The organism is Streptomyces sp. NPDC053513, from assembly GCF_044544765.1.
Classification (GTDB): Bacteria; Actinomycetota; Actinomycetes; order Streptomycetales; family Streptomycetaceae; genus Streptomyces; species Streptomyces litmocidini.
This window is the reverse complement of the sequence record NZ_JBITXP010000002.1, coordinates 111,142-167,133: the sequence shown is the minus strand read 5'-3', so window position 1 is coordinate 167,133 and position 55,992 is coordinate 111,142. Positions and strand designations below refer to the sequence as shown.

General features: G+C 72.9%; 50 protein-coding genes and 3 tRNA genes (2 of these 53 cut by a window edge). 30 read left to right on the top strand and 23 right to left on the bottom strand.

Annotated elements, in window-relative coordinates:
- Both ACIGW4_RS03975 and ACIGW4_RS03970 read right to left on the bottom strand, forming a co-directional pair.
- A protein-coding gene (locus ACIGW4_RS03975) for an SDR family oxidoreductase (protein WP_399578335.1) crosses the window boundary here: on the bottom strand, positions 1 to 1,472 show its 5' portion. 313 nt of this gene lie to the left of the window's left edge; only the first 1,472 of its 1,785 coding nucleotides appear in the window; its start codon is at positions 1,470 to 1,472; the stop codon falls past the left edge of the window.
- The gene (locus tag ACIGW4_RS03970; protein WP_359586643.1) at positions 1,472 to 2,317 is read right to left on the bottom strand and encodes a M24 family metallopeptidase; all 846 of its coding nucleotides are present in this window, start codon (positions 2,315 to 2,317) and stop codon (positions 1,472 to 1,474) included. Before ACIGW4_RS03970 ends, ACIGW4_RS03975 begins: the two co-directional genes overlap by 1 nt.
- A 250-nt stretch (positions 2,318 to 2,567) precedes the next feature.
- On the opposite strand from ACIGW4_RS03970, the gene ACIGW4_RS03965 reads away from it, so the two are divergent.
- The 4 genes from ACIGW4_RS03965 to ACIGW4_RS03950 are packed head-to-tail and all read left to right on the top strand — an operon-like array spanning position 2,568 to position 6,108.
- Entirely contained in the window at positions 2,568 to 3,524 is a 957-nt protein-coding gene (locus ACIGW4_RS03965) for an ABC transporter ATP-binding protein (protein ID WP_123453676.1), read from the top strand.
- Positions 3,521 to 4,411: an ABC transporter permease gene (locus ACIGW4_RS03960; RefSeq protein WP_399578333.1), complete on the top strand. Its 891-nt coding sequence runs from the start codon at positions 3,521 to 3,523 to the stop codon at positions 4,409 to 4,411. Before ACIGW4_RS03965 ends, ACIGW4_RS03960 begins: the two co-directional genes overlap by 4 nt.
- Positions 4,412 to 4,460: 49 nt before the next feature.
- A complete protein-coding gene (locus ACIGW4_RS03955; protein WP_123453680.1) occupies positions 4,461 to 5,372 on the top strand; it encodes an ABC transporter ATP-binding protein in 912 nt (303 codons plus the stop codon).
- 16 nt (positions 5,373 to 5,388) lie between these two features.
- Positions 5,389 to 6,108, top strand: a complete 720-nt coding sequence (locus ACIGW4_RS03950) for an ABC transporter permease (RefSeq protein ID WP_399578332.1) — start codon at positions 5,389 to 5,391, stop codon at positions 6,106 to 6,108.
- A gap of 14 nt (positions 6,109 to 6,122) precedes the next feature.
- Here ACIGW4_RS03950 and ACIGW4_RS03945 read toward each other — a convergent pair whose 3' ends face one another.
- Positions 6,123 to 7,388 (bottom strand): CynX/NimT family MFS transporter, encoded by a 1,266-nt coding sequence (locus ACIGW4_RS03945; RefSeq protein WP_399578330.1) that lies wholly within the window; start codon positions 7,386 to 7,388, stop codon positions 6,123 to 6,125.
- The gene (locus tag ACIGW4_RS03940) at positions 7,385 to 8,065 is read right to left on the bottom strand and encodes a FadR/GntR family transcriptional regulator (RefSeq protein ID WP_123453685.1); all 681 of its coding nucleotides are present in this window, start codon (positions 8,063 to 8,065) and stop codon (positions 7,385 to 7,387) included. Before ACIGW4_RS03940 ends, ACIGW4_RS03945 begins: the two co-directional genes overlap by 4 nt.
- Positions 8,066 to 8,200: 135 nt before the next feature.
- Here ACIGW4_RS03940 and lpdA point away from each other — a divergent pair, with 135 nt between their 5' ends.
- Both lpdA and ACIGW4_RS03930 read left to right on the top strand, forming a co-directional pair.
- Positions 8,201 to 9,604, top strand: coding sequence for a dihydrolipoyl dehydrogenase (lpdA, locus tag ACIGW4_RS03935; protein WP_123453687.1), 1,404 nt, complete (start codon positions 8,201 to 8,203; stop codon positions 9,602 to 9,604).
- Between the two features lie 89 nt (positions 9,605 to 9,693).
- On the top strand, positions 9,694 to 10,314 hold the full coding sequence (locus ACIGW4_RS03930; RefSeq protein ID WP_398707939.1) for a rhomboid-like protein: 621 nt from the start codon (positions 9,694 to 9,696) through the stop codon (positions 10,312 to 10,314).
- 132 nt (positions 10,315 to 10,446) lie between these two features.
- On the opposite strand, the gene ACIGW4_RS03925 is transcribed toward ACIGW4_RS03930, so the two are convergent.
- The 9 genes from ACIGW4_RS03925 to ACIGW4_RS03885 form a co-directional block, all read right to left on the bottom strand.
- Entirely contained in the window at positions 10,447 to 11,253 is an 807-nt protein-coding gene (locus ACIGW4_RS03925; protein WP_356901415.1) for an HAD family hydrolase, read from the bottom strand.
- Positions 11,250 to 12,539: a serine--tRNA ligase gene (serS, locus tag ACIGW4_RS03920; protein WP_123453692.1), complete on the bottom strand. Its 1,290-nt coding sequence runs from the start codon at positions 12,537 to 12,539 to the stop codon at positions 11,250 to 11,252. The genes ACIGW4_RS03925 and serS overlap by 4 nt, the downstream gene beginning before the upstream one ends.
- 488 nt (positions 12,540 to 13,027) lie before the next feature.
- A complete protein-coding gene (gene pheA, locus ACIGW4_RS03915; protein WP_398707936.1) occupies positions 13,028 to 13,963 on the bottom strand; it encodes a prephenate dehydratase in 936 nt (311 codons plus the stop codon).
- A 69-nt stretch (positions 13,964 to 14,032) separates the two neighbouring features.
- Positions 14,033 to 15,286 carry an iron uptake transporter deferrochelatase/peroxidase subunit gene (gene efeB, locus ACIGW4_RS03910; RefSeq protein ID WP_399578327.1) on the bottom strand — a complete coding sequence of 418 codons (1,254 nt, stop codon included), beginning with the start codon at positions 15,284 to 15,286 and terminating at the stop codon, positions 14,033 to 14,035.
- A 5-nt stretch (positions 15,287 to 15,291) separates the two neighbouring features.
- Entirely contained in the window at positions 15,292 to 17,340 is a 2,049-nt protein-coding gene (locus ACIGW4_RS03905; protein ID WP_399578326.1) for a copper resistance protein CopC, read from the bottom strand.
- A gap of 24 nt (positions 17,341 to 17,364) precedes the next feature.
- Positions 17,365 to 17,817 carry a copper chaperone PCu(A)C gene (locus tag ACIGW4_RS03900; protein WP_399578324.1) on the bottom strand — a complete coding sequence of 151 codons (453 nt, stop codon included), beginning with the start codon at positions 17,815 to 17,817 and terminating at the stop codon, positions 17,365 to 17,367.
- On the bottom strand, positions 17,814 to 18,530 hold the full coding sequence (locus tag ACIGW4_RS03895; RefSeq protein WP_399578322.1) for an SCO family protein: 717 nt from the start codon (positions 18,528 to 18,530) through the stop codon (positions 17,814 to 17,816). Before ACIGW4_RS03895 ends, ACIGW4_RS03900 begins: the two co-directional genes overlap by 4 nt.
- A 33-nt stretch (positions 18,531 to 18,563) precedes the next feature.
- Positions 18,564 to 19,334: a YcnI family protein gene (locus tag ACIGW4_RS03890; RefSeq protein WP_123453702.1), complete on the bottom strand. Its 771-nt coding sequence runs from the start codon at positions 19,332 to 19,334 to the stop codon at positions 18,564 to 18,566.
- 137 nt (positions 19,335 to 19,471) lie between these two features.
- Positions 19,472 to 20,260 (bottom strand): hypothetical protein, encoded by a 789-nt coding sequence (locus ACIGW4_RS03885; RefSeq protein WP_123453704.1) that lies wholly within the window; start codon positions 20,258 to 20,260, stop codon positions 19,472 to 19,474.
- A 296-nt stretch (positions 20,261 to 20,556) separates the two neighbouring features.
- On the opposite strand from ACIGW4_RS03885, the gene ACIGW4_RS03880 reads away from it, so the two are divergent.
- Positions 20,557 to 21,003: an ATP-binding protein gene (locus ACIGW4_RS03880; protein ID WP_123453706.1), complete on the top strand. Its 447-nt coding sequence runs from the start codon at positions 20,557 to 20,559 to the stop codon at positions 21,001 to 21,003.
- A 64-nt stretch (positions 21,004 to 21,067) separates the two neighbouring features.
- On the opposite strand, the gene ACIGW4_RS03875 is transcribed toward ACIGW4_RS03880, so the two are convergent.
- Together ACIGW4_RS03875 and ACIGW4_RS03870 are read right to left on the bottom strand one after the other, a co-directional pair.
- Positions 21,068 to 22,534: an aminopeptidase P family protein gene (locus tag ACIGW4_RS03875; RefSeq protein ID WP_399578320.1), complete on the bottom strand. Its 1,467-nt coding sequence runs from the start codon at positions 22,532 to 22,534 to the stop codon at positions 21,068 to 21,070.
- Between the two features lie 172 nt (positions 22,535 to 22,706).
- A complete protein-coding gene (locus tag ACIGW4_RS03870; RefSeq protein ID WP_398707927.1) occupies positions 22,707 to 24,176 on the bottom strand; it encodes a PP2C family protein-serine/threonine phosphatase in 1,470 nt (489 codons plus the stop codon).
- Between the two features lie 504 nt (positions 24,177 to 24,680).
- Here ACIGW4_RS03870 and ACIGW4_RS03865 point away from each other — a divergent pair.
- Positions 24,681 to 25,361: a bifunctional DNA primase/polymerase gene (locus ACIGW4_RS03865; RefSeq protein ID WP_123453712.1), complete on the top strand. Its 681-nt coding sequence runs from the start codon at positions 24,681 to 24,683 to the stop codon at positions 25,359 to 25,361.
- A 325-nt stretch (positions 25,362 to 25,686) separates the two neighbouring features.
- Positions 25,687 to 26,277 carry a hypothetical protein gene (locus tag ACIGW4_RS03860; protein ID WP_399578314.1) on the top strand — a complete coding sequence of 197 codons (591 nt, stop codon included), beginning with the start codon at positions 25,687 to 25,689 and terminating at the stop codon, positions 26,275 to 26,277.
- Between the two features lie 221 nt (positions 26,278 to 26,498).
- On the opposite strand, the gene ACIGW4_RS03855 is transcribed toward ACIGW4_RS03860, so the two are convergent.
- The 3 genes from ACIGW4_RS03855 to ACIGW4_RS03845 form a co-directional block, all read right to left on the bottom strand.
- On the bottom strand, positions 26,499 to 27,476 hold the full coding sequence (locus tag ACIGW4_RS03855) for a DUF5926 family protein (RefSeq protein WP_123453715.1): 978 nt from the start codon (positions 27,474 to 27,476) through the stop codon (positions 26,499 to 26,501).
- A 289-nt stretch (positions 27,477 to 27,765) separates the two neighbouring features.
- The gene (locus tag ACIGW4_RS03850; RefSeq protein WP_123453717.1) at positions 27,766 to 28,368 is read right to left on the bottom strand and encodes an ATP-binding protein; all 603 of its coding nucleotides are present in this window, start codon (positions 28,366 to 28,368) and stop codon (positions 27,766 to 27,768) included.
- A gap of 164 nt (positions 28,369 to 28,532) precedes the next feature.
- On the bottom strand, positions 28,533 to 29,354 hold the full coding sequence (locus ACIGW4_RS03845) for a glycerophosphodiester phosphodiesterase (RefSeq protein WP_123453718.1): 822 nt from the start codon (positions 29,352 to 29,354) through the stop codon (positions 28,533 to 28,535).
- Between the two features lie 192 nt (positions 29,355 to 29,546).
- On the opposite strand from ACIGW4_RS03845, the gene ACIGW4_RS03840 reads away from it, so the two are divergent.
- Together ACIGW4_RS03840 and ACIGW4_RS03835 are read left to right on the top strand one after the other, a co-directional pair.
- The gene (locus tag ACIGW4_RS03840) at positions 29,547 to 31,010 is read left to right on the top strand and encodes a S1C family serine protease (protein WP_399578310.1); all 1,464 of its coding nucleotides are present in this window, start codon (positions 29,547 to 29,549) and stop codon (positions 31,008 to 31,010) included.
- A gap of 76 nt (positions 31,011 to 31,086) precedes the next feature.
- Positions 31,087 to 31,171: transfer RNA gene (locus ACIGW4_RS03835), tRNA-Ser, on the top strand.
- A gap of 166 nt (positions 31,172 to 31,337) precedes the next feature.
- Here ACIGW4_RS03835 and ACIGW4_RS03830 read toward each other — a convergent pair.
- Entirely contained in the window at positions 31,338 to 32,609 is a 1,272-nt protein-coding gene (locus tag ACIGW4_RS03830; RefSeq protein WP_399578308.1) for a hypothetical protein, read from the bottom strand.
- Between the two features lie 394 nt (positions 32,610 to 33,003).
- Here ACIGW4_RS03830 and ACIGW4_RS03825 point away from each other — a divergent pair, with 394 nt between their 5' ends.
- From ACIGW4_RS03825 to ACIGW4_RS03780, 10 genes are all read left to right on the top strand, one after another.
- Positions 33,004 to 33,519 carry an O-acetyl-ADP-ribose deacetylase gene (locus ACIGW4_RS03825; RefSeq protein WP_398707919.1) on the top strand — a complete coding sequence of 172 codons (516 nt, stop codon included), beginning with the start codon at positions 33,004 to 33,006 and terminating at the stop codon, positions 33,517 to 33,519.
- Positions 33,520 to 33,967: 448 nt separating this feature from the next.
- Positions 33,968 to 34,273 (top strand): hypothetical protein, encoded by a 306-nt coding sequence (locus tag ACIGW4_RS03820; RefSeq protein ID WP_123453724.1) that lies wholly within the window; start codon positions 33,968 to 33,970, stop codon positions 34,271 to 34,273.
- A gap of 324 nt (positions 34,274 to 34,597) precedes the next feature.
- A complete protein-coding gene (locus ACIGW4_RS03815) occupies positions 34,598 to 35,764 on the top strand; it encodes an acyl-CoA dehydrogenase family protein (protein WP_359586630.1) in 1,167 nt (388 codons plus the stop codon).
- Positions 35,761 to 36,675, top strand: coding sequence for a bifunctional MaoC family dehydratase N-terminal/OB-fold nucleic acid binding domain-containing protein (locus tag ACIGW4_RS03810; protein WP_399578305.1), 915 nt, complete (start codon positions 35,761 to 35,763; stop codon positions 36,673 to 36,675). The genes ACIGW4_RS03815 and ACIGW4_RS03810 overlap by 4 nt, the downstream gene beginning before the upstream one ends.
- A 1-nt stretch (position 36,676) precedes the next feature.
- Complete coding sequence (locus ACIGW4_RS03805; protein ID WP_399578302.1) at positions 36,677 to 37,711, top strand: acyl-CoA dehydrogenase family protein; 1,035 nt, start codon at positions 36,677 to 36,679, stop codon at positions 37,709 to 37,711.
- Complete coding sequence (locus tag ACIGW4_RS03800; protein WP_123453732.1) at positions 37,708 to 38,091, top strand: MaoC family dehydratase; 384 nt, start codon at positions 37,708 to 37,710, stop codon at positions 38,089 to 38,091. Before ACIGW4_RS03805 ends, ACIGW4_RS03800 begins: the two co-directional genes overlap by 4 nt.
- On the top strand, positions 38,088 to 39,254 hold the full coding sequence (locus ACIGW4_RS03795) for a lipid-transfer protein (RefSeq protein ID WP_398707912.1): 1,167 nt from the start codon (positions 38,088 to 38,090) through the stop codon (positions 39,252 to 39,254). Before ACIGW4_RS03800 ends, ACIGW4_RS03795 begins: the two co-directional genes overlap by 4 nt.
- Before the next feature lie 52 nt (positions 39,255 to 39,306).
- A complete protein-coding gene (locus ACIGW4_RS03790) occupies positions 39,307 to 40,365 on the top strand; it encodes a DUF1906 domain-containing protein (RefSeq protein ID WP_399578299.1) in 1,059 nt (352 codons plus the stop codon).
- Between the two features lie 143 nt (positions 40,366 to 40,508).
- Positions 40,509 to 41,054 (top strand): SigE family RNA polymerase sigma factor, encoded by a 546-nt coding sequence (locus ACIGW4_RS03785; protein ID WP_123453738.1) that lies wholly within the window; start codon positions 40,509 to 40,511, stop codon positions 41,052 to 41,054.
- Positions 41,055 to 41,190: 136 nt separating this feature from the next.
- On the top strand, positions 41,191 to 42,843 hold the full coding sequence (locus tag ACIGW4_RS03780) for a long-chain fatty acid--CoA ligase (RefSeq protein WP_123453740.1): 1,653 nt from the start codon (positions 41,191 to 41,193) through the stop codon (positions 42,841 to 42,843).
- Positions 42,844 to 42,914: 71 nt separating this feature from the next.
- On the opposite strand, the gene ACIGW4_RS03775 is transcribed toward ACIGW4_RS03780, so the two are convergent.
- On the bottom strand, positions 42,915 to 46,862 hold the full coding sequence (locus ACIGW4_RS03775; protein WP_399578297.1) for a PAS domain-containing protein: 3,948 nt from the start codon (positions 46,860 to 46,862) through the stop codon (positions 42,915 to 42,917).
- 116 nt (positions 46,863 to 46,978) lie between these two features.
- Positions 46,979 to 47,404 carry an SSI family serine proteinase inhibitor gene (locus tag ACIGW4_RS03770; protein WP_123453744.1) on the bottom strand — a complete coding sequence of 142 codons (426 nt, stop codon included), beginning with the start codon at positions 47,402 to 47,404 and terminating at the stop codon, positions 46,979 to 46,981.
- 247 nt (positions 47,405 to 47,651) lie between these two features.
- Here ACIGW4_RS03770 and ACIGW4_RS03765 point away from each other — a divergent pair.
- Positions 47,652 to 47,742: transfer RNA gene (locus tag ACIGW4_RS03765), tRNA-Ser, on the top strand.
- A 323-nt stretch (positions 47,743 to 48,065) separates the two neighbouring features.
- A tRNA-Arg gene (locus ACIGW4_RS03760) sits at positions 48,066 to 48,138 on the top strand.
- A 113-nt stretch (positions 48,139 to 48,251) separates the two neighbouring features.
- Here the strand turns inward: ACIGW4_RS03760 and ACIGW4_RS03755 are convergent.
- A complete protein-coding gene (locus ACIGW4_RS03755; RefSeq protein ID WP_399578294.1) occupies positions 48,252 to 49,439 on the bottom strand; it encodes an NAD(P)/FAD-dependent oxidoreductase in 1,188 nt (395 codons plus the stop codon).
- 94 nt (positions 49,440 to 49,533) lie between these two features.
- Positions 49,534 to 50,481 (bottom strand): RNA polymerase sigma-70 factor, encoded by a 948-nt coding sequence (locus tag ACIGW4_RS03750; RefSeq protein WP_123453748.1) that lies wholly within the window; start codon positions 50,479 to 50,481, stop codon positions 49,534 to 49,536.
- Positions 50,482 to 50,663: 182 nt separating this feature from the next.
- On the opposite strand from ACIGW4_RS03750, the gene ACIGW4_RS03745 reads away from it, so the two are divergent.
- The 7 genes from ACIGW4_RS03745 to ACIGW4_RS03715 all read left to right on the top strand — a co-directional run.
- Positions 50,664 to 51,029, top strand: a complete 366-nt coding sequence (locus tag ACIGW4_RS03745; protein WP_123453750.1) for a PH domain-containing protein — start codon at positions 50,664 to 50,666, stop codon at positions 51,027 to 51,029.
- A gap of 138 nt (positions 51,030 to 51,167) precedes the next feature.
- A complete protein-coding gene (locus ACIGW4_RS03740) occupies positions 51,168 to 51,995 on the top strand; it encodes a Bro-N domain-containing protein (RefSeq protein ID WP_398707903.1) in 828 nt (275 codons plus the stop codon).
- Positions 51,996 to 52,061: 66 nt separating this feature from the next.
- Positions 52,062 to 52,928: a DUF2797 domain-containing protein gene (locus tag ACIGW4_RS03735; RefSeq protein ID WP_359586622.1), complete on the top strand. Its 867-nt coding sequence runs from the start codon at positions 52,062 to 52,064 to the stop codon at positions 52,926 to 52,928.
- A 118-nt stretch (positions 52,929 to 53,046) separates the two neighbouring features.
- A complete protein-coding gene (locus ACIGW4_RS03730; RefSeq protein ID WP_123453756.1) occupies positions 53,047 to 53,382 on the top strand; it encodes an antibiotic biosynthesis monooxygenase in 336 nt (111 codons plus the stop codon).
- Positions 53,369 to 54,265 carry an amidohydrolase family protein gene (locus ACIGW4_RS03725; protein WP_399578290.1) on the top strand — a complete coding sequence of 299 codons (897 nt, stop codon included), beginning with the start codon at positions 53,369 to 53,371 and terminating at the stop codon, positions 54,263 to 54,265. Before ACIGW4_RS03730 ends, ACIGW4_RS03725 begins: the two co-directional genes overlap by 14 nt.
- A gap of 127 nt (positions 54,266 to 54,392) precedes the next feature.
- A complete protein-coding gene (locus ACIGW4_RS03720) occupies positions 54,393 to 55,148 on the top strand; it encodes a response regulator transcription factor (protein ID WP_398707898.1) in 756 nt (251 codons plus the stop codon).
- A 5-nt stretch (positions 55,149 to 55,153) separates the two neighbouring features.
- Positions 55,154 to 55,992 carry the 5' portion of a sensor histidine kinase gene (locus tag ACIGW4_RS03715; protein WP_399578287.1) on the top strand. The gene runs 769 nt beyond the window's last position, so the window shows 839 of its 1,608 coding nt (coding positions 1–839); it begins with the start codon at positions 55,154 to 55,156; its stop codon lies off the right edge, out of view.

Genomic DNA, 55,992 nt, shown 5'->3' with positions numbered 1-55,992 from the left:
CGCAGGCACTCGCTGAGCATCAGCACCGCCGCCTTCGACGTGCTGTACGCGGGCAGCGCCCGGGAGGGCTGGAAGGCCGCCGCGGAGGCGGTGTTGACGATGTGGCCGCCCTGCCCCCGCGCGGTCATCTGCGCACCGAAGAAGCGGCAGCCGTGGATGACGCCCCACAGGTTGACGTCCAGGACCCGCTTCCACTCCTCGCCCGAGGTCTCGAAGAAGGAGCCGGTGAGCCCGATGCCCGCGTTGTTGACCAGGACGTCGACGACGCCGTACTCGGCCGCCACCTTCGCGGCCAGCGTCTCCATCGCCTGCTCGTCGGCGACGTCGACCGCCTCGCCCCAGGCCTCCGGCGCGCCGATCAGCCGCGCCATCTCGGCCGTGCGGGCCGCCCCCTCGGCGTCCCGGTCCACGGCGACCACCCGGGCGCCGGCCTCCGCGAACGCGAAGGCGGTGGCCCGGCCGATGCCGCTGGCCGCCCCGGTGACCAGGACGAGCTGTCCGCCGAACCGCTCCGCGTACTCCGGCTTCACGCCGCTCTTCGCCGCGACCGGCTTCGGTGCCTTGGCCGCCGCGTCCTCGTTGGCCCGGACGAACTCGGCGATCCAGGCGGACAGCTGGTCCGGCCGGGTGCGCGGCACCCAGTGCTTGGCCGGCAGCGTGCGCCGGGTCAGGTCCGGCACCCAGGTGCCCAGGTCGTCGTAGAGCCGCTCGGAGAGGAACGCGTCCCCGGTCGGCGTGATCAGCTGCACGGGCGCGTGCGCGTACGCGTCGGGGCGCGGTCTGCCGAGACGGGCCCGGACGTTGTCCCGGTAGAGCCAGGCGCCGTGCGCCGCGTCGTTCGGCAGGGAGGACGTCGGGTAGTCGCCGGCGGGGACCTTCTCCACCCGCTCCAGGAGCTTAGGCCAGCGCTTGCCGAGGGGACCGCGCCAGGCGAGCTCCGGCAGCACGGGCGTGTGCAGCATGTACACGTACCAGGACTTGGCGCCCTGACCGAGGAGCTGGCCGACCCGGCGCGGGGTGGGCCGGGTCATCCGCTGCTTGATCCAGTGCCCGAAGTGGTCGAGCGAGGGCCCCGACATCGAGGTGAAGGAGGCGATCCGGCCCTCCGTACGCGGCACTGTGGCGAACTCCCAGGACTGCACCGAGCCCCAGTCGTGTCCGACGAGGTGGACCGGCCGGTCCGGGCTGACGGCGTCGGCGACCGCGAGGAAGTCGTCCGTCAGCTTCTCCAGCGTGAAACCGCCGCGCAGCGGGACCGGCGCCGTCGACCGGCCGTGGCCCCGGACGTCGTACAGCACCACGTGGAACTCCTCGGCCAGCCGGACCGCGACCTCCGACCACACCTCCTTGGAGTCCGGGTACCCGTGCACGAGCAGGACGGTCGGCCGGTCCGTGTCGCCCAGCTCGGCGACGCACAGCTCGATCCCGCCCGTCCGGACCCGGCGCTCCCGCGCCCCGTTCAGCCCCGCCATCAGACCGCTCCCTCGTTCCAGCGCCGCACGTGCGGCAGATCGTCGTCCAGCCAGAAGGCACTCTGCTCGGGGTCCCGGGAGTCGGTGACCACCAGGATCTCCTCGAACTTCGCGCCCGTCCCCCGGAAACCGAGGTGCGGCTCGACCGCCCACAGCCCGGGCATGGGCGGGTGGTCGGAGAACCTGTACGGCGACCAGAGCGGGGACCAGCCGTCCCGGTGGCCGTGCAGGGCGTCGCTCGCGAGCCCCTTGAGCGACTGGGTGCCGAAGCCGAAGAGCGTCGGGGCCCAGCGGCGCTCCTTCACCCGGTCGATCTTGTGGGCGATGACGCCGAAGGGGTAGGCGCGGTGCCGGTTCGCGTACCCCTGGCGGACCATGAGCCGGTCCACGTCCTCGTATATCTCGCGCAGCGTGCGGCGCTCGCGCACCTCGCGCAGGATCAGTTCGCGGTGGGCCTCCAGGTCGGCGAGCAGCTTGTCGTGCAGGGGGTTGAGGCCCAGGCAGCCGCTGTAGCCGATGTCGGCCGTGTAGCCCTTGTGGACCGGCGCCATGTCGAGGATGAACGGCATCCCCGCCTCCAGCCGCCGGTTCGTGGGGAAGAACTGCAGGGGGACCTTGAAGTCCACGAAGGCCGTGCGGTCCCCGAACCAGGCGAAGGGCCGGTGGAACCAGTCCCGCACGCCCCGCTCGGAGAGCCACTCCCGCTGCATCCGGGCGGCTTCGCGTTCGGTCACGCCCGGCTTGAGCTGGGCCGCGACGGCTTCCGCGCACTCGTAGGAGAGCCGCTGCACTTCCCTGAACCCCCGCAGCTCCGCGGAGAGTTCGCCTGTCACTGCTGAGGCCATGCCACCCGCCGTCCCGTGTGAGCGCCCGACTGCGCTACGCGTTCGTAACTTGACACCGATGAATGTGACAATGCCCGGCGGCTGCGTCAAGGGGTCGGACGACGGCCTGTGGAAAACCTCGGCCGCCCGTCCCGGGAAAAAGACTTTCGTCGCGACGCCCCTACGGGCATGTACTCCTGAAGTGGGAGAAGGATCGAGCCGTTGGGCTGACGACCGCTGTGGCGCACACCACTACCGTCGAAGCGTGACTGTGATCGCCACCGAAAGCCTCAGCAAGCGGTTCCCCCGGGTGACCGCTCTCGACCGGCTCTCCCTGGACATCGGGCCCGGTGTGACCGGACTGGTGGGTGCCAACGGAGCCGGCAAGTCCACGATGATCAAGATCCTGCTCGGACTCTCCCCCGCCACGGAGGGCACCGCGGAGGTCCTGGGCCTCGACGTCCGGACCCACGGCTCCGAGATCCGTGAGCGCGTCGGGTACATGCCCGAGCACGACTGCCTCCCGCCGGACGTCTCGGCCACCGAGTTCGTCGTCCACATGGCGCGGATGTCCGGGCTGCCCGCGACCGCCGCCCGGGAGCGGACCGCCGACACCCTGCGCCACGTCGGCCTGTACGAGGAGCGCTACCGCCCGATGGGCGGCTACTCGACGGGCATGAAGCAGCGGGTGAAGCTGGCCCAGGCGCTCGTCCACGACCCCAAGCTGGTCCTCCTCGACGAGCCGACCAACGGCCTCGACCCGGTCGGCCGGGACGAGATGCTCGGACTGATCCGCCGGATCTGGACCGACTTCGGCATCTCCGTGCTCGTCACCTCGCACCTGCTGGGCGAGCTGGAGCGCACCTGCGACCACGTCGTCGTCATCGACGGCGGCCGGCTGCTGCGCTCCAGCTCCACCAGCGACTTCACCCGGACCACCACGACGCTCGCGGTCGAGGTCACCGACTCCGACGTCCACCCCGACGGCACGGCGGCGCTCCGCACGGCCCTCGCGACGGCCGGCGTCCCGGTCCACGAGGGCGTGGAGGACGGCCTTCCGGGCGCCGGTCACATCCTGCTCCTGGAGGCGGCCGGCGAGGAGACGTACGACCTCGTGCGGGACACCGTCGCCGAGCTCGGCCTCGGTCTCGTCCGCATGGAGCAGCGCCGCCACCACATCGCCGAGGTCTTCACGGCGAAGGACCAGGAGGAGGTGCCCGCTCGATGAGCTCCCAGGCCCCCGACACGACCCGGATCCACAACATCGGCTACCGGTCCTACGACGGCCCGCGCCACGGCCGGGCGTACGCGCGCCGGTCCCTGTTCTCGCAGTCGCTGCGCGGCGCGTACGGACTGGGCCGCAGCGCCAAGTCCAAGGTCCTGCCGATGCTGCTCTTCGCGGTGATGTGCGTGCCCGCGCTGATCATCGTCGCCATCTCGGTGTACACCAAGGCCGACAAGCTCTTCATGGAGTACACCCAGTACGCGGTCTACCTCCAGCTCGTCATCGCCGTCTTCCTCGCCTCCCAGGCGCCCCAGTCGGTCTCCCGCGACCTGAGGTTCCGGACGGTCCCGCTGTACTTCTCCCGCCCCATCGAGCGGGTCGACTACGTCCTCGCCAAGTACGGGGCGATGGCCTCGGCGCTCTTCATCCTCACCGCCACCCCGCTGCTCATCCTGTGGATCGGCTCGATGCTGGCCAAGATGGACTTCGCCGAGCAGGCCAAGCTGTTCGGCCAGGGGCTCGTCTCCGTCGCGGTCCTGTCGGTGCTCTTCGCCGGCGTCGGCCTGGTCATGGCCGCGCTCACCCCGCGCCGCGGCTTCGGCGTCGCCGCCGTGATCGCCGTCCTCACCATCTCCTACGGCGCGGTCTCCACCCTCCAGGGCATCTCCTACGCCACCGAGAACACCGGCTCCATCGTCTGGTTGGGCCTCTTCTCGCCCCTCACCCTCGTCATCGGCCTGCAGAACGCGTTCCTCGGCGCTCCCGCCTCCTTCCCCGGAGAGATGGAGGTCGGGGCCGGCGCCGGCGCGGTCTACCTGCTGGTCGTCCTCGGTCTCGTCGTCGCCTGCTACGGCATCCTGATGCGCCGCTACCGAAAGGTCGGACTGTGAGCGCCCGCCCGTCGCCCGTCACCACCCCTCTAAGGAATGGGCCGCGCCCATGAGCATCCTCAACATCGACCACGTCTCGCGCTGGTTCGGGAACGTGGTGGCGGTCAACGACATCACGATGTCGATCGGCCCCGGCGTCACCGGTCTCCTCGGCCCCAACGGCGCCGGGAAGTCCACCCTCATCAACATGATGGGCGGCTTCCTCGACCCGTCCACCGGCAGCGTGACCCTCGACGGCGAGCCGGTCTGGCGCAACGAGTCGGTCTACCGCTCCATCGGCGTCGTCCCCGAGCGGGAGGCGATGTACGACTTCCTCACCGGCCGGGAGTTCGTCGTGGCCAACGCGGAACTCCAGGGCCTCGGCGCGGCGGAGGCCCAGCGGGCCCTGGCCACCGTCGAGATGGAGTACGCGCAGGACCGGAAGATCGCCACGTACAGCAAGGGCATGCGGCAGCGCGTGAAGATGGCCTCGGCCCTCGTCCACGAGCCGTCCGTGCTCCTGCTCGACGAGCCCTTCAACGGCATGGACCCGCGCCAGCGCATGCAGCTGATGGACCTGCTGCGGCGGATGGGCGCGGACGGCCGCACGGTCCTGTTCTCCTCGCACATCCTGGAGGAGGTCGAGCAGCTCGCCTCCCACATCGAGGTGATCGTCGCCGGACGGCACGCGGCCTCCGGTGACTTCCGCAAGATCCGCCGCCTGATGACGGACCGGCCGCACCGCTATCTGGTCCGCTCCAGCGACGACCGGGCGCTCGCCGCCGCCCTGATCGCCGACCCGTCCACGGCCGGCATCGAGGTCGACGCGGTGGACGGCGGACTGCGGATCCAGGCCGTCGACTTCGGACGGTTCACCGAGCTGCTGCCGAAGGTCGCGCGGGAGCGCGGCATCCGGCTGCTGACGGTCTCGCCCTCCGACGAGTCCCTCGAATCCGTCTTCTCGTATCTCGTCGCGGCCTGAAAGGAGTACGACCCCGATGTACGACCCCACTGTCGCCCGGCTCACCTACCGGGCCCTCCTCGGCCGCCGCCGGGCGGCGATCCTCTTCCTCCTGCCCGCCCTGCTCCTGGTCATCGCCGCGGCCGTCCGCGCGCTCAACGGCGCGGACGACCAGGTCGCGGCCGACCTCCTGGGCGGCTTCGCGCTCGCCACGATGGTCCCGCTGATCGGCGTCATCGCCGGCACGGGCGCGATCGGCCCGGAGATCGACGACGGCTCCATCGTCTACCTGCTCTCCAAGCCCGTGAAGCGGTCGACGATCATCACCACCAAGCTGATCGTGGCCGTAGCCGTCACCATGGTCTTCTCGGCCGTGCCGACGCTGATCGCCGGCTTCATCCTGAACGGCAACGGGCAGCAGGTCGCCGTCGCCTACACGGTCGCCGCGCTGGTCGCCTCCATCGCCTACAGCGCGCTCTTCCTGCTGCTCGGCACGGTCAGCCGGCACGCCGTGGTGATCGGGCTCGTCTACGCCCTGGTGTGGGAGGCGCTCTTCGGCTCCCTGATCTCCGGTGCCCGCACCCTCAGCGTCCAGCAGTGGGCGCTCGCGCTGGCCGAGAAGGTCACCGGCGACGGCCTGGTCGACTCGGACGTGGCCCTGCCGACGGCGACCGTGCTGCTGGTCGCCGTCACCCTCGGTGCCACCTGGTTCGCCGGCCACAAGCTGCGCACGCTGAAGCTGGCCGGAGAGGAGTAGACGCCCCGGGAGCGTCAGACCGTACGGTCCCGGGCGGCGAGCAGTCCGACGCCCGCGGCGGCCGCGCAGACGCCGAGGACCACGCAGATCGGCAGGGTCCAGGAGCCGGTGGCCTGGTGGAGGGCGCCGGCGGCCAGCGGCCCGGCGGCGGCCAGCAGATAGCCGACCGTCTGGGCCATGCCGGACAGCCCGGCCGCGGTCACCGCGTCCCCGGAGCGCAGCACGATCAGGGTCAGGGCGAGGCCGACGGCGCCGCCCTGGCCGACGCCGAGGACCGCCGACCAGAGCCAGGCGCCCTCCACGGGCGCCACCATCAGTCCGGCGTATCCGGCCGCGACCAGCGTCGTGACCAGCACGATCAGCGGGCGCTGACTGCGCATCCGGCCGGCGAGCAGCGGCACGACGAAGGCGCCGGCGACCTGGATCAGGTTGTTGAAGGCGAAGATCACGCCGGCCGTGGAGCGGCTCATCCCGTGGTCGGTGAAGATCGTCGGCATCCAGGCGATCAGGACGTACGACCACAGCGACTGCAGCCCCATGAAGAGGGTGACCTGCCAGGCGAGCGCCGAGCGCCAGACGTTCACCGGGCGGGCGCCGCCGACCGGGACGGCCCGTGCCTCGTGCCCCGTACGGCCCCGGGCGATCAGTACCTGCGGGAGCCAGGCGAGGGCCGCGACCGCGGCGAGCAGCGACCAGAAGCCCAGGGAGGCCTCCCAGCCGCCGCCCAGGGCCTTCTCCAGCGGGACCGCGGCCGCCGCGGCGACGGTGGCTCCGGCGATCATCGCGCCCGTGTAGACCGAGGTCATCGAGGCGGCCCGGTCCGGGAAGTCGCGCTTGATCAGGCCCGGCATCAGCACGTTGAGCAGGGCGATCGCGGTGCCGACGAGGATCCCGCCGCCGTACAGCGCGTACACGGACGGCAGCACGCGCGCGAGGATGCCGGCGCCGAGCAGCAGGAGCGCCGCGAACAGCACGCGTTCGGCGCCGAACCGGCGCCCGAGCCACGGCGCCACCAGGGCGCCCACGCCGAGGAAGAGCACCGGCACGGAGGTCATGAGCGAGCTCGCGGTCGACGAGAGCCCGAAGGCGGCGGATATCTCCCCGACCAGCGGCGCCACGCTCGCCAGCGCGGCCCGCATGTTGAGCGAGGCCAGCACGATGCCGACCAGGAGGAGCACCGGGTGGGCGAGCAGGGCGCGCCGGGCCGCCACCCCCTCGGCCGAGGGCCGTGGCCCGGCCTCGGCGTCGACGAGCACGCGGTTCTCTTCCTCGGTCCTCATCGGTTCTGCTCCGTCAGGGCCGCGACCGTCTCCATCGGGACCCGCAGCAGTTCGCGTGCCTGGCGTTCCGCCGCCTCGGGGTCGCCGGCCTCGACGGCCGCCACCAGGGCCTCGTGGGCGTCGATGTCGACCGGGGGCATCTCCCGGTCGCCGAGGGCCTCCACCAGGACCTCGTGCACCTGCGCGGAGAAGAAGCGGTAGACCTCGACGAAGGCCGCGTTGTGGGTCGCGCCGACGACCGCGAGGTGGAAGGCGAGGTCCGCGTCCGCGTCCCGGTCGCCCTCCTCGCGCAGACCGGTCAGGGCGGCCCGCAGCCGCAGCAGGTCGTGGGTGTCGCGCCGGGTGGCCGCGAGCCGGGCGGCCTCGGCCTCCAGGGCGACCCGGAGTTCGAGGACGTCGGCCGCGCCCGCGTGCCGGACGCCGCGCAGCACGGCGGACGGGTCGGCGGTCGACCGGACGAAGGTGCCGTTGCCCTGGCGGGACTCCAGGAGGCCCGCGTGGACGAGGACCCGGACCGCCTCGCGGACGGTGTTGCGGCCGACGCCGAGCTGCTGCGCGAGCTCGTGCTCGGTCGGGATGCGGTCGCCGACCGCCCACTCCCCGTCGGCGAGCTGTGTGCGCAGCTGTTCCACCACGGAGTCCACCAGCGAGGTCCGCCCCGCCGCCTTGAGTGCCATCGAAATCCTCTATTCGCCCGGTTGCCCAGTCATCCTACAAGTGAGCTCCCTCGCCTCCCCGGCCGGGCCGCAGCGACCGGACTACTGTGGGCTCGTACGTGTGCCGAACACCCTCACCACCCTCGGGAGTCAGTCATGTCAGACCGCTTCGACGTCGTCGTACTCGGAGCTGGCCCCGGCGGCTACGTCGCCGCCATCCGCGCCGCCCAGCTGGGCAAGCGGGTCGCGGTCGTCGAGGAGAAGTACTGGGGCGGTGTCTGCCTGAACGTCGGCTGCATCCCCACCAAGGCGCTGCTGCGCAACGCCGAGCTCGCCCACATCTTCAACCACGAGGCGAAGACCTTCGGCATCAAGGTCGACGGCACCGTCTCCTTCGACTACGGCGAGGCCTTCCGCCGCAGCCGCTCGGTCGCGGACGGCCGCGTCAAGGGCGTCCACTTCCTGATGAAGAAGAACGGGATCACCGAGTTCAGCGGCCGGGGCACCTTCCTCGACGCGAACACCCTCCAGGTGGCCAAGACCGACGGCACCTCGGAGACGATCACCTTCGACAACTGCATCATCGCCACCGGCGCCAGCCCGCGCCTGCTCCCCGGCACCTCGCTGAGCGACCGCGTCGTCTCGTACGAGCAGCAGATCCTCGCCGAGGACGCCCCCAAGTCGATCGTCATCGCCGGCGCCGGCGCCATCGGCATCGAGTTCGCGTACGTGCTGAACAACTACGGCACCAAGGTCACGATCGTCGAGTTCCTCGACCGCATCGCGCCGCTGGAGGACGAGGAGGTCTCGAAGGAGCTCGCGAAGCAGTACCGCAAGCTCGGCATCGACGTCCTGACCTCCACCCGCGTCGAGGCCATCGACGAGTCCGGCCCGCAGGTCCGCGTCACGGTCACCGGCAAGGACGGCGTCCAGAAGGTCCTGGAGGCCGACAAGGTCCTCCAGGCCATCGGCTTCGCGCCGAACGTCACCGGCTACGGCCTGGAGAACACCGGCGTCGCGCTGACCGAGCGCGGCGCGATCGACGTCGACGGCCGCTGCCGCACCTCCGTGCCGCACATCTACGCCATCGGCGACGTCACGGCGAAGCTGATGCTCGCGCACACCGCCGAGGCCATGGGCGTCATCGCGGCCGAGACCATCGGGGACGCCGAGACGATGGAGCTCGACTACCCGATGATCCCGCGCGCGACCTACTGCCAGCCGCAGATCGCCAGCTTCGGCTGGACCGAGGCGCAGGCCCGCGAGAAGGGCTTCGACGTCAAGGTCGCCAAGTTCCCGTTCGTCGCGAACGGCAAGGCGCACGGCCTCGGCGACGCCACCGGCTTCGTCAAGATCGTCGCCGACGCGAAGTACGGCGAGATCATCGGCGCCCACCTGATCGGCCCCGACGTCACCGAGCTGCTGCCCGAGCTGACGCTGGCCCAGCAGTGGGACCTCACGGTCCACGAGGTCGCCCGGAACGTGCACGCGCACCCGACGCTGGGCGAGGCCGTGAAGGAAGCGATCCACGGTATTGCCGGACACATGATCAATTTCTGAGGTTTCTCCCAGGTCCGGGTGATAGGCACTGAAAGGTGCCGAGCGAAACCTCTCCGGGTGGCGAACCGTCCCGGCCGATCAGGTCGTGGGTGCGTTCGTCACCCGGTACGCATGTGTGGCTGGCGGTCATCGCGATCACCAGCCTCGTCATCGCGCTCTCTCCCGCCGCGCTCGAGACCTATCTCCTCCACCGCAACAGCAGCAATCTCCACCAGCTCGCGCACCACCCGATGCGGGCCCTGCTGGGCAGTGCGTTCTGGATCGAGAACCCGGCGGACTTCCTGCTGTACGCGGTGCTCTTCGAGGTCTTCCACGCCCCCGTGGAACGCTGGCTCGGCACCCCGAAGTGGCTCCTCACCGTCGCCACCGCCCACATCGCGGCCACGCTCGTCAGCCAGCAGGTGGTCCTGGCGGCCATCCAGCTCCACGACGTGCCGCGCAGCATGGCGCACGTCGTCGACATCGGGGTCAGCTACGGCCTCGCCGCCTCGGCCGGGATCCTGACCTACCGGCTGCCGTACCCCTGGCGCCTGTTCTACCTCGCCGCGGTGGTCGCGTTCTTCCTCGTGCCGCTCGCCACCGACCGTACGTACACCGACCTCGGTCACGCGATCTCACTGGCGATCGGCCTGGCCTGCCACCCGCTGACCCGCGGAGCGCCGACCGGTGGAAAACCGGTCGCCCTCGAACGGCCGCCCGACGCACACTAGTTGTCCGCGGGGGACACGGGGGTTCCCCCGGGTGCGGCCGCTTCGAGCGCACGGACCCCGGTCCGCGCGGGCCGTCAACCCGCGAAGGCCCGCTCCCTCCGGGGAGCGGGCCTTCGCACGGGTACCGGCGGGTCAGGCCGCCAGCAGGCGCTCCAGGACGAGCGCGATGCCGTCCTCCTCGTTCGAGGCCGTCACCTCGTCCGCCACCGCCCGCAGCTCCTCGTGGGCGTTGCCCATGGCCACGCCGTGCGCCGCCCAGCCGAACATCGGGATGTCGTTCGGCATGTCACCGAAGGCGATCGTCTCCGCCGCCTTCACACCGAGCCGGCGCGCCGCGAGCGACAGTCCGGTCGCCTTGCTGAGTCCGAGCGGGAGGATCTCCACGATGCCCGGGCCCGCCATGACGACGTCGACGAGCCCGCCGACCGTCTCCCGCGCGGCCCGGGTCAGCTCGTCGTCGGACAGCGTCGGATGCTGCATGTACAGCTTGGTCAGCGGCGCCGCCCACAGCTCCGCCGGGTCCTCGTACGGCACGTACGGCAGCGGTCCCTCGTGGGCCCGGTAGCCGGGGCCCATCAGGACCTCGCCCTCCAGACCGTCGCGGCTGGCGGCCAGCGCCAGCGGGCCCACCTCCGCCTCGATCTTGGAGAGCGCGAGCCCCGCCAGCTGCCGGTCCAGGGTCAGCGAGGTCAGCAGCCGGTGCTCACCCGCGTGGTAGACCTGCGCGCCCTGCCCGCACACCGCGATCCCCTGGTAGCCGAGGTCGTCCAGGATGTGCCGGGTCCAGGGCACCGCCCGGCCGGTGACCACGATGTGCGCGGCACCCGCCGCCGTCGCGGCGGCGAGCGCGTCCCGCGTGCGGTCCGAGACGGACTCGTCGGACCGCAGCAGCGTGCCGTCGAGGTCCGTCGCGACCAGGCGGTAGGGGAAGGGGCTCACTTGGCGATCGGCTCCAGGACCTCGCGTCCGCCGAGGTACGGACGGAGCACCTCGGGCACCCGCACGGAACCGTCGGCCAGCTGGTGGTTCTCGAGGATCGCCACGATCGTGCGCGGTACGGCGCACAGCGTGCCGTTCAGGGTGGCCAGCGGCTGCACGACCTTCTTGCCGTCCTTGTCGTCGCGCAGACGGACGGAGAGGCGGCGGGCCTGGAAGCTGTCGCAGTTCGAGGCGGAGGTCAGCTCGCGGTACTTGCCCTGCGTCGGGATCCACGCCTCACAGTCGAACTTGCGGGAGGCGGAGGCGCCGAGGTCACCGGTGGCGACGTCGATGACCTGGAACGGCAGCTCCAGCGAGGTCAGCCACTGCTTCTCCCACTCCAGGAGCCGCTTGTGCTCGGCCTCGGCGTCCTCCGGAGCGACGTACGAGAACATCTCGACCTTGTCGAACTGGTGGACGCGGAAGATGCCCCGGGTGTCCTTGCCGTACGTGCCGGCCTCGCGGCGGAAGCAGGGCGAGAAGCCCGCGTACCGCAGCGGCAGCTTGTCGGCCTCGATGATCTCGTCCATGTGGTACGCGGCGAGGGGCACCTCGGACGTGCCGACGAGGTAGTAGTCGTCCTTCTCCAGGTGGTACACGTTCTCCGCGGCCTGGCCGAGGAAGCCGGTGCCCTCCATGGCGCGCGGACGGACCAGCGCCGGGGTCAGCATGGGGATGAAGCCGGCCTCGGTGGCCTGGGCGATCGCCGCGTTGACCAGGGCGAGCTCCAGGAGGGCGCCGACGCCGGTCAGGTAGTAGAAGCGCGAGCCGGAGACCTTGGCGCCCCGCTCGACGTCGATGGCGCCGAGCGTCTCGCCCAGCTCCAGGTGGTCCTTGGGCTCGAAGCCCTCGGCCGCGAAGTCGCGGATGGTGCCGTGCGTCTCGAGGACGACGAAGTCCTCCTCGCCGCCGACCGGGACGTCCGGGTGGACGAGGTTCCCGAGCTGGAGCAGAAGCTGCTTGGCCGTCTCGTCGGCCTCGTTCTGCTCGGCCTCCGCGGCCTTGACGTCGGCCTTGAGCTGCTCGGCCTTCTGCAGGAGCTCGGCGCGCTCCTCCGGGGTGGCCTTGGGGATCAGCTTTCCGAGCGCCTTCTGCTCGGATCGGAGCTCGTCGAAGCGGACGCCGGACGACCTGCGCCGCTCATCGGCGGAGAGCAGGGCGTCGACGAGCGCGACGTCCTCTCCACGGGCGCGCTGGGAGGCGCGAACACGGTCGGGGTCCTCACGGAGCAGGCGAAGGTCAATCACCCCACCAGGCTACCGGTGCGCGTTCGCGTGCCCCCACCGGATAAGGGGGCGCGTGTTGATTCGCCCGAATTGAGACCCGTGGAAATGTCGGCGGGCGGAGTCGCCCCATTCACTTATCCACAGGCTGTGCGGAAAAACTGTGGACTACGGAGAAGACCCCAGGGATTTCCCTCATCGTGCCTGGGAATTCCGTGATCAAACACCCTTCACACACTCATTTGGGTGGGAATTGGTCGCTCCAACGGGTGGGTCGGCAGCGGGCCGCTGACGGGAGCGCCGGGGAGACGCTGTGGATGGGGCACGGACGGGCGGGGGGTGAGCGGGGTGATTTGTCGACCTTGTCTCGGCGGGGTGTCGACTTGTCCCCAGGCTTCACCGGGGCCCTGTGGATAACCTCTGTGGGTAACTGAAAAGTATGCAGGTAGGACTAGTGGTTCGTACCTGTGGACGACCGCTCACACCGACGCGGGAGTTCCTCCACCATCGGATCAGGCCCGACCGTCCTGGGCCCTCGTCAGCCAGTCGGAGGCCTCCATGAACTCCACGTCCGAAGTCCCGCGCCGCAGTGCCGACACGTCCTCCGCCGAGACGCCCGCCCGGGGGTACGAGCCGAGGAACCGCACCTTGGGGCAGATCCGCTTGAGGCCCATCAGCGCCTCGCCCACCCGCCGGTCCGAGATATGGCCCTCGGCGTCCACGGCGAAGCAGTAGTTCCCGATCCCCGCCCCCGTGGGCCGGGACTGGATCAGCATCAGGTTCACCCCGCGCACCGCGAACTCCTGGAGCAGCTCGAGGAGGGCACCCGGATGATCGTCACCCAGCCACAGCACCACCGAGGTCTTGTCCGCGCCCGTCGGAGCCGCCGGCCGGGCCGGCCGGCCCACGAGCACGAACCGCGTCTCGGCGTTCTCCGCGTCGTGGATCTCCGTGACCAGCGCTTCGAGGCCGTACGTCGCCGCCGCAAACTCCCCCGCGAAGGCGGCGTCGAACCGGCCCTCCCGCACCAACCGGGCGCCGTCCGCGTTGGAGGCCGCGGACTCCCACACCGCCTCGGGCAGGTGGGCCCGCAGCCAGTTCCGGACCTGCGGCTGGGCCACCGGATGGCCCGTGACCGTCTTGATCTCCGACAGACTGGTCCCGGGCCGGACGAGCAGCGCGAAGGCGATCGGGAGGAGCACCTCGCGGTAGATCATCAGCGGCTCGCCGGAGGCCAGCTCGTCCAGCGTCGCGGTCACCCCGCCCTCGACCGAGTTCTCGATCGGGACGAGCGCGGCGGCGGCCTCCCCGTTCCGCACGGCGTCGAGGGCGGCCGGGACCGAGACCATGGGGACGAGCTCCCGCGTCGCGGCCTCGGGCAGCGTGCGCAGCGCCGCCTCAGTGAAGGTGCCTTCGGGGCCGAGATAGGTGTACCGGGTGGCGGACATGACGTCACCCTAATGGTCGCCGCCGGAGAGGGCCGCCGCACCGGCGGGGCGCCTCTCCGGTCGGGACGGTCAGGCCTCCAGCAGGCGCTGGCCCACGTACTCGCCCTCGGCGGGACCGCCCGGGACCGCGAAGAGCCCGCTCGCCTCGTGGCGGATGAACGCGGACAGCGCGTCGCCCCGGTCGAGCTTGCGCTGCACCGGGACGAAGCCCCTGAGCGGGTCCGCCTGCCAGCAGACGAAGAGCAGCCCCGCGTCCGGAGTTCCGTCCGGACCGATCCCGTCGTGGAAGGAGAACGGCCTGCGCAGCATCGCCGCCCCGCCGTTCTGTTCGGGGGCGGAGATCCGGGAGTGGGCGTTGTCCGGGATGACGGGCTTCCCGTCCGGCCCGAGCTTGTCCAGAGCGAGCTCGGTGGTCTCGGAGCCGCCGGTGAGCGGGGCCCCGTCGGACTTCCGGCGCCCGATCACCTTCTCCTGCCGGTCCAGCGGCAGCTTCTCCCAGTCGTCGAGCAGCATCCGGATCCGGCGCACCACCGCGTACGAGCCGCCGGCCATCCACTCCTGCGCACCGCCGGCCGGGACGAAGATCCGCCGGTCGAAGTCCGGGTCGGTGGGCTTCGGGTTGCCCGTGCCGTCGACCTGCCCCATCAGGTTGCGGGCGGTCATCGGCTTCGCGGTGGCTCCGGCCGAGCGGTTGAAGCCGTTCATCTGCCAGCGCACCCGGGCCGCGTCCCCCGCGTCCTTCTGGACGGCGCGCAGCGCGTGGAAGGCGACGAGCGCGTCGTCGGCGCCGATCTGCACCCACAGATCGCCCTCCGAGCGCCGGGGGTCCAGGGCGTCGGCGGAGAAGGCGGGCAGCGGGTCCAGCTCGGCGGGGCGGCGCGAGGCGAGCCCGGTGCGGTCGAAGAAGGTGCGGCCGAAGCCGAAGGTGACCGTGAGGGAGGAGGGGCCCGCGTCGAGCGCGATTCCGGTGTCCTCGGCCGGGGCCTTGCCCGCCATCAGGACCTTCGCCGTGGTCGACCAGCGGCGCAGCAGGGCGGCGGCCTCCTTGCGGCCGGCACCCGGGGCGAGGTCGAAGGCGACCAGATGGCCCCGGGACTGGAGGGGGGTGGTGATGCCCGCCTGATGTTTCCCGTGAAACATCACCGCGGTCGAGCCGACGGTGCTCAGGGCAGGGGCGCCGCCGGCCCCGGCGGTGTCGTCGGACAGGGCCGCGGAGATCCCGGCCCCACCGGCCGCGCCGGCGACGAGGCCGGCCGCGCCCGCCGCGCCGACGGCGCCGAGGAGACGCCGCCGGGAGAGATCGAGGTTGTCGCTGTCGGTCACGAGGCTCAGCCGATCTTCACGTTCTTGTCGATGGTGGTCTGGTCGATCTCGGAGGTACGGACGGTCACCTGGATCTTCCAGTCGCCCGGCATCGGGATCTGGACGCCGCTCGCGCTCCAGTGTCCGGTCTGGATCCGGTCGGGGGCGACGGGCAGCGGGCCCACGCCCTTCGCCTCCAGGGTGAGGGCGACCTTGATCTCGGGGACGTCCAGCGGCTTGCCGTTGGGGCGCTCGACGAAGATGTGGAGCGCGTTGGCGCCGGTGCGGCCGGGGTCGAGGCTGAGACGGACGACGCCCTTGCCGTCGACGCCGCCGGTGTCGAAGGGCAGCCGGATGTCGATGGGCCGGTCGGGCACGGCGGCCGGGCCGGAGGCGGTGGCGGACCGGCCGGCCTCCTCCGCGGTGCGACCGGGCTCAGTCGAGGTGAGGACGGTGGTCACGGCGAGGAGGACGACGGCGACGGCGGCCTCGGTCAGCACCGAGCGGCGCAGACCGGTCCGCTCGGGGTCGGCGTCCCGCTCCCGCTTCCGCCGGGCGGTGGCGACGGCGGCCCGCTGCCGGGCGAGCTGCGCGGCCCGCACGGGATCGACCGCGCCCCCGGCGCCGCCCGGGGCCCCGGCTTCCGAGCCCCCGCCCAGGTCCTTGTCCTCGTCCTTGTCCCGGCCCAGGTCCAGATCCTCGTCCTGGTCCAGATCCTCGTCCTCGTCCAGGTCCTCGTCCCGGCCCAGGTCCTCGCCCTGGTCCAGGTCCCCGTCCAGGTCCAGATCCCCGTCGACGGCAGGCGTCTCGGGCCTGGCCGTTCCCACCGGCGACGGTTCGGCCAGGCGTCGGGTCCAGCGGCGGGAGATCCAGGCGATGCCGATGAGGACCGCCACGAGGCCGATCTTTACCAGGAGCAGCTGGCCGTACCGGGTCCCGGTCAGCGCGGACCAGGAGCCGACCTGGCGCCAGGACTGGTAGAGCCCGGTGGCCGCGAGGACGGCCACGGAGCCGAGGGCCACCTTGGAGAAGCGCTCGACGGCGGAGCGCTCGACGGACGGCGCCCGGTAGAGGGCGACGAGGAGCACGGTGAGGCCGCCGAGCCAGGCGGCCACGGCGAGGAGGTGCAGGATGTCGACGGGCATGGCGACGCCCGGCTGGAGACCGGTCGAGGCGTGCTCGGCCAGGGCCCAGGTCCCGGCGATGCCGGCGGCGACGACGGTGCCGCCGAGGGCGAGTCCGAAGGAGAGGTCCTTCTTCTCCTTGGGGTCGGTGCGGCGGGCGTAGGCGCCGAAGAGGACGGCCACGAACAGCGCGGCCGCGCCGAGCAGCAGCAGCCGGGAGGTGAGCGCGGCGCCGGTCTTCGTCTCCAGGACGGTCCTCAGACCGGCCAGGTCGAAGGCGTCGGAGAGCTTTCCGGAGCCGGTGTACGGATGGCGCAGGAGCAGCATCGCCAGGGTGGCGCCGGTGAGGGTCAGCCAGCCCCGGACCACGGTCTGCTGGACGGGGCGGACGCTCGCGCCGCGCGGCCAGCAGACCAGGACGAAGGCGCCGCCGCCGACGAGGACGGCGAAGCCGGCGTACGCGAGGTAGCGGGCGATGCCGTAGAGGACGCCGACCAGGCCGCCGCCGGGCGCCTGGTCGGGCAGGGCGACGGAGGTCGTGGAGGGGGCTCCGATGGAGAAGGTGAAGGCACCGGCGACGGGGTGGCTGTCGGCCGAGACCGCCTGCCAGGCCACGGTGTACGTGCCGTCGGGCAGACCGGCGCGGAGCCCCACCCCGTACCGGACGACGGAGCCGCTGCACAGGTCGCGTATCTCGCCGGTGTCGGCGCGTCGGCCCGCCGGGTCGAGGACCCGGATGGAGTCGGCGCTCATGGCGACCTGTTCGGAGAAGGTCAGGTTGACCTCCTTGGGGGCGGTGGCGACCACCGCCCCGTCCTTCGGGTCGCTGCCGGTGAGCGCCGCGTGCGCGGAGGCGGGGGCGGCGCCGGCGAGCAGCGTGCCGAGCAGCGCGGCCGCGAGGATCAGCAGCCGTGCCAGGGCGTTGCCGAGGCGCGGGGCGGTGGTTGTCATCTCTGTGTCACTCCGTCAACGAGCTCAGTGCTGCTGCGGGTTGTGGTTGGGCGCTTCGACGGGAAGGTCGACCTTGATGGGGTCGGACTTCTCGAAGTGCAGCTCGATGCTGACCTTGTCGCCCTGCTTGGGCTTCGACTTCAGCTCCATGAACATGATGTGGCTGCCGCCGCGTTCGAGCTTCAGCTCGCCGTTCGCGGGGATGTCGAAGGACTTCACCTCCTGCATCTTCTGGTTCTTCGTCTCGTGGATGGTGATGTCGTCCGAGAGCGGGCTGGTGACGGAGGTCAGCTTGTCCGCCGTGTCGCCGTCGTTCTTGATCGTGAGGAAGCCGCCGGCCATGTCCATCACCGGCTGGGGCATGAACGCGCCGCTGATCTCCAGATCGGGCCTGCTCTCGGAGGACGAGCACCCGGTCAGCGCGAGCGCGGCGGCGAGCGCCACGGTGGCGGACAGGGCGGTGGTGCGGCGGGTCACGGGTTCTCCCCCTTGATGATCTTCGGCAGGTCCTTGGCGTAGTCGTCGACGGTCGCGTCCTCGCCGTACAGGACGTAGCCCTGGTCGGTGGTGGGCGAGAAGGCGATCACCTGGGCTCCGTGCATGGAGACGACCGAGCCGTCCTTCTCCTTCTTCGGCGGGTCGATGCCGATGCCGATCTGCTTGGCCCCCGCCTGGATGGCGGAGAAGTCGCCGGTGAGGCCGGTGAAGGAGGGGTCGCCGGCGGCGGGCAGCCACTTGGCGAGCTCGGCGGAGGTGTCCCGCTCGGGGTCGGTGGTGACGAAGACGACCTGGAGCTTGTCCTGGTCGGCCTTGGGGAGCTTCTTCTTGGCGATGGCGATGTTGCTCATCGTCAGGGGGCAGACGTCGGGGCAGTGCGTGTAGCCGAAGTAGATGAGCGTCGGCTTGCCCTTGGTCCGCTCCCGCAGGTCGTACTTCTCGCCCTTGGTGTCGGTGAGGACGAGCGCGGGCTTGGTGAACGGCCGGTCGAGGACGGTGGCGGCCCGGGTGGACTCGGTGACGCCGGAGACCTCGGCGACCGACGAGCCGGAGCCCGAGGGCTTGTCGTCGCCTCCGAGGCCGACGGCGGCGGTGACGCCGATCGCGGCGACGATCGCGACGGCGGCGATGACCAGCGGCGTACGGCGCCCGGGACGGGCCGTGGCCGCCCCGGGCGTCTTCTCTTCAGACATGGTGCTTCTTCCGGATCGGGTGGGACGCGGCCGTCAGGCCGAGCGGCGGCGGCCGGCGAGGACGCCGAAGGCGACGCCCGCGACGCCGACGAGGATGCCGACGACGCCGAGGACACGGGCCGTGGTGTCGGTGGAGGAGGACGCCGAGGCGGTCTCCTCGTGGTCGCCCGCCTTGCCGTCGTGACCGGCCTTCTCGTCCGTGTCGGCGGAGGCGGACGGGGCGGCGCCGCCGTGGTGGTCCTCGTCCTCGGAGGCGGCGGAGAGCTTCAGGACGGGGGCCGGGTTCTCCGGCTCCTCCGCGCCCTCCTTCTGCTCCTCGATCCAGCGCACGACCTCCTTGTTGTCGTACGTCTGGATCGCCTTGAGGACCAGCTGGTCGGTGTCCTCCGGCAGCCGGCCGAGGGAGAGCGGGAACTGCTGGAACTGGCCGGGGCCGATCTTCGAGCCGTCGGCGGTCCAGGTGACCTTGGAGACGACCTCGTTGATCTTCTTGCCGTGCAGCTCCAGCGGCTTGTCGAGCTTGCTCTTGGTGACCTCGGCCTTCCAGCCGGGGATGGGCTGCGGCATGACGGAGGCCAGCGGGTGGTCGAGCGGGAAGTTGACCTCCAGCTTCACGGTGGAGGCGTTGTCGCGCTCGTTCGGGACCTTGATGTTGACGGTCGCGTAGCCGCCCTTGGCCGCCTCGCCCTGCGGCTGCACGCTGACGTGCGCGAAGGCGGTGCCGGACAGCAGCACCACGGAGGAGAGGGCGATGCCGCCGGCGAGGGCGGCGCGGACGGAGGTGCGGGTACGGGAAACGCTCATGGCGGAAGACACTCCAGCTCGGAAGGCGCGGAAGGCGCGGAAGATCGGAGACAGGCGGGACGTCCGGCGCGCCCCAGGGCGGGAGCCCGGGGCAGGCGTGCGGACGGGCACGGCCCGCTCACGTCGAGCGGTCCGTGTCAGGCTGCGAGGACGCAGTCGGCGGCCGGGGGGCCGCGCCTGATCACCGTGTGCTGAAGGGCCTCGGCCACCGGCGGCGGCGAGGAGTCGGAGGGGGCCCGGAGGGTCCGCCGCGGCCCCGTGCGCGGCGCCGACGGCAGTCCGGCGAGCAGGGCCCGTACGAGACGGAGCGCGGCCCGCAGGGAGCGCACGAGGGCGCACTCGGCGAGCTCCGTCGCGCCCTGCTCGGAGAGTTCCACGAGCCGGCCGAGGGCGTGGTCGCCCCGGCGCAGCAGCCAGCCCGCGGCCAGCGCGGCCAGGAGGTGGCCGAGGAACATGGGCAGGCCGGGCAGCAGTTCGCCGACGGGCGCGGCCGTGCCCGCCCCGGTGGCGAGGTGCCCCATGTGGGCGTGCGCGTCGGCCGGGTCGAGCCCGGCGTCGGTGATGATCCGGGTGGCGTCGGCGGGGCTGAGCGAGGCGGCGCCCGCCCCGCAGACCAGCCGGGCGGCCATCCGGACGAGGACGTCGTCGGCCTGGTCGCTCAGGGCGAGCTGCCGCTGTCCGAGCCCGAAGAGGACGTGGAGGCCGAGCTGCCCGCCGGTGAGGGCGCCGACGACGAAGCCGAGGGAGCGCGTGCGGCCGGCGAGGAGGACGGTGACGCCGAAGACGCCGAGGAATCCTGCGACGACGGTCCACAGGGCGATGCCCGCGCAGGCGGCGAGGGCGTGTCCCAGCGCGGACAGCACGACGCAGACCGCGGTGAACACCGCGGCCCTCAGCAGCCGTGGAGCGAGCGCGGGGGCAGTCATGGCGGCCCCATCATCGCACCACGCGCGCCCTCGCCATGAGGCAGGTCCGGAAGGTCGTCCTTGGGCGCCTTCGCGACGAGATACGCCGACCGCCGTGCCCGTGTCCGCCGTGCCCGTGTCCCCGACCGCCGTGCCCGGATCCCCCACCGCCGGGGCGACGCACGGACCTGACATACACCGGAGTCCCCGCCCGGTGCATCCGCCGAACGAGCGCTCTTGACGCCTCCGGGGGCTTACGGAGCGGCCGCTCCGGCAATAGGTATCGGTATGTCGAGCCGCTGCCGGGAGGCTGGAGCATGAGCATCTGGTGGTCACTCCATCTGCGGCGCGAGGCCGCGAGCGTGCCCCTGGCGCGAAGGCTTCTGCTGGGCACGATGGAGACGGCGGGTGTCGATCCCGACGTGTCGTACGAGTTGTCGGTCGCGCTGACCGAGGCGTGTGCCAACGCCGTCGAGCACGGCGGCGGGGCCGGCCCGCGGGAGCGGGGTGGGGCGTACCGGGTGACGGCGTACCTGGACGGCGAGACGTGCCGGATCGAGGTGGCGGACTCGGGCCCGGGGTTCCCCGGCGCCGGGGCGCCGGCCGCCCCGGCGGAGGAGGCCGAGCACGGCCGGGGGATGCGTCTGATCGAGGAGCTGTCCGATCACGTGCAGTTCGGCAACCGCTCGGGCCGGGGCGGCGCCGTCGTCAGCTTCGACAAGATCCTGAAGTGGCGGGACAGTCCGACGCTGCTCATGGCGTGACGTACGGAGAAGGACCCCCGCCGGTCGGTCGACGGGGGCCCTTCGGTTCCAACGTACGCGGATTTCAGCCCTTCAGCGCGGCCATCCACGCCTCGACCTCGTCGGCGCGGCGCGGCAGCGCCTCCGAGAGGTTCCGGTTGCCGTCCTCGGTGACGAGGATGTCGTCCTCGATCCGGACGCCGATGCCGCGGTACTCCTCCGGCACGGTCAGGTCGTCGGCCTGGAAGTACAGACCGGGCTCGACGGTCAGGCACATGCCCGGCTCGAGGGTGGTGTCCACGTACTTCTCGGTGCGCGCGGCGGCGCAGTCGTGGACGTCCATGCCGAGCATGTGGCCGGTGCCGTGCAGGGTCCAGCGGCGCTGGAGGCCGAGCTCCAGGACGCGGTCGACCGGGCCCTCGACGAGGCCCCACTCGACGAGCTTCTCGGCGAGGACGCGCTGGGCGGCGTCGTGGAAGTCGCGGTAGGCGGCGCCGGGCTTCACCGCGGCGATGCCGGCCTCCTGCGCCTCGTACACGGCGTCGTAGATCTTGCGCTGGATCTCGCTGTACCGGCCGTTGATCGGCAGGGTGCGGGTGATGTCGGCGGTGTAGAGCTCGGTGGTCTCCACGCCGGCGTCGAGCAGCAGCAGGTCGCCGGAGCGGACCGGGCCGTCGTTGCGGACCCAGTGCAGGGTGCAGGCGTGCGGGCCGGCGGCGGCGATGGAGCCGTAGCCGATGTCGTTGCCCTCGACGCGGGCGCGCAGGAAGAACGTGCCCTCGATGTAGCGCTCGCTGGTGGCCTCGGCCTTGTCGAGGACCTTGACGACGTCCTCGAAGCCGCGGGCGGTGGAGGCGCAGGCCTTCTCCAGCTCGGCGACCTCGAAGGCGTCCTTCACGAGGCGGGCCTCGGAGAGGTACACGCGCAGCTCTTCGTCGCGCTCGGCGGTGACCTTGTCGGTCAGCGCGGCCTCGATGCCGGCGTCGTGGCCGCGGACGACGCGGACCGGGCCGGTGGCCTCCTTGAGGGCGCCGGCGAGCTCGCGGACGTCCTTCGCCGGGATGCCGAGGAGCTGCTGGGCCTCGGCGAGGGAGTGGCGGCGGCCGACCCACAGCTCGCCCTGGCCGTCGAGCCAGAACTCGCCGTTCTCACGGTTGGAGCGCGGCAGCAGGTAGATCGTGGCCTCGTGGCCGCCGGCGGTGGGCTCCAGGACGAGGACGCCGTCCTGGGTCTGGTCGCCGGTGAGGTACGCGTACTCGGTGGAGGCGCGGAAGGCGTACTCGGTGTCGTTCGACCGGGTCTTCAGGTTGCCGGCGGGGATCACCAGGCGCTCGCCCGGGAAGCGGGCGGAGAGCGCGGCGCGGCGCGCGGCGGTCCGGTCGGCCTGCGCGATCGGCGCGAGGTCGTGCAGCTCGGTGTCGGCCCAGCCGGACCGCATGTTCTCGGCGAGCTCGTCGGACACGCCCCCGTACAGCCCGTTCTTGCGCTGCTTGATCGGCTGCTCTTCGGTCTCGGTCTCTTCCGGGGTCTCCGGGGTGAGCTCCTCGGCCACGGGTCTGCCTCCTCTTGGTACGACACTGAACCCCCACCATCGTACGGTCGTACGGAAGGGGGCCCAGGGCCGGAAGACCCATTACCGGAGCGTCACATTCCGGTCACTCGAAGCGGGCGGCGGAACCCACCCGAAGCGGGCGGCGGCACCGACTCGAAGCGGATGGCGGGACTCACTCGAAGCGCGCCGCCAGCAGGACCACGTCCTCGCCCTCCACGGCCGGGTCCAGGCCCTCGGGGAACAGGGCCCGCAGGACGTGGTCGGCGACGGCGCCCGGGTCGCCCCGATCCGCCCTCGGCACGCTCGCGACGGCCGCGTGGAGCCGTGCGAAGGCCCGGTCGATGGCGTCGCCGGTACGGCGCAGCAGCCCGTCCGTGTAGAGAAGCACCGTTTCTCCGGGGGCGAGGGAGAACTCCACGCTCGGCGCCTCCCAGCAGGAGAGCATCCCGAGCGGGGCCGACAGCGAGGTCTCGACGAACTCGGTGCGCCGGTCGCCGAGGACCAGCGGCGGGGCGTGACCGGCGCCGGCGAGGACGATCCGGCGCTGCGCGGGCTCGGCGTAGGCGAAGAGGGCGGTCGCCGAGCGGGCGGGCTCGGTGATCCGGAGGAGCAGCTCCAGGTCGGAGAGGACGGCGACGGGGTCCTCGCCCTCCATCACGGCGTACGCCCGGAGCGAGGCGCGCAGCCGGCCCATGGCGGCCAGCGCGCTGGGCCCGGTGCCGGAGACGGAGCCGACGGCCAGGCCGAGGGCGCCGTCGGGCAGCGGCAGCGCGTCGTACCAGTCGCCGCCGCCCAGCGGGCCGGTGCGGTGGCGGGCGGCGAGCTGGACGCCGGGGACGCGCGGGAGACGGCTGGGGAGCAGCTCCTCGGTGACGGTGGCGACCTGGACGCGGGCGCGCTCGACCTGGAGGAGCCGGGCGAGGTGCTCGGTGGCGAAGCGGCCGTAGAGCCCGATGAGGTGGCGCTGCCGGTCGGTGGGTTCGGCGGGCTCGTCGTACAGCCAGACGGCCGCGCCGAGCCGGCCGGCCTCCTCGGTGGCGAGGGGCAGGGCGTAGCTGGCGGCGTAGCCGAGGCGGGCGGCGACCTCGCGGTGGCGCGGGTCGAGGCCCTCCTCCGTACGGACGTCGCGGATGGCGATCGGGTCGGGGACGCGCTCGGGGTGCCCGGGGTCGGGGAGGCCGTCGAGGAGGCGGCCGTAGCCGGTGGCACCGCGCGGGACGGTCTCGATGGTGCCGAGGTCGGCGTGGGCGAGGCCGAGGCCGATGGTGCTGGTGGGGCCGCGGCCGTCGGCCGGTTCGAGGACGGCCATGCCGCGGCGGGCACCGACGAGGGCGGCGCCGGCGCCGAGCGTCTCGCGGAGGGCCTCGTCGAGGGAGGCGGTCTTGATGAGGCGTTCGGTGAGTTCGTGGAGGGTGGTGAGGTCGGAGACCCAGGAGGCCAGCCGGTCCTGGATCAGGGCACCGGGGGGAAGGGGCGCGTCGGCGGGGCTCGCCGCCGCGGGCACCCCGGGAAGGGGCGACGTAGTGTGCGGGGGCCCGGGAGCTGTGGAATCGATTCCGGCCACTTTCGGCATGCGTGGGGCGCTCATGGCAGTCGGCTTTCCGACCGGTGCGTTTGACGCCAAAGCATCGCAAACCCCCATGTCAATCAGAGCCGCTCGATGCATCCACATGTACACGCACAAGAGGAACGATGTCCAGCATTGTCCCCACGGGACTTGTGGTGTCCGTGAGGTCGTGCGAGAGGGTTGAAGTACAGGAGAAGTTGGCCGAAAATTGCCCCCGGTGTGCACCTTTTGCGGTCGACTGGCGTCGTTTGAAAGCGCGTCATTCTAAGCGTGCTGGGTACGTAATCGGTGACAGGCAGGGGCAGTTGACATCGCCCCGGAACGTGACGCGGAACCCCGGCGTCTTTCCCGCCGCAGGCCGCAACCCGCCACCGAGTGGCGGGGAACGTGTTCTGACCCGCTCCGGCTCTGACCTGGCTCCACCCGGTTCCCCCGGGATCCACCCGGCACCGGCCCGGCCCGCCCCGCTCCTCGGGGGGCCGGCACCCCGCCGACCCGGCACGCGCTGATACGCACGGTGAAGAGTTCTGCACATGGTGTGATGTGGATTCGGCGTTCAACGGAAAGGAACGAGCGCTCATGCGCGAGATCCTCGGAAGGCGACGCAGGCTCCGGTTCCGGCGCAAGGAGAGGACCGCCCGGCGCGACGCCGCGGTCACCTTCGCGGTCGAGTGGAACTGGCCGGTCCTGCCGGGCGCGGGCCTGAGAGCGACGACCCGTACGGCCACCGGAGTGGCCTGCTCCTGCCCCGACCCCGACTGCGTGGTGCCCGGCGCGCACCCCTACGACCCCGGACTGCTCGCGGCCACCACGGACGAGCGCATGGTCCGCTGGTGGTGGACCAGGCGCCCGGACGCCCCGGTGCTCCTCGCCACCGGCGGCACCGCGCCCTGCGCGGTCAGCCTCCCGGCGGTGGCGGGGGCGCGGGCCCTCGCCGCGCTCGACGCGACGGGGATGCGGCTCGGCCCGGTGGTGGCGACCCCGACCCGGTGGTCGATCCTCGTCGCCCCGTACGGCCTCGAACGGCTGGGGGAGCTGCTGTACGCGAAGGACAGCGTGCCCAGCTCGCTGCGGTTCCACGGCGAGGGCGGCTATCTGCTCCTCCCGCCGTCGGTCGCGGGGACCGGACAGGTCCGCTGGGAGCGGGCCCCGCTCACAGGCTCGGCCCGGCCGTGGCTGCCCGACGTGGAGGCGGTGGTCGACGCCCTGGTCGAGGCGAGCACGAGCACGCCGGGCGGCGGGAGCCGACTGGCGTACTGAGCCCGGCCGGGGGCTTTCGTACGGGAGCTTTCGCACGGAGGCTTTCGCACGGAGGCTTTCGCACGGAGGCTTTCGCACGGGGCGGGCCGGGGGCTTTCGCGCGGAGTCGGACCGGAGGCTTTCACACGGAGTCGGACCGGGGCTTGCGTACGGAGGCGGACGGAGCGGGCGAGGCCGTTCACCCGAACGGGTGTGTCCTGGGCCGACTCGCAGGGGAAACGGGCGCGCGGCCGACCGTGCGCCCCGGTCCCGCCGCTATGTTCGCCCCACCGTCCAAGATCTCCAGATCTCCGGATCTCCAGCCGAGCAGGAGCAGGTGGGTCCCATGAGCCCGGTGAACCTCCGCGTGGTCGGACTCGGGACCGCCGTCACGGTCGCCGTCCTGCTGCCCCTCGTCGCGACGGCGAGGCCGACGGGGGACCCCGTACGACCGGCCGGCGCGAGCGCCGAGGGGGACGCGAAGCCCGGGGACCTGCTCAGGGAGCTCGGCCTGGGACCCCGTACACCGGCCTCCGCTCCCTCCGCAAGCGGTTCCGCGATTCCGGCGGCTCCCGCGGCCCCCGAGCGCGTCACGCATTGTGGGCCGGAACTCGCCTCTCCGGAGGGGGCCGAGGCGCAGACCTGCGTCCTGGGTGAGGAGGGCGAGATCTGGGCGCGTACGTACTACCGGAACGCCACGGCCCGGCAGTTCGACGCGTTTCTGACCCTCATGGGACCCGGCGGACGGACCGTGCAGGTGAGCTGCCCGGTTCCGGCACAGGACGAACCGGGAACCTGCGAAACGCCGAGGGAGCGCGCGCACGGCGCGGTCACGGCGTATACGGCGGTCGCGGAATTGGCGGGAGCGGGCGAGGGGGAGGCCACTCCGCTGCTGCTCCGGGCGGGGAGCAACACGGCGGACGGCGAAGGAAGTTGAGCGTCGGACGCCCCGGCGCTGCCGGAAGCGGACATGGAAAGGCCCGGTCGCTGGCGACGGGGGATGCACCAGCGACCGGGCTCCAAGAACGGTAACAAGAGATCTGCTGTTCGCAAATTCGATCTCGGTTATTCGGACAGGGATTTATCCGTCCGGGGACCCCCTTTGTGGCGGAAGTCACCGACCGGTCGGTCTGCCTGTCACCGATACCACCTGGGGTATCAGCTGAGAGTCACCTGACGGTTCGTGAGGCCGCCGCGCGCCCGGCGCTCCTCCGCCGTCAGCGGGGCGTCCGAGGCGAGCGCCGCGGCCAGCCGCTCGGCGAACTCGGCCGCCGGCTTCTCGCAGTCCTCGGCGGTCATCGAGGACGGCAGGTCCCACACCGGCACCATCAGACCGTGGGCCCGGAAGGAGCCGACGAGCCGGGTGTCCGCGCCGAGCGAGGTGCCCTCGCCGGCCTGGAGACGGGCGAGCGCGTCGAGGAGCTTCTCCTCCGGGTGCGGCATGACCCAGCGGAGGTGGTTCTTGTCCGGAACCTCGCACCAGTACGCGGAGTCGACGCTCGCCAGCCTCACGGTCGGGATCGCCGCCGCGTTGGCCCGCTCCAGGGAGGCCGCGACCTCCGGGTCCGCGCCGTCCGCGGACTGCGGGATCCAGAACTCGAAGCCCGAGTGGACCTCCGGGACGAACGGGGCGTCCGCGTCGAGCAGCTCCTGCAGGCGCGGGCCCTCGGCCGGCACGCGGCGGGCGGGGACCGGGGTGCCCGGCTCCGCCTCCAGGGCGCGCTGGAGGGTGTCGGCGAGGTCGCGGGCCAGGTCGCCGGAGGTGGAGTCGTTCTGCAGGGCGATCAGGACGGAGCCGTCGTCGCGGCGGAGCGCCGGCCACGCCATCGGCAGCACGGTCGCGAGCGTCACCGACGGAACGCCCTCCGGCAGCCCGCCCTTCAGGGTGAGCGGCACGGTGGCGGCCGGCACCAGCTCGCGCAGCGCGACCCAGTCGCACTCGCCGGGCAGCCCCTCGAAGGGGCGCTGGACGAGCTCGGTCACGGCGTGCGCGGCGGCCCGGCCGTGACACGCCTTGTAGCGGCGGCCCGAACCGCACGGGCACGGCTCGCGCGCGCCGACGACCGGGATCTCCCCGCTCGTGACCTGGGCCTGGCCGGTCTTGCCGGCCTTCGTCTGGGGGCGCTTCTTGGCCATGGTGTGGCTTTCTCCCGATCGCGGCTGTGCTGTGTGCGGTGCTGTACCGGGCGCGAGCCTAGCCGCACCGGGCCCCGGCGCCGTTCAGGCGGGGCGGCACGACGACCGGGCCGGGCACCGCCGGAAGGCCGTACCCACCATCGCCTGTCGACACCGGTTCCTCGGCCAGGACCGCGATGCGCGTCTCGGCCAGGACCGCGGAGCGCGTCTCGGCCCGGACCGTCGTACGTGTCGGGACGGTCCGACCGCCGTACGTGCCGGGTCGGTCCGGACCGTCGTGCGCGTCGGGTCAGTCCAGATCGTCGTACGCGTCGAGGAAGTCGAAGCCCGAGCCGCCGCCGACGCGCGCGGCGAAGTCCTCGCGGCGGTGTCCCTCGGTGACGACCACCCAGACGGTGACCTCACCGGTCGCACTGTCCCGGACGCCCCAGTCCTGGGCCAGCGCCCCGATGATGTTCAGCCCGCGGCCGCCCCGTGCGGTGACCGAGGGCGTCGATGGAACGGGCCGTGTCGGACCACCCCCGTCGGTCACCTCGACCCGCAGGCCGCCTCCCGGGTCGACCCGCCAGGCCGCCCGCACATCGCCTTCGCCCCGCTCCGCGTGGTTCAGCGGCCTGCCGTACCGACAGGCATTGCTGAGCAGTTCGGAAAGGATCAGCACCGCGTCGTCGACGACCGATTCGGCCACCCCGCTGCGGTACAGCTCGTCCCGCATCCGGTGTCGCGCCTCACCCACGCCCGCAGGGCCATGGGGTACGGCCATGCTCGACGACGTGGGCACCTCCTGTGCCACCACCAACGCCACCCCCGAGACCTCCTTTGCCCCACGCCACCGTGTGGATGCCCCAATGGCCTGGACCGGAAACCGGCCAATCCGTGTGGGATGAGGCACTCGTGACGATCGCGTACGCGTGGAACGCGCCGGGGCACGCCCCGTAAGAGCTGTGACGGATGGGAAACGGGTGACGGGAGAGGCGTCCCGACGGCGCCCCGCCACGGCCCGACGCCGCTCAACCACGCCCCAGCCGCCCCAGCCGGGTCCAGCCGTGCTCAGCCTCAGCCGCGTCCCAGCTGGGCGATCACCTGCTTCGGGCGGTTGGTGATGATCGCGTCCACGCCCAGGCGCTCGCAGAGCTCGACGTCCTCCGCGTCGTCCACCGTCCAGACGTGGACCTGGTGCCCGGCCTTCTGGAGCCGCAGGATCACGGCGGGATGGTGGCGGACGATCCGGATCGACGGGCCCGCGATGCGCGCGCCCGCGGGGAGCCGCCCGTCGCGCAGCCGGGGCGAGACGAACTGGGCGAGCGAGACGGTGGGCAGGGTCGGAGCGGCGGCGGCGATCCGGTACAGGGAACGGGCCGAGAAGCTCATGACGCGTACGGGGGATTCGGCGGGGGACGCGGGCGCGTCCAGGCCGAAGCGCTTGAGGAGCTGGAGCAGCTTCTCCTCGACCTGGCCGCGCCAGCGGGTGGGGTGCTTGGTCTCGATGGCCAGCTCGACCCGGCGCCCCGCGTCGGAGACCAGCTCCAGGAGCCGCTCCAGGGTGAGGACGGAGGTGTACCCGGGGTCCCGCCAGTCGGGGATCTCCCCGGAGTCGTCCCGCCCCTTCCAGGTGCCGAAGTCGAGGGCGGTGAGGTCGGCGAGTTCCAGCGCGGAGACGGCGCCGCGGCCGTTCGAGGTGCGGTCGACGCGTCGGTCGTGGACGCAGACGAGGTGGCCGTCGGCGGTGAGCCGGACGTCGCACTCCAGGGCGTCCGCGCCGTCCTCGATGGCCTTCACATAGGCGGCGAGGGTGTGTTCCGGTGCGTCCTCGGATGCTCCGCGGTGGGCGACGACCTGGAGGGGGACGCGGTTCGAGTGCTGCCGTGCGTGAGTCACCGCGTCATGGTGCCATTGGCGGGGTGGCGCGAGCACCTCGGGAGCTGTCCGTTCTGTCCGTATATAAAGGATGGGGTGCGAACGCACAGCTCCGCCTTACGGCGGCCTGACGTCCCGTGGGAAAAGCTGGTGCAGCACCCTGGAGCCACCCACGTATCCCCCATCCCGCGCAGTCAACGAGGAGAGCGAGCTGTGAGCACCGAGAACGAGGGCACGCCGGTCCCGGCGGACCCGGCCGCCCCCTCCGCCCCTCCGACGGCTCCCGTCCCCCCGACGTCGCTGGACAAGCCGGCGGGCGACGCGCCCGCGCAGGCGACGCCGGAGCCCGCCCCGGAGCCCACCCCACAGGCGGCCCCGCAGCCGTCCCCGTCGGGCGACGAGCCGACGGCGGTCCAGGCCCCGGTCCCGGCCGCGGCCCCGGCGGCGCCCCACCAGCCCCCCGCGCCCGCCGCCGCGCCCACCGGCGGCTGGCCGACGCCCCCGCCGGCCGTCCCGGCCTGGGGCGCCCCGCACCCGCCCGCACCCCCCGCCCCGCGCCGGCGGACCGGCGGTCTCGTGGCGGCCGTGCTCATCGCGTCGCTCGTCGCGGGCGGCATCGGCGGTGGCATCGGCTACTGGGCGGCCGAGCGCGGCGACAACGGCTTCAGCTCGACCACGGTCTCCTCCGGCCAGGCCCCGGCCTCCTTCAAGCGCGACCCGGGGACGGTCGCGGCGGTCGCCGCGAAGGCCCTGCCGAGCGTGGTCACCATCCAGGCGAAGTCCGGCGGCCAGGAGGGCGAGGGCGGTACGGGCACGGGCTTCGTCTACGACCAGGAGGGCCACATCGTCACCAACAACCACGTGGTGGCGTCGGCGGCCGACGGCGGCACGCTGTCCGTGACGTTCTCGGACGGCAAGACGTACGACGCGGAGGTCGTCGGGCGGGCCGAGGGCTACGACGTGGCGGTCCTGAAGCTGAAGGACGCCCCGAAGGGGCTGACGCCGCTGCCGCTCGGGGACTCCGACAAGGTGGCGGTCGGCGACTCGACGATCGCGATCGGCGCCCCCTTCGGCCTGTCGAACACGGTGACGACGGGCATCGTCAGCGCCAAGAACCGCCCGGTGGCCTCGGGCGACGGCTCCGGCGGCAGCAACTCGTACATGAGCGCGCTGCAGACGGACGCCTCGATCAACCCGGGCAACTCCGGCGGCCCGCTGCTCGACGCGAGCGGCGCGGTGATCGGCATCAACTCGGCCATCCAGTCGACCAGCGGCGGCTTCGGCCAGTCCCAGGCGGGCTCGATCGGCCTGGGCTTCGCGATCCCGGTCAACCAGGCGAAGAACGTGGCGCAGCAGCTGATCAAGACGGGCAAGCCGGTGTACCCGGTGATCGGCGCGACCGTGAACATGAACGAGAAGGGCCAGGGAGCGACGATCGCCGGCCAGGGCTCCGGCGGCACGCCCTCGGTCACGCCCGACGGCCCGGCGGCGAAGGCGGGCCTGAAGGCCGGCGACGTGATCACGGGCTTCGGCGACCACCCGATCGACAGCGGCCCGACCCTGATCAGCGAGATCTGGACCCACAAGCCCGGCGACTCGGTGAAGATCACTTACGAGCGCGACGGCAAGACCGCCACGGCCACCGTCGTCCTCGGCGAACGCACCGGCGACAGCTGACGGCCTCGGCCTTCCCTGCGCGAGGCGCCCAACCGGTAGGCTGTGTCCCGCTCCGCCCCAGGTGGACCGGGGCGTGGGTGGGTTGCCCGAGCGGCCTAAGGGAACGGTCTTGAAAACCGTCGTGGCGAGAGTCACCGTGGGTTCAAATCCCACACCCACCGCAGACGAACGGCCCTCGACCGGGTGAACGGTCGAGGGCCGTCGGCGTTCACGGCGCCCCGGGATTCTGGATAGCGCCCGGGGTTCCGGACGGCACCCGGGGCCCGGACGGGGCTGGTGGCTCGGACGGGTCCGGGTGCCCGGACGGGTCCGGTGGCTCGGACGGAGTCAGGGGTGGGTGCGGGTCTGCGGGTTGTTCAGGCAGAGGGCGATGTTGCGGACGGCCGCGGTGAGTTCCTCGATCACCCGGGCCGCCTGTTCCGCGTTGTGGAAGGCCGGGCGCTCCGTGAGGGTGCGGCTCAGCTCCTCCGCGGCCCGGACGGCGGGGCCGGCGGGACCGCCGTCCCCGACGGGAGCGGGAGCGGCGACGACGGGAGCGGGGGCTGCGGGCGCCGCGACGACGGGGGCGGCGACGGCAGGGGCCGTGCTCTGCGGGGGCGTGGGAGCGGGCGCAGGCGCGGGCGCGGGTGCGGGTGTGGGCTGGGGCGCGGGCGGCGGGGGAGGGGCCGAGGGGTACGGCTCGGGCTCCGCCCGGTAGCCCTCGAAGGACGGCGAGAAGGTGCCGGAGCCGACCGCCAGCGAGCTGTGCGTCTCCTCCTGGGGGTGCGGGGCCGCGACGGGGTCCTGTCCGTGCGGCGGGACCTGCCCGTGCTGCGGGACCGGTCCCAGCACCGGGGGCCGGGACCGGCGGGCCCGGGGCAGGACGAAGTGGTCGAAGCCGGGGAACGCCGGGGGAGCCGGGTGGGCGGCGGGCTGGGCGTACTCGCTCTGCCACTGCGCGCGGTAGTACTCCACCTGGTCCTCGCAGGAGGAACGGGCGTGGAAGATCGCGGTGTTGTCGCCCAGGTCCGGGTACCAGAGGTTGGGGCCGGGGAAGCGCACGGTCCGCATCCGCGGCTTGATCTCCTCGGCGCACCCCATGCAGCAGCCCTCCGGCACGAGCAGCGGGATGCCGCCGCTCTGCTCGGGACGGCGGGGGCCGCCTTCCGGGCGGTACTCCCCGTGGTGGCAGGGCGGCAGTTCGCCGCAGGCCCGGCAGACGGCGTAGTGCTCGGGAAGGACCTGCCAGTCCTGGCTGGCGGGGGCGCACCAGTGCTTCGCCGCGGCCCGGGGCAGGTTCTCGTCGCGCAGGACGAGGACCACCGGACGCTTGTAGAACTCGGCGCGTTCGGGGGCCGGTTTGACCGCCTGGTTCTCGGCCCGCCGCAGTTCGTTGGCGTGCCACCACAGTTCGACGTGGTCGCGCCACGCCTTCTCGTAGGATTCCGGCCAGTGGTTTCCCGGATAACCGGTGATGTCCAGGACGCGCCACGCCTGCCGGTCGAGTACCACGATCGATCCGGCCTGCAGTCGCAGATGTGTTCCCTTGGTGCCCTCGTCCGGCCAGTCATGGCGGCCGATGCGGGTGGGCTGGTCTGGGAGCCACCTGCGAATCTGCATGACACGCTCCTCGGCAACGAAACTTCGTAGTTTCAAGTGGGGCAGTAGGTGACATTCTGAACAATTTAGGCGTCGGGTTGGGGTTAGACACGCGCACAGCCCTGAGCGATTGAAGGCCGGAAACGCCTTCTGTGCCGGGTATTTCGCTCCCCCGGCCCGACGGTGCCCGCGGGTGCCTCCTCCGCCCGGGGCGGCGGTCCCGTACCCGGCCGCCGGGCCCTCACACCCACCCGTACGTGTGACGTCGCTTCCACGGGGTCTTCCCGTACGTATGCATCGTTCCGCGTACGGGCCGCCCGTGGCTCCGGACGGGGCTTCCCGGCCCGGCGAGGTGGTAAAAGCGGCGCCGCCCGTCGGGCGGGGACATAAGGTCCGGAGAACCACGGAGACAGGGATGGACATGCGGATCGTGCTCGTTCAGGGGGACATCACCGCCGAGTCGGTCGACGCGGTGGTCAACGCCGCGAACTCCTCGCTGCTCGGCGGGGGCGGGGTCGACGGGGCCATCCACCGGAAGGGCGGCCCGGAGATCCTCGCCGCCTGCCGGGACCTGCGGAACTCGCACTACGGCAAGGGGCTGCCGACCGGGCGGGCCGTCGCGACCACGGCCGGGCGGCTGCCGGCCCGGCACGTGATCCACACGGTGGGGCCGGTGTGGTCGCCCGACGAGGACCGCTCGGAGCTGCTCGCCTCCTGCTACCGCGAAGCGCTGCGGGTGGCCGACGAGTTGGGCGACCGCACGGTCGCGTTCCCGGCCGTCTCCACCGGCGTCTACGGCTGGCCGATGGAGGACGGCGCCCGGATCGCCGTGGAGACCGTCCGGGCCGCCGCGACCGAGGTGGAGGAGGTCCGCTTCGTGCTCTTCGACGCGGCCGCGTACGCCGCCTTCGAGGCCGCCCTCGCGCGTTAGCGCCTTTCCGGCGGAGCCGGTGTCGAACACATTCGCCTGTCCGGCGAATGCGTTCGACTTTTCCTTTCGGGCCTCTTCGCGGTTTCCCGGCGCCGGCGTTCCGTACGACGGATCGACTGAAAATCTGCCGGAACGCTTCGTCCCTTGGGGCACAACGGCCGTGTCGGCCGACACGCCGTGCGCGGGGCTCCCGCTCCCCGCTGAGCTGCGCCTTTCTCGACGTGGGCGGGTTTATCGGCTTGTCCTCACGCTTGCGGGGGAATCGGCCGCTCCGGGGTGGTTCGCCGGGGATTCGGTGGGCAACTCTGGATTCGCGACGTCGAGCACGAAGACCGAGGCGGTCGGCCAACCGCCTTGGAAACGGCCCTACTTCAGAGCAGTTCCGCAGAGAAGTTCCCAGAGCAGTTCCGTGCAGCAGCATCAGCTTTCAGTTCCCGGAGGAACAGACATGGCAAGCATCCGTACCGCCCGCATCCTCGCCGCCGTCGCCGCCCTGCCCCTCGCCGCCGCACTCCTCGGCGGGGTGGCCCAGGCCGACAACGGCGGTTTCGCGGACGACGGATCGAACACGAGCGTCGCCACGATCATCGGCAGCGGAGTCGGCGGGCACAACCTCGGCAACTCGACCACGACGCAGCAGGTGGCGACCGGTTCCGGTGCCTCCAACCAGAACAACACCGCGAGCGTGAACGGCTCCGCCCTCACCCACATCGACCAGACCAACAACGTGGTCGACTTCCACCCGTGGTGGTGACCGGCGGCGTCTGGGCCGGCCCGACGGGGGGCGTGACCGTGGTGTGAACGACGGCCCGCGCATCGGTACTTCGGTACGGATGCGCGGGCCGTCGCGTTTCCGCGGGAGGTCTCCGGGACGGTGCGCGCGGTCTGCGGGGAGGCGCGCGTCCGGGGCGGTGGGCACGGCCTCCGGTGGGATGCGGCCGGTCTCCGGTGGGGTGCGGCCGGTCTCCGGGGAGGCGCGGGTGATCTCCGGTGCGGTGCGGGCGTCGCCGACCTTGACAGGCGCACGGAATCTGACGGACAGTCAGAAACCTCAGTCGTCCCACGGGAGGCCGTCGCCGTGCACCTCGCCCCGACCGAGCGGCAGCTGCGGCTGCGCGCCGAACTCCGCGCGTACTTCCGGGACGTGATGCCCGACGGTCCGCCCCCCGCCGCCGACGCCGACGCCCAGCGCCGGCTGCTCCGCCGGATCGGCGCCGACGGACTGCTCGGCCTCGGCTGGCCCGAGGAGTACGGAGGACAGGGCCGCGGGCCCGACGAGCAGTTCGTCTTCTTCGACGAGGCGTACCGCGCGGGCGCCCCCGTCTCCATGGTCACCCTCAACACCGTCGGCCCCACGCTCATGGCGTACGGGACGGAGGAGCAGAAGGCCTTCTTCCTGCCCCGCATCCTGCGCGGCGAGACCGTCTTCGCCATCGGCTACAGCGAGCCCGAGGCCGGCACGGACCTCGCCTCCCTGCGCACCCGGGCCGTACGGGACGGGGACTCCTGGCGCGTCGACGGTCAGAAGACCTTCACCTCCAACGCCCAGAACGCCGACTGGATCTGGCTCGCCTGCCGCACCGACCCCGACGCCCCGCCGCACCGGGGGATCTCCATCGTCCTCGTCCCCACCGACTCCCCCGGCTTCTCCTGGACCCCGATCGAGACGGTGGGCGGACTGACGACGACCGCCACGTACTACGACGGGATACGGGTCCCGGCGGGCAACCTCGTCGGGCCCGAGCACGGCGGCTGGGGCCTCATCACCAGCCAGCTCAACCACGAGCGGGTCGCGCTGGCGGCGATCGGCATGCAGGCGGAGGACTTCTTCGCGGCCGTCCTCGACCGGGCCCGCACCCCCGATCCGGTGACGGGCCGGCGTCGCGTCGACGAGCCGTGGGTCCGGATCCGGGCCGCCGAGGCGCACGCCCGGCTGGCCGCGACGCGCCTGCTGAACTGGCGCCTGGTGGGCGACGTGGGGGCCGGTCGGCTGGCCCCGGGGGACGCGAGCGGAGTGAAGTTCGCGGGCACCGAGTCGGCGGTGGAGGTGTACCGCATCTGCCAGGAGATCGCGGGGCCGCCGGGGACGGTACGGGCGGGATCGCCGGGGGAGCTCGACGGCGGCGGGCTGGAGCGCATGAACCGGGCCGCGCAGATCAACACCTTCGGGGGCGGGGTGAGCGAGGTGCAGCGCGAGATCGTCGCGCGGATGCGGCTCGGCATGAAGGGGAGGGGGCGGCGATGAGCGGGACGGACGACGCGTTGCACGAGCGGCTCCTGGCCTTCGTCGGGCGGCCCGCCGCCACCGCCGGCACCGGCAAGGACCCGGTCAACCTGCCCATGATCAGGCACTGGTGCGAGGCGATGGGGGACGCCCACCCCGCCTACCGGGGGCCGGACGCCGTCGCGCCCCCCACCATGCTCCAGGCGTGGACGATGGGCGGCCTCTCCGGGCACACGGACCGGTCCTCGGCGTACGAGGAGCTGTTCGCCCTCCTCGACGGCGCCGGATGCACCTCGGTCGTGGCGACCGACTGCGAGCAGGAGTACCTGCGGCCGCTCCGCCCGGGCGACGAGATCGGCTTCGACACCGTCATCGAGTCCGTGTCGGAGCGCAAGACCACCAAGCTCGGCACCGGCTACTTCGTGACGACGCGGACGGACGTCCGGGCGGGCGGCGAACTCGCGGGCACGCACCGCTTCCGCATCCTCAAGTACGCCCCCGCCGCCCGGCCGTCCCCCAAGGCCGAGAAGCCCCGGCGCCCCCGGCCCGTGGTCAACCGGGACAACGCCGGCTTCTGGGAGGGCGTGGCCGAACACCGGCTGCTCGTCCAGCGCTGCGGCGACTGCGCGGCCCTCCGCTTCCCCTGGCTGCCCGGGTGCGCCGACTGCGGCTCGCGGGAGTGGGACACGGTCGAGGCGAGCGGCGAGGGGACGGTCTTCTCGTACGTGGTGATGCACCACCCGTCCTTCCCCGCCTTCGACCCGCCGTACGCGGTCGGGCTGATCGAGCTCGCCGAGGGCGTGCGGATGATCAGCAACGTGGTGGGGGTGCCGTACGACGAGGTGCGGATCGGGATGCCCGTACGCCTGGAGTTCCTGCGGGTCGACGAGGAGCTGGAGCTCCCCGTCTTCCGCGCGGGAGGGGAGGACTGACATGGACTTCACCCCCACCGGGGAACAGGAGGCCGCCCGGGAGCTGGCCGGGCGGATCTTCGCCGACCTCGCCACCCACGAGCGGCTCCGGGCCGCCGGGACCGGCACGGACGCCGAGCTCTGGAAGGCGCTCTGCGCGGCCGGGCTGCCCGGCGCCGTCGAGGAGACCGGCCTGCTCGGCCTGGTCCTGCTCCTGGAGGAGCAGGGGCGCAGGACGGCCCAGGTGCCGTTCGCCGCGAGCTGCGCGTACGGGATCCTCGCCGTCGCCCGGCACGGTACGGAGGAGCAGCGGGCCCGGTTCCTGCCCGGTCTGCGCGACGGCACGACGGTGGTGACGGGTGCGTTCCCGGCGTCCGGCACGGTCACCTCGCGCGACGGGCGGCTCAGCGGGGCCGTGGGCTGGGTGCCGTGGCTCCGGGACGCCGGCCATGTGCTCGTGCCGGACGGGGACCGCGCCCTCTGGCTGGTCCGCACCGAGGACGCGGCCGCCGTCGAGGCCGTCGAGCTCACCGCGCCCTGGGCGGCGGCCCGGCTCGTCCTCGACGGGACGCCGGCCGAGCGGCTGGGGACGGGCGGCCCCGCCGCCTACGACGACGTGCTCGCCGCCGCGCGGATCGCGTTCGCCGGGCTCCAGGCGGGGGTGTGCGCCGGGTCGCTCGCCAGGGCCGTGGAGTACACGTCCGTACGGGAGCAGTTCGGGCGGCCGCTCTCGACCCACCAGGCGGTGCAACTGCGGGCCGCCGACGCCCACATGGACACCGAGGCCATCCGGGTCACGGCCTACGAGGCCGCCTGGCGCTTCGACGAGGGCCTCGACGCCGCCGAGGCGGCCCTGACCGCCGCCTGGTGGGCCTCCGAGGCGGGCAGACGGGTCGTGCACGCCGGGCAGCACCTCCACGGCGGACTGGGCGCGGACCTCGACCACCCCGTCCACCGGCACTTCCTCTGGGGCCGGCAGCTCGACGCCTACCTGGGCTCCGGCACCGAACTCCTCGCCGAACTCGGCGACCGGCTCGCGAAGGGGGACCTCTCGTGAAGCCCGGGGACGAGCTGCCGCCGCTGACCGTCCCGATCACCCGCACCCTGATCGTCGCCGGGGCCGTCGCCTCCCGCGACTACCAGGACGTGCACCACGACGCCGAACTGGCCCGGGAGAAGGGCTCACCGGACATCTTCATGAACATCCTCACGACCAACGGGCTCGTCGGCCGGTACGTCACCGACCACTTCGGCCCCCGGGCCGTCCTCCGCAAGGTAGCCATCCGGCTCGGCGCCCCCAACCACCCCGGCGACACCATGGTCCTGACCGGGACGGTCACCGAGGTCGACGGGGACACGGCGAGCGTCCGGATCGTCGGAGCCAACGGGCTCGGGCACCACGTCACCGGGACGGTCACCGTGGAGGTGCCGCGATGAGTCTCCGCGGCCGGGACGCGCTCGGCGGGCGGGCGGCCGTCGTGGGCATCGGGGCGACCGAGTTCTCCAAGGACTCGGGCCGCAGCGAACTCTCCCTCGCCGTCGAGGCCGTGCGCGCGGCCCTCGACGACGCCGGGCTCGCCCCCGCCGACGTCGACGGCCTGGTCACCTTCACCATGGACACCAACCCCGAGATCACCGTCGCCCAGGCGTCCGGCATCGGCGAGCTGTCGTTCTTCTCCCGCGTGCACTACGGGGGCGGCGCCGCCTGCGCCACCGTGCAGCAGGCCGCGCTCGCCGTCGCCACCGGGATCGCCGAGGTCGTCGTCTGCTACCGGGCGTTCAACGAGCGCTCGGGGCGCCGCTTCGGCGCCGGCGTCCAGCAGCGCGAACCCTCCGCCGAGGGCGCCGCGCTCGGCTGGCAGCTGCCCTTCGGACTGCTCACCCCGGCCTCCTGGGTCGCCATGGCCGCCCAGCGGTACCTGCACGCGTACGGGCTGACCCCGGACGCCTTCGGCCACGTCGCCGTCACCGACCGGCGGCACGCGGCCCGCAACCCCGCCGCGTACTTCCACGGGAAGCCGATCACCCTCGCCGACCACGCCGCCTCGCGCTGGATCGTCGAACCGCTCCGGCTCCTCGACTGCTGCCAGGAGACCGACGGCGGCCAGGCGATCGTCGTCACCTCCGTCGAGCGCGCCCGCGACCTGCCGAGCCCGCCCGCCGTGGTCCTGGCCGCGGCCCAGGGCGCGGGCCGCAAGCAGGAGGCCATGACCAGCTTCTACCGGGACGACCTGACGGGGCTTCCGGAGACGGGCGTGGTGGCCCGGCAGCTCTGGCGGACGTCCGGGCTCGCGCCCTCCGACATCGACGTGGGCATCCTCTACGACCACTTCACCCCGTTCGTGCTGATGCAGCTGGAGGAGTTCGGCTTCTGCGGGCCGGGGGAGGCGGCCGACTTCGTCGCGGCGGACGCGCTGCCGCTGAACACCCACGGGGGGCAGCTCGGGGAGGCGTACCTCCACGGCATGAACGGCATCGCGGAGGCGGTCCGGCAGATCCGCGGCACCTCGGTGAACCAGGTGCCCGGCGCGGCCCGGACCTTGGTCACGGCGGGCACGGGGGTTCCCACGTCCGGGTTGATCCTGGGCACGGACGGCTGAGGCGACGGCCTGAGCGGTGGCCGGGCGGGGCGGGCGGTCCTTCACTCGCGCCATGAGCACTAGCACGCCGCCCACACCTGAAGCCGCCTCAGCACACGAAGCCGCGCCCCTCCCGGTCACACCGGTCACACCGGTCCGCCCGCACTCCGCGCCGCCTCCCGGGGCGCGGGCGCGGGCCGTGGCCGCCGCCCTGATGGTGGCGCTGGCCGGGACGGTCCTCCTGAACGCCCCGCCCCCGCCCCCGCCGCCGTCGGGGGCCGTCGCGTCCGGGGCGCCCGCCCCCGCCACGGCGACCCGCGCCGTGGCCGGGGCCCCCGGGGGAGCCGCCACCCCCGCCGCCTTCTCCGGCAAGGCCTTCGACACCTGTGAGGCGCCGTCCCTCGCGGTGATGAGGGCCTGGCGGGGGTCCCCGTACGGGGCCGTCGGGATCTACTTCGGGGGGCGGGGGCGGGGCTGCCCCGTCCAGAAGGAGCTCACCCCCGCCTGGGTCGCCTCCGCCCACGCCATGGGCTGGCGGCTGCTGCCGCTCTTCGTGGGCTCCCAGGCGCCGTGCGTGGACTCCCTCGCCAAGCGGAAGTACGCCATCGGCGGCAACCCCACGAGCCAGGGCACCAAGGAGGGGGGCGACGCGGTCCGGGCCGCGAGCGCGCTCGGGATCGGCACGGGCAGTCCGCTCTACCTCGACATCGAGGCCTACCGGCGGGGCGACACGGCCTGCGCCGCGACCACCCTCTCCTTCGTCCGCGCCTGGAACAAGGAGGTGCGGCGCCTCGGCTACCTCCCCGGCTTCTACAGCAGCGCCGACACGGGGGTGCGGGACATGGAGGCGCAGCGGAGGGCGGGCACGAAGGACCTGCCGGACGTGATGTGGTTCGCGCGCTGGCGGGGGCAGCCGGCGCTGCTCACCGAGTCGGTGCTGCATCCGGAGGCCTGGACGCCGCACGCCCGGATCCACCAGTACGCGGGGAACGTCACCGAGACGTACGGCGGGCACACCGTCGCGATCGACCGCAACGCGATGGACGCGCCCGTGGCCCGGGTGACCGCCCCGGCGCGGTTCGCCGCACGCGTCCCGGTGCCCCTGTCGTTCGCCGGGTCCCGGCGCCCCTGACACGGGCGCCGACCCTGACGCGGGTGACCCGGGCCTCCACCCAGAGGAGGTGGAGCCGTCCCCACCCCTACAACCTGAGGCGGACGGCGGGTCGGGACCTGGGGCCGATCCGCCGGGCACCCGTCCGCTCCTAGCGTGGAGCCATGACTCCGCCACCTTCTGGCCCCGTCTGCGCCGGTGCCTCGCAGTACGCGTCGTTCCCGACCTTCACCTCGTACGTACGGGCGCGCGGGCCCGTGCTCCTGCGCACCGCGCGCTCCCTCACCGCGAACCCCTCGGACGCGGAGGACCTCCTCCAGACCGCGCTGGCCAAGACCTTCATGGCCTGGGAGCGGATCGAGGACCACCGGGCGCTGGACGGCTACGTCCGCCGCGCGCTGCTGAACACCCGTACGTCGCAGTGGCGCAAGCGCAAGGTCGACGAGTTCGTCTGCGAGGAGCTGCCCGAGCCGGCCGGCCTCCCGGAGCCGGACCCGGCCGAGCGGCAGGCGCTGCACGACGCGATGTGGCGCGCGGTCCTGAAGCTGCCCGAGCGGCAGCGCCAGATGGTGGTCCTGCGGTACTACGAGGACCTCAGCGAGGCCCAGACGGCCGAGGTGCTGGGGGTGTCGGTCGGGACGGTGAAGAGCGCGGTGTCCCGGGCGCTCGGGAAGCTCCGCGAGGACCCGGAGCTGACGCCCGTACGGTAGCGGGCCGCCCCGCCCGGCGGCTTCCGCCAGCGTTCACTGGCATTTTCCGTACTCCCGGGTAGTGACATACCGCGTGGTATGTGCGCAGAATCTCCACACCCCTTCTGCCACGTAGCGCCCACCGGGAGGACGCCCCGTGTACAGCACCATGCAGGACGTACAACTGACCGTGAGCCGCATCCTCCAGCACGGGATGACGATCCACGGGAAGTCCACCATCACCACCTGGACGGGCGAGCCCGAGCCGCAGCGCCGCACGTTCGCGGAGGCCGGAACGCGCGCGCACCAGCTGGCCCACGCCCTGCGCGACGAACTCGGCGTCACCGGCGACCAGCGCGTCGCCACCCTGATGTGGAACAACTCGGAGCACGTCGAGGCGTACTTCGCGATCCCCGCCATGGGCGCGGTGCTCCACACCCTCAACCTCCGCCTGCCCGCCGAGCAGCTGGTGTGGATCGTCAACCACGCCGCCGACCGGGTCGTGATCGTCAACGGCTCCCTGCTCCCGCTCCTCGCCCCGCTGCTCCCGCACCTGCCGACGGTCGAGCACGTCGTCGTCGCGGGCCCGGGCGACCGTTCCGTCCTGGACGGCGCCGCCCCGCGCGTCCACGACTACGAGGAGCTGATCGCCGGCCGCCCGACCGCGTACGACTGGCCGGAGCTCGACGAGCGCACGGCCGCCGCGATGTGCTACACCTCCGGCACCACCGGGGACCCGAAGGGCGTCGTCTACTCCCACCGCTCGATCTACCTGCACTCCATGCAGGTGAACATGGCCGAGTCGATGGGCCTCACCGCCAAGGACACGACCCTGGTCGTCGTCCCGCAGTTCCACGTCAACGCCTGGGGACTGCCGCACGCCACCTTCATGACCGGCATCAACATGCTCATGCCGGACCGCTTCCTCCAGCCGGCCCCGCTCGCCGACATGATCGAGCGCGAGAGGCCGACCCACGCGGCCGCCGTCCCCACCATCTGGCAGGGCCTGCTCGCCGAGGTCACCGCGAACCCCCGCGACCTCTCCTCCATGAAGCAGGTCACCATCGGCGGCGCCGCCTGTCCGCCCTCCCTGATGGAGGCGTACGACCGGCTCGGCGTCCGCCTCTGCCACGCCTGGGGCATGACCGAGACCTCCCCGCTGGGCACCATGGCCCACCCGCCGCACGGCCTCACCGCCGAGGAGGAGTGGCCCTACCGCGTCACGCAGGGACGTTTCCCCGCCGGTGTCGAGGCGCGCCTCGTCGGCCCCGGCGGCGAACACCTCCCCTGGGACGGCGAGTCGGCGGGCGAGCTGGAGGTGCGCGGCACCTGGATCGCGGGAGCGTACTTCGGCGGCGTCGACGCCGAGGAGATCCGCCCCGCCGACAAGTTCAGCGAGGACGGCTGGCTCAAGACCGGCGACGTCGGCGTGATCAGCCCGGACGGCTACCTCACCCTCACCGACCGCGCCAAGGACGTCATCAAGTCCGGCGGCGAGTGGATCTCCAGCGTCGAGCTGGAGAACGCCCTCATGGCGCACCCGGCGGTCGCCGAGGCCGCCGTCGTCGCGGTGCCGGACGAGAAGTGGGGCGAGCGCCCGCTCGCCACCGTCGTCCTCAAGGAGGGCGCGACGGCGGACTACGAGACGCTGCGGGCCTTCCTCGCCGACGAGGGCGGCATCGCCAAGTGGCAGCTGCCGGAGCGCTGGGCGATCGTGCCGGCGGTGCCGAAGACGAGCGTCGGCAAGTTCGACAAGAAGGTCATCCGCAGGCAGTACGCGGAGGGCGAGCTGGACGTCACCCGGCTGTAGCGAACCAGGACGGGGAGGGCGGAATCCCTCCCCGTCCCAGGGGGTGTCTTGCCTGATCGGCAAGGCACCCCCTAGTTGGTGCCGATCTTCGCGAGCAGGTCGACGATCCGCGCCTGGACCTCGGCGCTGTTCGACCGCTCGGCGAGGAACAGGACCGTCTCGCCGGACTCCAGCTTCGGCAGCTCCTCCTCGACGAGGTCGGCCGAGGTGTAGACGACGAGCGGCGTGCGGTTCAACTGCCCGTTCGCGCGCAGCCAGTCGATGATCCCGGCCCGGCGGCGGCGCACCTGCATCAGGTCCATCACCACCAGGTTCGGCCGGGTCTGGGTGGCCAGCATGACCGCCTCGGTGTCCGACTCCGCCTGCGCGACCTGCATCCCGCGCCGCTCCAGGGTCGCCGCGAGCGCCTCCGAGATGGTCTCGTTCTCCTCGATCAGCAGGACCCGGGACGGGTGCTGCTCGCTGTCGCGGGGCGCGAGCGCCTTGAGCAGGACGGCCGGATCGGCGCCGTACGCCGCCTCCCGGGTCGCCTGCCCGAGCCCGGCCGCGAGCAGCACCGGCACCTCGGCGGCGACGGCGGCCTGACGCAGCGACTGGAGCGCGGTCCGGGTGATGGGCCCGGTCAGCGGGTCGACGAAGAGCGCGGCCGGGAAGGCGGCGATCTGGGCGTCGACCTCCTCGCGGGAGTGCACGATCACCGGCCGGTAGCCGCGGTCGCTCAGCGCCTGCTGGGTGGAGACGTCGGGCGCGGGCCAGACGAGCAGCCGGCGCGGGTTGTCGAGGGGCTCCGGGGGCAGCTCGTCGTCGACGGGCTGCGGGGCGGGCCGGTTGGCGACCTCGACCGCGCCGCCGGGACCGTCGAGCGGCTCGGGCCCCTCGGCGGAACCCTCGGCGGGTGCTCCTATGGCGTACGCGCGGCCCTCGGCCGGGGTGTCGTGCGGCGAGGGGGCCGGTGCCGTCGGCAGCGGGTGCGGCCTGGCCTCGGCCGACGCGGGAAGCGGGGCCGGGACCGGCGGGTCGACCTCGGGCGGCGTGGCGAGCCTGCGCCGCCGCCCCGAGCCGTTGGAGGGTGCGGCGGGGGCGGCCGGGGGGACCGCCGGGGCCGGAGCGGCGGGAGCCGTCGGCGGGACGAAGGGGACGCCCTGCCCGAGGGTGCGGACGCTGAACGCCCGCCCCTGGGTCGAGTCCTTCGACACGGTCATCGGCATCGGCAGCTCGGGCGGCAGCGGTACGGAGCCGGTGCCGGTGCCGTTCACCGGCGCGGTCTGCGGCGCGGACGCCTGCGGGGGCGTGGCCCGCGGCGCGTGCTGGGGCGCGGTCTGCGGCGTCTGCTCCGGCGGCGGGGGCGTCACGGCCCGGCGCCGACCGGTCGGCTCGGCCGCCGCGGCCGCCGTCGACGCGGCCTCGGCCTGCGGCCGTACGTGAGCAGGGGAGTGCGGATGGGGCTGCGGCGGCGTGTGGTCGGCGCCCGGGACACCCCGTACGGCCTCGTGCCGCCCCTCGTCGGAGACCGGCAGCGGGCCGGTCACGGGAGCGGCGGCCGGGAGCGCCGCCTCGGCGTCACGGTCGGCCTCGGCGGGGCCGAGCGCGAACGGGGTGCGGGGCCCGGCCTCGGCCGCGGCGGCCCGCTCCTGCGCGGCGGCCAGCGCGCGCCGACGGCGACCGCTCGGCTGCGCCGGGGCCTGCGGGGTCTCCCCGGAGGCGGGGGCGGAGGCGACCGCGGGCAGGGCGCGGGCCAGGGCGGGAGCGCCCGTCGGCTCGACGGCGACGCCCTGCGGCGGCACGGCCGCGCCGAGCGCGGCACGCCCCTGCGCGCCCTCGGCCGCGGTCACCACGGAGCCCTCGGCGGGCCGTCCCCGACGGCGCCCGGTGGGCTCCACGGGGGCGGAGGCACCCGGCGGTACGGGCACGCCGGGGGCGCCCGGAGAAACGGGTACGCCGGGGGCGCCCGGCGGGACGGGCGTGCCGGGGGACACCGCGAGGGCGGAGTCCACCGGGCCGTTCTGCTGGGCGGGGATCAGCTCGGCGGGACCGGCGGCCTCTCCCGTACGGGCACGGCGGCGCCCGCTCGGCTCCGCACCGCCCTCGGGCGCGACCGCGCTCTCCAGGAAGGCGTCCGTCGAACCGCGCCGGGCCCGCCGCCGCCCCCCACCGGGGGCCTCGGGGCCGGGGCCCGCCGACGGAATCCCGCCCGGGGCCACGACGACACCGGAACCCGCGACCGTGCCACCGCCGGGGGCCGTCCCCCCGGGAGCCGCGACGGAAAGGGAGTCGGCGGTCGGGAGCGAGTCGGCGGTCGACGGCGACGCGGCGCCCTGCGGGGAACCGGCACCGGACGACGCCCCGTCCCCGCCTCCGTCCCCGTCGGCAGGGCTCCCGGCCGTTGCCACCGGGCCCGAGGCCTGCGCGGGCAGGGCGAGGGCCGGACGTCCGCCCGAGGGCGCGCCGTCACCCGGCGCCGACGCGGGGACCGTGCCCCGGCCGGCCCCGAGCGGGACCTCCAGCACGTACGCGCCGCCGCTCGTCCCCGGCACCTCGTGGGTCTGCACGACACCGCCGTGCGCCGCCACGATGCCGCGCACGACGGGCCCGTGCACCGGGTCGCCGCCCGCGTACGGGCCGCGGACCTCGATGCGTACGACATCACCGCGCTGTGCGGCCGCGACGACGATCGTGGAGTCGCTCGGGGTCCGCTCGGCCTTGCTCTTGCCGGTCGCGTCGACGCCGGCGACGTCCGCGACGAGGTGCGCGAGCGCGGTCTTCAGCCGGGCCGCGTCCACCTCGGCCTCGATGGGCGGCGCGTGCACGGCGAACTGGGCGCGGCCGGGGCCGATCAGCTCGACGGCGCCGTCGATGCCGCCGGACACGATCCCGTCGAGCATCACGACGGCCTTGTCCAGCTTCTCCGCGCCGGCGTCGAGCCGCTGGTAGCCGAGGACGTTGTCGACGAGGGAGGTCATCCGGGCGTACCCGGCGGCCAGGTGGTGCAGGACCTGGTTGGCCTCCGGCCACAGCTGCCCGGCGTCGTCGGCGGCGAGGGTGCCCAGCTGGGTGCGCAGCTCCTCCAGGGGCCCGCGCAGCGACTCGGCGAGGACGGCGGTCAGCTGCTCGTGCCGGGCGGCCAGGGAGGCGTACTTCTCCGTCTGCGCCTCGCGCTCCGCCGCGTGCCGCTCGGCCAGGTCGGCGAGCTCGGCGGCGTGCTTCTCGACGAGCTCCTCGTACGGCCTGCGGTCGGTGAAGGTCATCACCGCGCCGACGAGCTGGTCCCCGTCCCGTACCGGAGCGGTCGTCAGGTCGACCGGGACCCGCTCGCCCTTCTTCGACCAGAGCACCTGCCCCCGGACCCGGTGCTTGCGGCCGGACTTGAGGGTGTCGGCGAGCGGCGACTCCTCGTACGGGAAGGGCTCGCCGTCGGCGCGCTTGGCGAGGATCAGCGGGTGCAGCTCCTGGCCGCCGAGCTCGCCGGCGCGGTAGCCGAGGATCTGCGCGGCGGCGGGGTTCACGAGGACGACCCGGCCGTCCGTGTCGGTGCCGACGACGCCCTCGGCGGCGGCGCGCAGGATCATCTCGGTCTGCCGCTGCGAGCGGGCGAGTTCGGCCTCGGTGTCGAGGGTGCCGGTGAGGTCGCGCACGACGAGCATGAGCAGCTCGTCGCCGGTGTAGCCGCCGTACGAGTCGTAGGCCTCGCGGCCGTCCTCCAGGCTGGCGCTGGTCACCTCGACGGGGAACTCGGAGCCGTCCGTGCGGCGGGCGATCATCCGGGTCGGCTTGGTGCGGCCCCGCTCGTCGGCGCCGTCGGGGCGGCGCATGGAGCCGGGGATGAGGCGCGAGTCGAAGGCGGGCAGCAGATCGAGCAGGCCGCGTCCGACGAGCGCGGTGCCGGGCGTCTCGAACATGCCGAGGGCGATGGTGTTGGCGTTGACGACCGTGCCGTTGCAGTTGACGAGCACGAGGCCGTCGGGGAGGGCGTCGAGTATGGCTGCGAGGCGAGCAGCGCCTCGGGATGGCCTGCTGCTCACGACGACGCTTCCTCCCTGACGCACTGCAATGTGCTCGCCCTATCGGCCGGCCGGCCCCATCTTGCCCCGCGGGCCGCAGCCTGTCACTGAGGGGAGTCTAAGGGAGCCTCCGGGCGTCATCCCCGGACGATCGGAAGGAACGGCTCCAGATTTTCCCAACGGTCGATCTCGCACCCATTTGCCCGGGAGAACCGGGCGTCCACCTCACGGCCCCGCCAGACGCCGGTGACGTGGGCGGCGGCGGGCCCGCCGTACACCTGCGTGCACATCTGGTCCTGCGGCACGGGCAGGAACGGATCACCGCCCTCCCTCCCCAGCTGCCCCAGCCGCCCACAGGCCTCCTCGGCGGCCGGGTGGTCGCCCTCGGCGCGGTCGCCGCAGCTCAGCCGGAAGGTGCCGTCGGCCCTCGGGTCGCCGCTCCTCTCGACCGTGACGGTCAGCGTGTCGGGCGACGAGAACGGCGCCGGCAGCGGCAGGGGGCCGAGACCGGTGGTCCCGACGGCGGCGGTGGCGAGGGTCGCGAGGACGAGACTGCGCAGCATTCGGATCTCCAGGAGCACGGGAAGCACGACGAGCGCGGATGCACGACGCGCCCGCCCCCTCTAACGCTCCGGGCGCCCCCGCGTTGCGCAAGCGGGGTGCGCCGGGCGGGGGTCACGGGAACGGCACGGGGGCACGCGGGGCTTTGCCCTGAACCCCTGAGGACTAGTACGGTGAGAATCGATTGGTGACAGCCGGTTCGCCTGTGTCATCATCTGCACGCACCACCCGCGCAAGCGCGAGGTGCGAGGAGGCGTCGCCTAGTCCGGTCTATGGCGCCGCACTGCTAATGCGGTTTGGGTCTTAAAGCCCATCGAGGGTTCAAATCCCTCCGCCTCCGCCCCTACCGAAGCCCCGGCCCCAAGGCCGGGGCTTCGGCCGTTCCCGGACCAAGGCCGGTACTCCGGCCCGTTCCCGGCGCGCCCCCGCCTTCGCCCCTCGACGGTGTGACCCCGGTCTCTTTCTGGCCTTTTCCGCCCCGCCCGCCCCCGCCGCGACGGCTCCCCCGCCGACCCCCACCTCGCCCCCACCGTGACGTTTTCGCAGGTCACAAGGGGTGGGGGGAATGGATTTCACATGACGGCGGGACTCATGTAATGTTCTTCCTGTCGCCGGGACAGCGGGCCGAAAGGGCCGGGAAACGGAGACAAGAACTGAAAACAAGCACTCGTAGCTTAACGGATAGAGCATCTGACTACGGATCAGAAGGTTGCAGGTTCGAATCCTGCCGAGTGCACACAGGTGAGAGGCCCGGACGAGAGTCCGGGCCTCTCGCGTTGTGCGGGTGTCGTGTCCGGCGGGCCCCGCGCGGTGGGCGCTCCTCGGGGGAGCGCCCGGGCCGCGGGTGGGTCAGGCCGTCGCCTCGATCGGGGTGGGGCGGTGGTTCAGGACGCGGCGGGGGCGGGTGGGGAAGCCCATCTTCGGGTGGGCCACGCTCCAGGCCGCGCCCTTGCAGATCAGTTCCTTGTAGCGGGCGGCGAGCCGGCCCGTCAGGGCCGCGCGGACCGAGCGGTCGTCGGCGGTGACGTACTGGATGAGGCCTTCCCTGCGGCCCAGCGAGATGCACTGGTTGAAGTAGCGCAGCGGCGTCTTCGGGACCTTGCCGCCGGTGAGGCGGGCCGCGATGGCGTCGGCCGCCTGCCAGGCCATGGGGGTGCCCGTGGCGCACGACATCCGCAGCGGCTTGTCGCAGGGGCCCATGGCGAGGGCCGCGTCGCCGACGGCGTACACGTCCGGGTGCGAGACCGAACGCATCGTCCCGTCGACCACGATCTGCCCGTTGTCGGTGACCTCCAGGGTGGTGGCCCGCGCGATCGGGTGGACCGCGAAGCCGGTGGTCCACACGGTGACCGCGGCCGGGACCGGGCCGTCGGCGGTGAGGACGCGGTCCGCCTCGACGGCGGTGACCACCGTGTGTTCGAGCGTGGTGATGCCGAGGTCGGCGAAGACCTTCCGCACGTGCTGCCGGCCCTTGTCCGAGAGCCAGTCGCCGAGTTCGCCGCGGGCGGCGAGCGTGACGGCGAGGTCCGGGCGGGCCTCGGCGATCTCGGTCGCGGCCTCCAGGCCGGTGAGGCCGCCGCCGACGACGACCACGGCCTGTCCGGCCTCCAGGGCGGCCAGGCGCTCGCGCAGCCGGAGCGCGCCGGGGCGACTGGCGATCTCGTGGGCGTGTTCGGCGGTGCCGGGGACGCCCTGGGGGTTCCAGCCGCTGCCGAGGGCGTACACGAGGGTGTCGTACTCCAGTTCCTCGGAGGTGTTCCCGGCGGTGACCGCGACGGTCCGGCGCTCGGCGTCGACCGCCGTCACCGTCGCCAGCTTCAGTTCGACGCCCGTTCCCGCGAACATCTCGCTGAACGGCCGGTGCGGGAGGTCCTGTCCGACCGCCAGCTGGTGCATCCGGACGCGCTCGACGAAGTCGGGCTCGGGGTTGACGAGGGTGATGGCGACGTCCTCGCGGTGGAGCTGCTTGGCGAGGCGACCGGCGGCGATGGCTCCGGTGTAGCCGGCTCCGAGGACGATGATGCGGTGCTGCTGCATGTGCCTGCTCCTGTCTCGCGCGGTGTCGACCCTTGAACCGGGCAGCCCGACGATTCCTGACAGGTGTGGAATGTGACGTGGGTCACAGGGTGGTTCAGAAGGCGGCTTCCAGCAGGGGGGCGCCGTGGTCTGAGGCTGCCCAGTGCCTCGTCGCGCGTTCGAGCTTGTCGGGGTTCACCTGGTTGCGGAAGGCGGTGATGCCCTCGGCGGTGACCTCCAGGCACATGACGCCGACGACCCGGCCGTCGAGCACGGCCACGACGGCGGGGGCGCCGTTGGCGGTCGACGCGTAGACGTCGGGCGAACCGCCGATCACCTTGCGCTTGGCGATGCCGGGCTTGAACAGGCCCCGCATGAACGTCGCGACCGCGAGGGCGCCCTCGAACGCCTTGGCGCGCGCCGGGACCTTGCCGCCGCCGTCGCCGATCGCGACGGCGTCGCCCGTGAGCAGCCGTACGAGCGGCTCGGTGCGGCCGCTGGTGGCGGCCGCGAGGAACTCCTCGACGATCCGCCGGGCCTCGGCCTCGTCGATCTCGGTGCGGGCCTTGCCGGCGGCGACGTGCTTCTTCGCGCGGTGGAAGATCTGCTGGCTGGCGGCCTCGGTGATGTCGAGGATCTCGGCGATCTCCCGGTGCGGGTAGTCGAAGGCCTCCCGTAGCACGTACACCGCGCGCTCGTTGGGGGAGAGGCGCTCCATGACGGCGAGGACCGCGTACGACACCGATTCGCGCTGCTCGGCGGTGTCGGCGGGACCGAGCATCGGGTCGCCGGAGAGGAGCGGCTCGGGCAGCCACTCGCCGACGTAGGTCTCGCGGCGGGCGCGGGCCGAGGTGAGCTGGTTGAGGCAGAGGTTGGTGAGGACCTTCGTCAGCCAGGCCTCGGGGACCTCGACGCGGTCGACGTCGGCGGCCTGCCAGCGCAGGAAGGTGTCCTGCACGGCGTCCTCGGCCTCGCTCGCCGAGCCGAGGAGGCGGTAGGCGATCGCCTCCAGGCGGGGCCGGGAGGCCTCGAACCGGTCCACGTTCTCCATGGTCAGCACCATGGCCCGGATCCTAGTCCGGTCGGCCGCGCGGTGGCAGGCCCGGAAGGCTATGGGGGCTTCGCGGGGTGGCACGTCGGGCGGTGGGCTTCGCGGGGCGGGGCCGTCGGGCCGTAGCGGGCCTTCCCGGGTGGGCGTTAGGGTCGGATGATCTTTCTTTCTCATCGGATGTGGGGGTTTGGGGCATGGCGCTCTTCGGGAACGCGCACGCGATCGATCCGGCGCAGGCGCAGCAGGACTACGCGCGGCTGCTCGGCCAGGGGGAGCAGGTGCACGCCGCGTACCTGCTGATCCGCGACACGATCTTCTTCACCGACCGGCGGCTCGTCCTCGTCGACAAGCAGGGGATCACCGGCAAGAAGGTCGAGTACCACTCGATCCCCTACCGGAGCATCACGCACTTCGCCGTCGAGACGGCCGGCACCTTCGACCTGGACGCCGAGCTGAAGATCTGGATCTCGGGCAGCCAGCTGCCGATCCAGAAGACCTTCACCAAGGGGGTCGACATCTACGAGGTGCAGGCGATCCTCACGCAGTTCGTCGCCAAGTAGGCGCACGGGGGCGGGCGTACGGAGGGGAGTGTCCTCGGCAGAATCGCCGAGGACACTCCCCTTTCGGGTGAACCCGTCCGATTTGCATGTCAGTTGAATATGCCCTCGGCCTAGCTTGCGAGGTGGAGGTGATGATCGATGGACGCGATCGACATCGATGACCTGGTGCACGCCGCCACCGGAGCGCCCCTGCGGCGGCTGACCGCGCCGGACGGGACCCACTGGTTCCCGGTGGTGGACGTGGCGAAGGGCCTCGGATACGCGGGGACGCGGGAGGCGCTGCGGACCGTGGTCCTGCCCGAGGAGTGCCTCGCGACCGCACGGGAGATCGACGGGGAAACGGGGTTCCCCGGCCGGTCCACCGGGATCCGGGCCTCGACCCGGATGGTGAACCTGGAGGGGCTCGTGCAGCTCGTCGGGGCGTGCCGGCGACCGGAGGCCGGGCCGTTCCGGGCGTGGACGGCGGGGGTCGTGGCCGCGGTCCAGCGGTACGGCGGGTACGGACTCGAACCCTCGCCGGTGCACGCCGGGTTCCTGCTGCCGCCGGAGCTCGTCGACGTCCTCGTGCGGCTCGAAGGACGGTTCGACGAGCAGGCCGCCGCGTACCTCGAACACACCGAGTACGCGGAGCTGCTCCGCGAGACCCGGCAGAGCCTCTCCAGGGTCGCCGACTCCCTGGAGCGGCTCGCCGTGCCCCGCCAGCGCACCGGCGCCGCCGTCGCCCTCACGCCCCAGGAGCTCGTGGAGTCCTGGGCCATCACCGGGGACGTGCGGACGGTCGCCTCCTGCCTGGCGCCCGCGCTGGTGCGGGGCGGGGTGCGCTACCGGCCCCAGGACGTCACCCGCCGCACCGGCCTCTCCGGCGAACGCGTCCGGGACTGCGTCCGCCTCCTCCTCGAACGCGGCTGCATGCGCGAGGTGGGCACCCCGGCCCCGGACGGCACCCGCATCTACGTCCTGCCCTGACCGGGGACCGGAAGCGGCCGTGACGGAGACTGGACGACAGCCGGGAAGCACAGGGAGGCGCGCGGCGTGGAGTGGTGGTCTCGGGGGATCGACTGGACCGGCGGAACACCCGGGCTGCGGTGGCGGGGCGGGCGCGTCAGCCCGCTCACGTACGGACAGCGGCTCGCCTTCCGGGCCGTCGGCGTCCGCCGGTGCCCCGGCGCCCGGGGAAACCCCTGCCCCCTGGAGGCCGTCGTGCCCGGCCGGTCCACCGGCGGGCGGTGCCCGGAGTGCGCGCGGCTCGACCGGGCCCACTCCGTCGCGGCCGACACCGTCGCGGACGACCCGCAGCCGTACCGCGTCTACCTGGCCTGGTTCGGACCCGGGATGACCAAGGTCGGGATCACCGCCGAGGCCCGGGGCGAGGCCCGGCTCCTGGAGCAGGGGGCCGTCGCGTTCAGCTGGCTCGGCCGGGGCCCGCTGATGGCCGCCCGGCGCACCGAGGAGGTGCTGCGGCAGGCCCTCGGCGTGCCCGACCGGGTGGCGTACGAGCGCAAGCGGGCCGCCCGGCACGCCCTGCCGCCCGCCGGGGAACGGGCCCGCGAGGTCGAGGAGCTGTACCGGCGCGCGCGGGCCGTCGGCGGCTGGACGGAGACCCTGGAGCCGCTGGAGTTCGCCGCCCGGGACCAGGCGGGGGCGTTCCGTCTCGACGGGCTGTCGCGCCTCGACGGCACGGTCGCCGAGCTCGTCGGCGGCGGCGTCGTCACCGGGCGGCTGCTCGCCGCCGCCGGGCCCGACCTGCACCTCCTCGCCCCCGACGGGCGCTGCCTCGCCCTCGACACCCGGCTCATGCGCGGCTGGATCCTCGAGGCCGCGGGGGAGGGGGAGGGCTTCTCGGTGCCGGTGACGGCGGCGGTTCCGGTGGTCGAGAGCGCCCAGGAGGAGCTCTTCTGAAGGCCTCGGCGGTCTTCGGGGGAGCTCCGCCGAAGGCCCGGTCGGCCTTCGTAAAGTCTTGGATCCCTTTCCCCGGTCGCCGTGGACATCACGCCGCGGTCCCGGCGAGGGTGATCACATGACTCCGAAGCTGGTGGCGGGTCTCGAACCGCCCTACTACACCGCCGTGTTCACCTCCGTCCGTCCCGACGCCCCCGAGGGCTACGCCGAGACCTCCGCCCGGATGCAGGAGCTCGTCCGGGAGATCCCCGGCTTCCTCGGCTACGAGTCCGCCCGCACCCCCGGCGGCATCGGCATCACGGTCGGCTACTTCCGCGACCTGGAGGCCCTCGACGCCTGGCGCCTCCACGCCGAGCACCAGGCCGCCAAGGCGCACGGGCGGAAGCACTGGTACGACAGCTACAGCGTCCACATCGGCAAGGTCGAGCGGAGTTACGGCTATGAGCGGGAGTGACGGCATCCCGGGCGGCATCCCGGCCCTCCTGGAGCGGCTCGGGCTCCCCGGCCTCGTCGACGTGCACACGCACTTCATGCCGCAGAACGTCCTCGACAAGGTGTGGGCGTACTTCGACGCCGTCGGGCCCCTCACCGGTGTGGAGTGGCCCATCACCTACCGCGAGGAGGAGGAGCGCCGGCTCGCGCTCCTGCGCGGCTTCGGCGTGGTCGCCTTCACCGCGATGCTCTACCCGCACAAGCCCGGCATGGCCGCCTGGCTGAACTCCTGGGCCGCCGACTTCGCGGCCCGCACCCCCGACTGTCTGCACACCGCGACGCTCTTCCCCGAACCGGGCGTCGACCAGTACGTCCACCGGGCGCTCGACGCCGGCGCCCGGGTGTTCAAGGTGCACCTCCAGGTGGGCGGCTTCGATCCGAACGACCTCGCACTCGACGGCTCCTGGGGAGCCCTCGCCGACAGCGGTACCCCCGTCGTCGTGCACTGCGGCTCCGGCCCCACCCCGGGGAACTTCACCGGACCCGGACCCATGGGGCGACTGCTGGCCCGGCACCCGGGGCTGCGGGTGATCGTCGCGCACATGGGGATGCCCGAGTACGGCGACTTCCTGGACCTGGCCCAGCGGTACGAGGGCGTCCACCTCGACACCACCATGACCTTCACCGACTTCAGCGAGCGGCTCGCGCCCTTTCCCGAGGCCGAGCGCAAGCGGCTCCTCGACCTCGGCGACCGGATCCTCCTCGGTTCGGACTTCCCGAACATCCCGTATCCGTACGTCCACCAGCTCCACGCCCTCGAACGCCTCGGGCTCGGCGACGACTGGCTCCGGCGGGTCCTGTACGAGAACGGAGCCGCACTGTTTCACGTGAAACAGGCCGGTTAGCGTGGAGAAGCCTGTTTCACGTGAAACCTTGCGTCCCTGATCCCTGAAGGTCTCTGAACACCCTTTCTCAGGGAATTCACAGGAAAGGGAAAGAGGCCTCTCAGCGGCGGCCCCCACCGTGGGAGCCATGACCGTGATCACGCGAAGCACCAGCGCCCGCACCGGCACCCACGCCGACATGCTCCGCGTCGACGGGACCGCCGTCCGGGTCCTCGTCGTCGACGACGAGGCCTCGCTCGCCGAGCTGCTCTCCATGGCCCTGCGCTACGAGGGCTGGCAGGTCCGCAGCGCCGGGGACGGGGCCGCCGCCCTCCGCGCCGCGCGCGAGTTCCGGCCCGACGCCGTCATCCTCGACGTCATGCTCCCGGACGCCGACGGGCTGAGCCTGCTCGGTTCGATCCGACGCGAACTGCCCGACGTGCCCGTGCTGTTCCTGACCGCGAAGGACGCCGTCGAGGACCGCATCGCCGGGCTCACCGCCGGCGGCGACGACTACGTCACCAAGCCCTTCAGCCTGGAGGAGGTCGTGGCCCGGCTGCGCGGCCTCATCCGCAGGTCCGGGGCCGCGCAGACGCGCAGCGAGTCACTGCTCACCGTGGGGGACCTGACCCTCGACGAGGACAGCCACGAAGTCACCCGGGGCGGTGATTCCATCCACCTCACGGCGACCGAGTTCGAGCTTCTGCGCTACCTCATGCGCAATCCGCGACGGGTGCTCAGCAAGGCGCAGATCCTCGACCGGGTCTGGTCGTACGACTTCGGCGGCCAGGCCAACGTCGTCGAGCTCTACATCTCCTATCTGCGCCGGAAGATCGACGCCGGCCGCTCGCCGATGATCCACACCCGGCGCGGGGCCGGCTACCTGATCAAGCCGGGGGAGTAGTCCCCGTGCGCCTACGACGAGGGCGGCCGTGGTCGCTGCGGACGCGGCTCGTCGTCTCGGCGGTCGCGCTGATCGCGGTCGTCGCGGCGGTGATCGGGGCGGTGACGACCATCGCGTTCCGCTCGTACCTGTACGCACAGGCCGATGAGCAGGTCCACACCGTCGCGGACCGGGCGGCGGGCCCGCCGGTCATGATGTCCCCGCTGCCCGGCCCACTCGACGCGGTCCGCCTGAAGGAGCCCCTCGCCTTCGTCCAGGGGCCCGGCACCCCCATCGGCACCCTCGGCGCGGTCCTCGTGGACGGCGAGGTGACCTCGGCCGGGTACTCGGCGGAGGCCGCGGGCAACAGGCCGTACGAACGGAACATCCGGTTCACCGCACTCGACGCGCGCCAGCGGGCCGCGCTCGCCGCCGTCCCCCGCGACAGCCGGCCGCACACCGTCGAACTGCCCGGCGGGCTCGGCGCGTACCGGGTCGAGTACGCCGTCGGGGCCCACGGCGCGTACCTCACCGGCATCCCCCTCGCCGAGGTCGAAGACGCCCTCTCCACCCTCGTCCTCGTCGAGCTGAGCGTCACCGGCGCCGGGCTCGTCGCGGCCTCGCTCGCCGGGACCGTGCTCGTCCGGGTCGCCCTCCGCCCGCTGCGCCGGGTCGCCACCACCGCCCGTCAGGTCGCCCGACTCCCCCTGCACAGCGGTGAGGTGGCGCTCCATCAGCGGGTCCCGGAGGCGGAGGCCGACCCGCGCACCGAGGTCGGCCAGGTCGGCGCTGCCCTCAACCGGATGCTCGACCACGTCCACTCGGCCCTCGACGCCCGCCAGCAGAGCGAGACCCGGGTGCGGCA

Bases quoted from the DNA above. Each gene is read 5' to 3' on its own strand.
- ACIGW4_RS03820 (WP_123453724.1), top strand. From the start codon at position 33,968: ATGGCAAGCATCCGTACCGCCCGCATCCTCGCCGCCGTCGCCGCCCTG.
- ACIGW4_RS03855 (WP_123453715.1), bottom strand. From the start codon at position 27,476: ATGGCCAAGAAGCGCCCCCAGACGAAGGCCGGCAAGACCGGCCAGGCC.
- ACIGW4_RS03755 (WP_399578294.1), bottom strand. From the start codon at position 49,439: ATGCAGCAGCACCGCATCATCGTCCTCGGAGCCGGCTACACCGGAGCC.
- ACIGW4_RS03785 (WP_123453738.1), top strand. From the start codon at position 40,509: ATGACTCCGCCACCTTCTGGCCCCGTCTGCGCCGGTGCCTCGCAGTAC.
- ACIGW4_RS03830 (WP_399578308.1), bottom strand. From the start codon at position 32,609: ATGCAGATTCGCAGGTGGCTCCCAGACCAGCCCACCCGCATCGGCCGC.
- ACIGW4_RS03720 (WP_398707898.1), top strand. From the start codon at position 54,393: ATGACCGTGATCACGCGAAGCACCAGCGCCCGCACCGGCACCCACGCC.
- ACIGW4_RS03790 (WP_399578299.1), top strand. From the start codon at position 39,307: ATGAGCACTAGCACGCCGCCCACACCTGAAGCCGCCTCAGCACACGAA.
- ACIGW4_RS03890 (WP_123453702.1), bottom strand. From the start codon at position 19,334: ATGAGCGTTTCCCGTACCCGCACCTCCGTCCGCGCCGCCCTCGCCGGC.
- ACIGW4_RS03825 (WP_398707919.1), top strand. From the start codon at position 33,004: ATGGACATGCGGATCGTGCTCGTTCAGGGGGACATCACCGCCGAGTCG.
- ACIGW4_RS03770 (WP_123453744.1), bottom strand. From the start codon at position 47,404: ATGCTGCGCAGTCTCGTCCTCGCGACCCTCGCCACCGCCGCCGTCGGG.
- lpdA (WP_123453687.1), top strand. From the start codon at position 8,201: ATGTCAGACCGCTTCGACGTCGTCGTACTCGGAGCTGGCCCCGGCGGC.
- ACIGW4_RS03880 (WP_123453706.1), top strand. From the start codon at position 20,557: ATGAGCATCTGGTGGTCACTCCATCTGCGGCGCGAGGCCGCGAGCGTG.
- ACIGW4_RS03940 (WP_123453685.1), bottom strand. From the start codon at position 8,065: ATGGCACTCAAGGCGGCGGGGCGGACCTCGCTGGTGGACTCCGTGGTG.
- ACIGW4_RS03865 (WP_123453712.1), top strand. From the start codon at position 24,681: ATGCGCGAGATCCTCGGAAGGCGACGCAGGCTCCGGTTCCGGCGCAAG.
- ACIGW4_RS03885 (WP_123453704.1), bottom strand. From the start codon at position 20,260: ATGACTGCCCCCGCGCTCGCTCCACGGCTGCTGAGGGCCGCGGTGTTC.
- ACIGW4_RS03725 (WP_399578290.1), top strand. From the start codon at position 53,369: ATGAGCGGGAGTGACGGCATCCCGGGCGGCATCCCGGCCCTCCTGGAG.
- ACIGW4_RS03955 (WP_123453680.1), top strand. From the start codon at position 4,461: ATGAGCATCCTCAACATCGACCACGTCTCGCGCTGGTTCGGGAACGTG.
- ACIGW4_RS03960 (WP_399578333.1), top strand. From the start codon at position 3,521: ATGAGCTCCCAGGCCCCCGACACGACCCGGATCCACAACATCGGCTAC.
- ACIGW4_RS03745 (WP_123453750.1), top strand. From the start codon at position 50,664: ATGGCGCTCTTCGGGAACGCGCACGCGATCGATCCGGCGCAGGCGCAG.
- ACIGW4_RS03750 (WP_123453748.1), bottom strand. From the start codon at position 50,481: ATGGTGCTGACCATGGAGAACGTGGACCGGTTCGAGGCCTCCCGGCCC.
- ACIGW4_RS03730 (WP_123453756.1), top strand. From the start codon at position 53,047: ATGACTCCGAAGCTGGTGGCGGGTCTCGAACCGCCCTACTACACCGCC.
- ACIGW4_RS03805 (WP_399578302.1), top strand. From the start codon at position 36,677: ATGGACTTCACCCCCACCGGGGAACAGGAGGCCGCCCGGGAGCTGGCC.
- ACIGW4_RS03870 (WP_398707927.1), bottom strand. From the start codon at position 24,176: ATGGGGGTTTGCGATGCTTTGGCGTCAAACGCACCGGTCGGAAAGCCG.
- ACIGW4_RS03945 (WP_399578330.1), bottom strand. From the start codon at position 7,388: ATGAGGACCGAGGAAGAGAACCGCGTGCTCGTCGACGCCGAGGCCGGG.
- ACIGW4_RS03810 (WP_399578305.1), top strand. From the start codon at position 35,761: ATGAGCGGGACGGACGACGCGTTGCACGAGCGGCTCCTGGCCTTCGTC.
- ACIGW4_RS03740 (WP_398707903.1), top strand. From the start codon at position 51,168: ATGGACGCGATCGACATCGATGACCTGGTGCACGCCGCCACCGGAGCG.
- ACIGW4_RS03950 (WP_399578332.1), top strand. From the start codon at position 5,389: ATGTACGACCCCACTGTCGCCCGGCTCACCTACCGGGCCCTCCTCGGC.
- ACIGW4_RS03895 (WP_399578322.1), bottom strand. From the start codon at position 18,530: ATGTCTGAAGAGAAGACGCCCGGGGCGGCCACGGCCCGTCCCGGGCGC.
- ACIGW4_RS03795 (WP_398707912.1), top strand. From the start codon at position 38,088: ATGAGTCTCCGCGGCCGGGACGCGCTCGGCGGGCGGGCGGCCGTCGTG.
- pheA (WP_398707936.1), bottom strand. From the start codon at position 13,963: ATGTCCGCCACCCGGTACACCTATCTCGGCCCCGAAGGCACCTTCACT.
- ACIGW4_RS03860 (WP_399578314.1), top strand. From the start codon at position 25,687: ATGAGCCCGGTGAACCTCCGCGTGGTCGGACTCGGGACCGCCGTCACG.
- ACIGW4_RS03905 (WP_399578326.1), bottom strand. From the start codon at position 17,340: ATGACAACCACCGCCCCGCGCCTCGGCAACGCCCTGGCACGGCTGCTG.
- ACIGW4_RS03970 (WP_359586643.1), bottom strand. From the start codon at position 2,317: ATGGCCTCAGCAGTGACAGGCGAACTCTCCGCGGAGCTGCGGGGGTTC.